This window comes from Micromonospora sp. NPDC005299 (assembly GCF_042872345.1).
Taxonomy (GTDB): domain Bacteria; phylum Actinomycetota; class Actinomycetes; order Mycobacteriales; family Micromonosporaceae; genus Micromonospora.
The window spans coordinates 1-44412 of the sequence record NZ_JBIAKG010000022.1 but is presented as its reverse complement, the minus strand read 5'-3'; the positions used below and the strand labels follow the sequence as shown (position 1 = coordinate 44412).

At 69.7% G+C, this 44412-nt stretch carries 37 protein-coding genes; 18 read left to right on the top strand and 19 right to left on the bottom strand.

The window, feature by feature from the left end:
* Positions 1-2231 (bottom strand): NACHT domain-containing protein (locus ACFYPD_RS32990; protein WP_387122356.1); only part of this gene is annotated, 2231 nt, incomplete at its 3' end.
* Positions 2232-2333: 102 nt separating this feature from the next.
* Here ACFYPD_RS32990 and ACFYPD_RS32985 point away from each other — a divergent pair.
* The 4 genes from ACFYPD_RS32985 to ACFYPD_RS32970 all read left to right on the top strand — a co-directional run bounded on the left by ACFYPD_RS32985 (position 2334) and on the right by ACFYPD_RS32970 (position 4217).
* The gene (locus tag ACFYPD_RS32985; protein WP_387122364.1) at positions 2334-2525 is read left to right on the top strand and encodes a hypothetical protein; all 192 of its coding nucleotides are present in this window, start codon (positions 2334-2336) and stop codon (positions 2523-2525) included.
* Positions 2526-2795: 270 nt separating this feature from the next.
* On the top strand, positions 2796-3404 hold the full coding sequence (locus ACFYPD_RS32980; RefSeq protein WP_387122353.1) for a transposase: 609 nt from the start codon (positions 2796-2798) through the stop codon (positions 3402-3404).
* A gap of 96 nt (positions 3405-3500) precedes the next feature.
* Complete coding sequence (locus ACFYPD_RS32975) at positions 3501-4046, top strand: transposase (RefSeq protein ID WP_387122350.1); 546 nt, start codon at positions 3501-3503, stop codon at positions 4044-4046.
* Positions 4047-4088: 42 nt separating this feature from the next.
* Positions 4089-4217, top strand: coding sequence for a hypothetical protein (locus ACFYPD_RS32970; protein ID WP_387122347.1), 129 nt, complete (start codon positions 4089-4091; stop codon positions 4215-4217).
* Positions 4218-4401: 184 nt separating this feature from the next.
* Here ACFYPD_RS32970 and ACFYPD_RS32965 read toward each other — a convergent pair whose 3' ends face one another.
* A complete protein-coding gene (locus tag ACFYPD_RS32965; protein ID WP_387122344.1) occupies positions 4402-4659 on the bottom strand; it encodes a hypothetical protein in 258 nt (85 codons plus the stop codon).
* Positions 4660-4734: 75 nt separating this feature from the next.
* A complete protein-coding gene (locus ACFYPD_RS32960; RefSeq protein WP_387122341.1) occupies positions 4735-4932 on the bottom strand; it encodes a hypothetical protein in 198 nt (65 codons plus the stop codon).
* Between the two features lie 266 nt (positions 4933-5198).
* Here ACFYPD_RS32960 and ACFYPD_RS32955 point away from each other — a divergent pair, with 266 nt between their 5' ends.
* The 4 genes from ACFYPD_RS32955 to ACFYPD_RS32940 all read left to right on the top strand — a co-directional run bounded on the left by ACFYPD_RS32955 (position 5199) and on the right by ACFYPD_RS32940 (position 15368).
* Positions 5199-5366: a VOC family protein gene (locus ACFYPD_RS32955; protein WP_387122338.1), complete on the top strand. Its 168-nt coding sequence runs from the start codon at positions 5199-5201 to the stop codon at positions 5364-5366.
* Positions 5367-6123: 757 nt separating this feature from the next.
* A complete protein-coding gene (locus ACFYPD_RS32950) occupies positions 6124-9240 on the top strand; it encodes a hypothetical protein (protein WP_387122334.1) in 3117 nt (1038 codons plus the stop codon).
* 116 nt (positions 9241-9356) lie between these two features.
* The gene (locus tag ACFYPD_RS32945) at positions 9357-12452 is read left to right on the top strand and encodes a hypothetical protein (RefSeq protein ID WP_387122331.1); all 3096 of its coding nucleotides are present in this window, start codon (positions 9357-9359) and stop codon (positions 12450-12452) included.
* 72 nt (positions 12453-12524) lie between these two features.
* Positions 12525-15368: a hypothetical protein gene (locus ACFYPD_RS32940; RefSeq protein ID WP_387122328.1), complete on the top strand. Its 2844-nt coding sequence runs from the start codon at positions 12525-12527 to the stop codon at positions 15366-15368.
* 68 nt (positions 15369-15436) lie between these two features.
* Here the strand turns inward: ACFYPD_RS32940 and ACFYPD_RS32935 are convergent, their stop codons facing one another.
* Entirely contained in the window at positions 15437-16417 is a 981-nt protein-coding gene (locus tag ACFYPD_RS32935) for a sugar kinase (protein ID WP_387122325.1), read from the bottom strand.
* Positions 16418-16503: 86 nt separating this feature from the next.
* Between ACFYPD_RS32935 and ACFYPD_RS32930 the strand changes: the two genes are divergently transcribed.
* Both ACFYPD_RS32930 and ACFYPD_RS32925 read left to right on the top strand, forming a co-directional pair.
* Complete coding sequence (locus tag ACFYPD_RS32930; protein ID WP_387122322.1) at positions 16504-17325, top strand: IclR family transcriptional regulator; 822 nt, start codon at positions 16504-16506, stop codon at positions 17323-17325.
* Positions 17322-17951, top strand: a complete 630-nt coding sequence (locus ACFYPD_RS32925; RefSeq protein WP_387122319.1) for a bifunctional 4-hydroxy-2-oxoglutarate aldolase/2-dehydro-3-deoxy-phosphogluconate aldolase — start codon at positions 17322-17324, stop codon at positions 17949-17951. Before ACFYPD_RS32930 ends, ACFYPD_RS32925 begins: the two co-directional genes overlap by 4 nt.
* Before the next feature lie 87 nt (positions 17952-18038).
* Here ACFYPD_RS32925 and ACFYPD_RS32920 read toward each other — a convergent pair whose 3' ends face one another.
* From ACFYPD_RS32920 to ACFYPD_RS32895, 6 genes are read right to left on the bottom strand one after another with little or no spacing between them, the layout of a single operon-like run.
* Positions 18039-19226, bottom strand: a complete 1188-nt coding sequence (locus tag ACFYPD_RS32920) for a mandelate racemase/muconate lactonizing enzyme family protein (RefSeq protein ID WP_387122316.1) — start codon at positions 19224-19226, stop codon at positions 18039-18041.
* Complete coding sequence (locus ACFYPD_RS32915) at positions 19223-20188, bottom strand: glycoside hydrolase family 88 protein (protein WP_387122313.1); 966 nt, start codon at positions 20186-20188, stop codon at positions 19223-19225. The genes ACFYPD_RS32920 and ACFYPD_RS32915 overlap by 4 nt, the downstream gene beginning before the upstream one ends.
* Entirely contained in the window at positions 20185-21468 is a 1284-nt protein-coding gene (locus ACFYPD_RS32910; protein ID WP_387122310.1) for an extracellular solute-binding protein, read from the bottom strand. The genes ACFYPD_RS32915 and ACFYPD_RS32910 overlap by 4 nt, the downstream gene beginning before the upstream one ends.
* Positions 21469-21494: 26 nt before the next feature.
* Positions 21495-22340, bottom strand: a complete 846-nt coding sequence (locus ACFYPD_RS32905; RefSeq protein WP_387122307.1) for a carbohydrate ABC transporter permease — start codon at positions 22338-22340, stop codon at positions 21495-21497.
* Entirely contained in the window at positions 22337-23284 is a 948-nt protein-coding gene (locus ACFYPD_RS32900) for a carbohydrate ABC transporter permease (RefSeq protein ID WP_387122305.1), read from the bottom strand. Before ACFYPD_RS32900 ends, ACFYPD_RS32905 begins: the two co-directional genes overlap by 4 nt.
* Positions 23281-24087: an IclR family transcriptional regulator gene (locus ACFYPD_RS32895; RefSeq protein ID WP_387122302.1), complete on the bottom strand. Its 807-nt coding sequence runs from the start codon at positions 24085-24087 to the stop codon at positions 23281-23283. The genes ACFYPD_RS32900 and ACFYPD_RS32895 overlap by 4 nt, the downstream gene beginning before the upstream one ends.
* A 115-nt stretch (positions 24088-24202) precedes the next feature.
* Between ACFYPD_RS32895 and ACFYPD_RS32890 the strand changes: the two genes are divergently transcribed.
* Genes ACFYPD_RS32890 through ACFYPD_RS32870 form a run of 5 tightly spaced genes read left to right on the top strand, consistent with a single transcriptional unit; the run spans position 24203 to position 31063 of the window.
* Positions 24203-27469, top strand: a complete 3267-nt coding sequence (locus ACFYPD_RS32890) for a hypothetical protein (protein WP_387122299.1) — start codon at positions 24203-24205, stop codon at positions 27467-27469.
* Entirely contained in the window at positions 27469-28629 is a 1161-nt protein-coding gene (locus tag ACFYPD_RS32885) for a mandelate racemase/muconate lactonizing enzyme family protein (RefSeq protein ID WP_387122296.1), read from the top strand. The genes ACFYPD_RS32890 and ACFYPD_RS32885 overlap by 1 nt, the downstream gene beginning before the upstream one ends.
* A complete protein-coding gene (locus ACFYPD_RS32880; RefSeq protein ID WP_387122293.1) occupies positions 28630-29526 on the top strand; it encodes a dihydrodipicolinate synthase family protein in 897 nt (298 codons plus the stop codon). It abuts the gene before it with no gap.
* Entirely contained in the window at positions 29523-30245 is a 723-nt protein-coding gene (locus ACFYPD_RS32875) for an SDR family NAD(P)-dependent oxidoreductase (protein ID WP_387122291.1), read from the top strand. Before ACFYPD_RS32880 ends, ACFYPD_RS32875 begins: the two co-directional genes overlap by 4 nt.
* Before the next feature lie 17 nt (positions 30246-30262).
* Positions 30263-31063, top strand: a complete 801-nt coding sequence (locus ACFYPD_RS32870) for an SMP-30/gluconolactonase/LRE family protein (protein ID WP_387122288.1) — start codon at positions 30263-30265, stop codon at positions 31061-31063.
* Between the two features lie 863 nt (positions 31064-31926).
* On the opposite strand, the gene ACFYPD_RS32865 is transcribed toward ACFYPD_RS32870, so the two are convergent.
* The 6 genes from ACFYPD_RS32865 to ACFYPD_RS32840 all read right to left on the bottom strand — a co-directional run bounded on the left by ACFYPD_RS32865 (position 31927) and on the right by ACFYPD_RS32840 (position 39444).
* Positions 31927-32985 (bottom strand): glycoside hydrolase family 18 protein, encoded by a 1059-nt coding sequence (locus ACFYPD_RS32865; protein WP_387122361.1) that lies wholly within the window; start codon positions 32983-32985, stop codon positions 31927-31929.
* Between the two features lie 146 nt (positions 32986-33131).
* Entirely contained in the window at positions 33132-33668 is a 537-nt protein-coding gene (locus ACFYPD_RS32860; RefSeq protein WP_387122285.1) for an AAA family ATPase, read from the bottom strand.
* A gap of 63 nt (positions 33669-33731) precedes the next feature.
* Positions 33732-34895: an IS110 family transposase gene (locus ACFYPD_RS32855; protein ID WP_387122282.1), complete on the bottom strand. Its 1164-nt coding sequence runs from the start codon at positions 34893-34895 to the stop codon at positions 33732-33734.
* 299 nt (positions 34896-35194) lie between these two features.
* Positions 35195-37126, bottom strand: coding sequence for a S9 family peptidase (locus ACFYPD_RS32850; protein ID WP_387122359.1), 1932 nt, complete (start codon positions 37124-37126; stop codon positions 35195-35197).
* 345 nt (positions 37127-37471) lie between these two features.
* Positions 37472-38458: a serine hydrolase domain-containing protein gene (locus ACFYPD_RS32845; protein ID WP_387122279.1), complete on the bottom strand. Its 987-nt coding sequence runs from the start codon at positions 38456-38458 to the stop codon at positions 37472-37474.
* A 344-nt stretch (positions 38459-38802) separates the two neighbouring features.
* Positions 38803-39444 (bottom strand): DUF4291 domain-containing protein, encoded by a 642-nt coding sequence (locus ACFYPD_RS32840; RefSeq protein WP_387122276.1) that lies wholly within the window; start codon positions 39442-39444, stop codon positions 38803-38805.
* A 209-nt stretch (positions 39445-39653) separates the two neighbouring features.
* On the opposite strand from ACFYPD_RS32840, the gene ACFYPD_RS32835 reads away from it, so the two are divergent.
* Positions 39654-40958, top strand: a complete 1305-nt coding sequence (locus ACFYPD_RS32835) for a GNAT family N-acetyltransferase (RefSeq protein WP_387122273.1) — start codon at positions 39654-39656, stop codon at positions 40956-40958.
* A 63-nt stretch (positions 40959-41021) separates the two neighbouring features.
* Here the strand turns inward: ACFYPD_RS32835 and ACFYPD_RS32830 are convergent, their stop codons facing one another.
* Positions 41022-41171 (bottom strand): hypothetical protein, encoded by a 150-nt coding sequence (locus ACFYPD_RS32830; RefSeq protein ID WP_387122271.1) that lies wholly within the window; start codon positions 41169-41171, stop codon positions 41022-41024.
* Here ACFYPD_RS32830 and ACFYPD_RS32825 point away from each other — a divergent pair.
* Both ACFYPD_RS32825 and ACFYPD_RS32820 read left to right on the top strand, forming a co-directional pair.
* Complete coding sequence (locus tag ACFYPD_RS32825; protein ID WP_387122268.1) at positions 41170-41634, top strand: SMI1/KNR4 family protein; 465 nt, start codon at positions 41170-41172, stop codon at positions 41632-41634. The genes ACFYPD_RS32830 and ACFYPD_RS32825 overlap by 2 nt on opposite strands.
* 411 nt (positions 41635-42045) lie before the next feature.
* On the top strand, positions 42046-42384 hold the full coding sequence (locus tag ACFYPD_RS32820; protein WP_387122265.1) for an Imm8 family immunity protein: 339 nt from the start codon (positions 42046-42048) through the stop codon (positions 42382-42384).
* A gap of 878 nt (positions 42385-43262) precedes the next feature.
* On the opposite strand, the gene ACFYPD_RS32815 is transcribed toward ACFYPD_RS32820, so the two are convergent.
* Together ACFYPD_RS32815 and ACFYPD_RS32810 are read right to left on the bottom strand one after the other, a co-directional pair.
* Positions 43263-43667 (bottom strand): hypothetical protein, encoded by a 405-nt coding sequence (locus ACFYPD_RS32815; RefSeq protein WP_387122262.1) that lies wholly within the window; start codon positions 43665-43667, stop codon positions 43263-43265.
* 204 nt (positions 43668-43871) lie between these two features.
* Positions 43872-44153 carry a hypothetical protein gene (locus ACFYPD_RS32810; protein WP_387122261.1) on the bottom strand — a complete coding sequence of 94 codons (282 nt, stop codon included), beginning with the start codon at positions 44151-44153 and terminating at the stop codon, positions 43872-43874.
* Positions 44154-44412 lie beyond the last annotated feature (259 nt).

Genomic DNA, 44412 nt, shown 5'->3' with positions numbered 1-44412 from the left:
TCCCGGCCCTGGGTGTCGGCCGCCTCCGGTGGCTGGTCGAGCAGGTCGCGCAATGCGCGGACTGCTGCGTTGCCGCCGCTGGCGATCTGGCGGGCCGCGGTCAGCCGGGGCAGGTACGACGTCTCGTGCGCCATCATCTGGAACAGCTGCCGGTACTGCGGTGTGGGCGGCTGTCCCCGGAATCCGGTGGGCTCCGGGGGCCGGTCCCGTAGTTGCCGCGCGGCGTCGCCGTACCGGTGCACCAGGGCGATCTTGGCGTCCTCGAGCGGGCGGTCGGTAACCGAGCCGTCCCCCTGGTAGTTCGGCCAGGCGCCGAGGATCGCGTCGGCCAGTTTCCGGTGCGCCGTGTGCCCGCTGGCGGCGTCCATTTCCAGCGTGGCCGAGAACAGCTCCAGGGCTCGGGTGCGGTTGCGTGTCCCGGTCGCCGCGGCGCAGAGCCGGTGGACGAGAGCGATGGACCGGTCCCGGGTGGTCCTCGTATCGCGGGCGCTCGGGGACGGTCCCACAGTTTGACGGATGGCGTTGCGGAGCCGGAGCAGGGTTCCGTGCGGCACCGGTGGCGTCCGCCGCCCGTCCAGCCGTTCGAACGCGCCCGCGCTGCTGGTGTAGAGGGTGAGGGCGGCGAGCAGCTCCCGTCCTGGGCCGTGGTTCTCGGTGAAGGCGTGCTTCAGGAAGTCGTCGTCGCGCAGGGCCGCGGCGAGGTACCGCGAGCCGAGGTACGCCTGGACCACCCCGTTCTGGAAACGCACCCCGTCCTGCCGCTTCACCACGATGTTCAGCTCCTCCCCGGTGGTCTCGGCGAGCCCGAGGTCCTGCGGGTTGTCGGCACTGAGCTTGTGCAGCCGGGCCCGGAGCTCGGCCACAATCCACTGCCGGCCAGCGTCCTTCGCTCCGTCGGCGCTCATGAGTTCGGTGGTACGCACCGACAGCCGGTTGTCGCGCAACCCGATGCAGGCGAGCGCGGAAAGCACCTCGATCGCGTCTGTCCGTTCGTTCTGTGGCATGCCGTAGTCCTCGTACAGGTCCCCGGCGACGGTGGCTGCCCGCCACCCCTCCAGCAGCCACCAGCGCAGCGCGGATCTTCCCTGGTCCGTCGGCCCGACCCGGTCCAGGCGGTCCACCTCGTGGAGCTGACTGATGACCTGCAGGTAGAACGGTGAGTCGGCGACGTCGGCGGCCTTGACCAGCTCGGTGATCCGGTCCCACTGCTGGCCAGCGTCCGAGCGGTGGCTGCGGGCCTGCACGTACTCCAACGCGGCACCGGTGGAGAGCGGCTCCAGTTGCAGCAGCAGCGCATCCAACCCGCGCAGAGGATCGTCCGGCCGTGAGGCGACCACCAGGGGGAGCCGCTCGCGGACCGCGCCCCGCACCGCCTCGCGGAGCACGCTGTCCCGGTCGGCGGGCTGGCCGGATTCGGCGAGCACCTCCTCCAGGCCGTCGGCCAGCACCACGATCCGGTTCTCCAACCACAGCCGCCGCCACACCTTGTCGGCCTCGCCGGCGGCGTGCAACTGGCTGTCGATCGTCTTTTGAAACTGTTCGAGGGCGAGCTGGTGGAAGTTCAGCTTCGCCGGGTCCGTGACGGTGCGCAGGTCGATCCCGACCGGCACGACGTTGCTGGCCATCAGCATCTCCGCGAGACGCACCAGGGTCGCGGTCTTGCCAGTGCCGATGCCGCCCACCAGCAGCAGCGGCCGCCGACGGTGCTCGTCGCGGAGCCGCTGGACCATCAGCTCGCACAGTTCGTCCCGGCCCACGACGTAGCTCGCTCTGCTGTCGCGTTCGGCGGTGGGAACCACCATCCGAAGACTGCGCAGGGCGTTGCGGCCGTACCAGCGACGGACCGGGACGTAACGCCAGAACAGGAATACCGCGAGGCCCAGCGCCAGGATGAGCGGCCCCTTGACGAAGCCCTCCACCTGCCCGCAGTAGTACGACCTCGGCTGGTCCCCCGCACACCACTTCGACACCCGCAGGAAACCGGGCTCGATGTTGAGGACCGTCAGGACCAGGGAGAAGACGGTCCACACCACAAGAGCCCCGGCGGTGGCGATGATCCCCCACCGCAGCCCGCGGTGGTGCCGCCAGCTCATCCGGTGGTCGGGCCGCTCGTCCGTCCGCCGGCGGCTGTTCCGCTCGGCCTGCCGTTCCCGCCGGGTACGCCACCTGCGCCGGCGCTGGCGTATCCACAATTGGGCCGCCCAGACCGGACCACGTTTCGGCCCGCGCATGGACACCCCCATGATCCACATGGCTGGTACCGGCCAGAGGAAGTGAGCCCCGTCCAGGCCCACGCTAGTGCTCGTTCCCGGGGCTAGCGCCGGGTTCGGTAAATCCCGCGCCAGTCGGCGCGCTTCGGGCCGTGGCCGTGCGACACCCGACGGCAGGAGTTGCGCGCGGAGTTTGCCGGAGCCCCAGTGTCGCTCGCGCTCTATGTGGGTGCGCAACTGGCGGGGGCCGCGGAGGACCTGCACTGGGTACTGGCCGGCCTCCTGCACCGCCGCTTTCTCGGCTGGGTGCGGTGAGCATCCTGCGGCCCGGGGACGAGAAGTTCCACTACAGAGTTCATGCCTCCTGGTGGAGGCGTCCCGGGTGGGTGAAACTGGTGGGTGAGTCACCCGCCGACGTCGGACGTCGTTGGCGCTTCGTGCCCGGACTACAGAGTGACGCTGGAGTCCGCCCCGGTAGGTATCCCGGGTTGTTGCCTTGAGCACGGATATCAATTTCTTAATTGATCGCGGACTCTGCGGGTGACGCGCTGGTGTGGTTGACGCGTGCGCTACCGGGAGGACGCCGTGGAGATCGTCTACGAGCGGGTTGCAGGGATTGATGTCCACAAAAGGCAGATCACCGTCGCGGTCCGTGCTCCGGGGAAGCAGCCGGGCAAGCGTCGTCAGCAGGTGCGTCGCTACGCCACGTTCTACTCGGCATTGCGGGAGATGGTTGCCTGGCTGATCAGCGAAGGCGTTACGCACGTGGCCATGGAGTCCACCGGCATCTATTGGAAGCCGGTGTTCCATGCCCTGGCCGAGCCGGACGTCTTGCAGGTCTTGTTGTGCAACGCCCAGCACGTCAAGAACGTCCCTGGCCGCAAGACAGACGTTGGTGACGCCGTGTGGCTAGCACAGTTGTGTGAGGTGGGGCTGCTGCGCGGCAGCTTTATCCCCTCAGCCGAGGTCGCGATGATCCGGGAGCTATGTCGCTACCGACGCACCCTCGTTGAGGAACGCACTCGGGAGAACCAGCGGCTGTGCAAGGTCCTGGAAGATGCCGGGATCAAGCTCGACTCCGTGGCGTCCGACGTGCTCGGGGTGTCAGCCAGAGCAATGATCCGGGCGTTGATCGACGGGGAACGTGACCCCGCGGTCTTGGCGGACCTGGCTCAACGGGCGCTGCGACGCTAGATCCCGGATCTGACCCTCGCCCTAGCCGGACGATTCACCGCCCACCACGGGGCACTGTGTGACCTGCACCTGGAACAGATCGACCACCTCAACGTGATGATCGGCAAGCTCGACGAACGCATCGAGCAGGTCACCACCCCGTTCGCCGACGCTTGCCAGCGGCTGGCGACCATCCCCGGGATCGGCGAGTTCGCAGCCCGGGCCATCATCGGCGAGATCGGCACCGACATGTCGCGCTTCCCGACCCCAGCACACCTGGCGTCCTGGGCGGGGCTGTGCCCCGGCAACCACGAATCCGCCGGCAAACGCAAGAGCGGCCGGACCCGGCACGGCAACGCCCACCTGTGCACCATCCTCGTCGAAGCCGCCTGGGCCACCGAGCGCACCCATAGCCGACTCGGCTCCCGTCTACGCCGCCTCGAGCGACGCATGGGCACCAAATCCGGACCCAAGGCCGCGGTCGCGGTCGCCCACACGATCCTGACCATTGTCTGGCACCTGCTCGCCCACGGGGGCGCCTACCAAGAACTCGGCGCCGACTACTACACCCGCCGCGAAGAAGATCCCGAAGCCCTTGCCGCCAAACTGAAGCAGAAGATCGAGTCTCTGGGCTACACCGTCGACCTTCGCCCTGCGGCGTAACACCCGGCCGCCGAACAGGATCAGCATCGCAGCTCCGGTCCGATGCTGCCGCGAGCACCTCAAGCCCAGTTTCATATCAGCGACGGCTCGCACCGGTGGATCGCACCGGGACCCGACTACGACCAGGAGGTCTGGGACGGGCAGGTCCGCCAGCACAACGAGGGCACCTGAGAAACGATCGCCCGAAGGTCCGCATTCAGCGTCTCATCTGATGCCGGCAGTACAGCAGCAGAGCACCAGCAACCGCGCCAGGCGAACCGAACCGGGACGAGCGGCAGCAGGCCGAATGAGTCGGACGACACCCGCTCTTATCGGCTCACCGTCCCATCATCGTCATTCCGCGACTCGCCGGGCCTCAGTCCGCGCTGGCCGCCCGCGGGGGAGTGCCACCGTCTTGCGCCCGCCACTGACCAGCGCTGTCGGCGCGCAGCAGACGATCAACCATCTGCGCGGCATCCGGCTCCGTGGCGAACTCCCAGCGCAGGACCTTGCCCGTCTCGGTGTCGCCGGCGCGGGCGATCACCGTCCAGCGCGTTTCGCGGACCAGCCACACGTCGCGCCGGGTCAGGCGCCCCCAGATCCCGTTCCACCACCGCCGTACCACCTCCTGCACCCCGTGATCGTACATACGTTCGATTCGGTAGGCGGCTCGGATGGCGAGCGTGTCTCGCGCGCCCGTAGCGAAGGATCACTCGCAGCAGTCCTCGGCGCCCCGGCCGTAGGGCTCGCAGCAGTCTGGGCGGTGCCGGTACACCCGAAGATCACGCCCGCCCCGGTGGGCGAACTCCGGCGTGATCTCGTACAAGCAGGCCTGCCACACGACGTTCTTGCCGCCGCCGGAGACCACCTGGCCGTCACCCGGCCCGCTGCGCAGCAGCACCTCCACCCTCCGACCGTAGGTGATTGGTGAGGGCCGGGCCCGAACTCGTCCGATCACCTCCGCCGCCTTGGACCGGGCTCGAGAAGGAGAGGGTCCCCGCAGCGTGATGTTCCCGCAGCGGGGACCCGGTGTCGGTGGCCTGCGGCCGGGGACCCACCGTCGTCGATCACCGTATCGGTCATTGGTCTTTCCTGATTTCGCCCGCCGTCTCGTCATGTGGCTCTCACCGGGTGATCTCGGTGGGTCCGCAGTCCTTCTCGAGGTTGAGGTCGATGGACCCGGACGGAGTCGGCGACCGCATGATCGCCCACGGCGTTGAAGTGATCGTGCCCATCGAAAACCAGCCCTACGGCAAGCGCTCGGGTCGCATCCGGGATCCGTTCGGCCATCTCTGGATCATCACCGGCGACCTACGCCGAGGCCCGACCGGCGACCCGTGAACGCAACCCGGTAATCGGCTGGCCGATCCGCGGGGGAGCGACCACCCGGCGGGACAAGCAATTCACACGGCGCAAAGCCCCGAGACAGCCACCGCCGCGCCAACCGCGGGGCAACGCCCCACGGTTGGCGCGATGCCCTCGACGGAGCCGCCGGTTGACACATCCCTGTGTGAGGTCTCAGAGATGTCAGGATCCTCAGAAGAAGTGAGAGTGGGAGGCGCAGTAGCCGTAGCCGGCATCGCCGGCAGGACAGAGCGCTTGGCAGTGTCCCTCGCAAGGCGCAGACCAGCGGGCTGCTCATCGGGGGCTGCTCCGTCGGGCTGGTGCCGGCCGTCGTCTTGGGACGGGCTACACCGGATCCCACCGGCAATCTTCCGACCAGGGCCTTCTGTTCGGTGACTTCATCGGCCGACCCCGGCGGCTCACCCCCGGTGAGCGACGGACGAGTCGACCTGTACGGCCGGGGTTCTGATCTGCAGTCCCGTGCGTCAGCGGATGGCCGTAGCTCCACGAGCTACGTCTCGACGCGCTCAACGTCACACGACTCTCACTGCGTGGTTGACCGCATGCAGCATGCGGGATATCTTCCCGTAGCAAGCAAGCGAGTTCCAGATTGGATGCTGCCGGTTCCTTGCACCGAAAGTTTCGTCCCCATGCGACGGCACGGCCCACCGTCGTCGCCTACGACAGCCCACTTCGCGCCACGTCTGGCGTTGAACCCCCGGCCGCATCGCGACGCTCTCAGCTAGGAGCCACCATGCTGAAACGCCCCGCACTGTCGGTTCTCCTCGTCGCCGCGGTCACCGTCGCATCGGGCCTGGTCGGGGCGGTCCCCGCTGCCGGCCGGACCGGCGGCGACCCGCCGCACCGGCGAGTGGTGGACGAGGGTGACAGCATCGTGATCACCGGTGAGACCTACCGGATGCGGATCATCAAAGACGGCTTCCGGTACTCGTTCGACAGTGCCTCCGGCGCCACGATTGCACCTGCCCATCCGGACTCGGGTCTGCGGATCAGGTACGCCGGCGGGCAGGACGTCAGCGACGCCGAGGACACTCGGCTCGTCTCCGGTCCGACGTCCGGCACGGCGGTGCTGGACGTGACGATGACGGACGGTTCTCAGGTCAAAGTGCATGTACTTCCATCCGACAGCTACGCGCGCATCCTGGTGCCGAACCTGCCCGGGTCCAGCAACACGATCGACTTCCGTACCGGTGCGGTCGCCCCGGCGTACGGGCTCGGGGACTACGGGTCGTTCGCCGACGGCCAACCCGAGCAGGGGACGCCGTGCAGTGGAAACGTCGAGGCCAGGCCGAACACCGAGTTGACGGGGCTGGTGCTGGACAACCTGACGAACGAGGGCAGTTGCAAGCGCTTCGTCAGCAACTTCACCGTGTTCCCGAAGCAGCGGTTCGCTCAGGTGTGGTTCGAGGACGGGCGGAAGCGAGTCGGCCTCACCGGGACAGAGAACCGGCTCGGCGCCGCCGACGTGGACTCCGTCGACAGCCTCTACTACTTCGTCGGCCGTGATCTGCCGCAGGTGTACGCCGACTACAAGCAGGTCCGCAACCGGCACGGGTACCTGGACTCCCGACCAGACGAGTCGTTCTTCGGACTCGGCTGGGAGGCATACGGCGCACTCGGTTGGGACACCTACCAGTCGTCGGTCGTCGAGACGGTGCAGAACTTCCTCGCGCACGGCTATCCGCTCAGTTGGGGCGTGGTCGGATCCGGCTTCTGGCCCGGCCCCCGCGGGAACAAGGTCGAGGGCACCACGAACAGCTTTGGCATGTGGGACAACACCGCCGAGGACGGGCGCGCGGACGGACTGCCGAACCCGCGATACCCGGATCCCGACGCGGTGAAGCGGCTCTTCGCCGAAAACGACATCAAGCTGCTGCTGGGGGCGCGAAACAACTTCAAGGCCCTGCCAGCCGACGGCGGAAACTACAACCTGCGGTACGACGGGCCGTTCCTGCAGGAGGCGCTGGAGCGCGGCTTCCTGCTACGCGACGGCGACGGCACACCCCGCGTCGTGACGCGGGCGCAGTTCCCGGCCGGCGCCAGCTACGTGCTGGATGGATCCAACCCGGAGGCGGTGCGCTGGTTCGTCGACCGGCTGCGCGCCTGGGGTGTGGACGGGTGGAAGGAGGACACGATGCTCTACGACCCGAACCTCCACCTCGACGGCAACTGGAACCCGGTGCAGACCGCGATGCACGATGCCGGTGACCTGGTGATGGTGCGGAACGCCGGGTACTCCGTGCCGGGCGACATCATCCGGATCAACGACACCATCTATGGCACCGGCGAGGTCTACCACGAGGACCCGGACAGGATGCCTGTCAACCTCCTCAACTACGCCGCATCCGGTGCCGGCAACCTGTACGGCGACTACGTGGGTGGCACGCCCGGGCCGTCGATGCAGGACCCGGCGTACCAGCAGTACTTCGTCCGCAACGCACAGTTCAGCGCCATGTTGCCGGTGATGGCGTTCGGCAAGGGCCCGTGGGGACTCGGCCGCAGCGACTACGCGGCAGCAGTGAAGAAGATGGCGCTCTGGCACGAGGCGCTGCGCCCGTACATCTACGACGCGGTGCTGGACGGGTACGAGAGCGGATTTCCCACCGCCGTGACCCCGCTGCCACTGGCTTATCCCGACGATCCGAACACCTACGGGCTGGCGAACGACACCATCCGCCAGTACGAGTGGATGTTCGGCGAGTCCCTGCTAGCCGTGCCGGTGTTCGGCGCTGACTTCGAAACAGCGCAGGCCCGGGACGTGTATCTGCCGGCCGGAAAGTGGATCGACGTCCAGAGCGGCGCGGTGTTCCACGGGCCGACGACGCTGCGGAACTACGCGATCGGCACCGACCAGATCCCAGGGTTCGCCGGCGGCAAGGGCGTTCTGTTGACCACGCAGGCTGGAGCGCTGACGGCCGAGGTCTACCCGGTGTCGACCGGATCCCGCTACACGGCCGGGCGTGGGGCTGACGCGATCACCATCGAGAATGCCAACACCGGCTGGGACACCGACTCCCTCGCCGTCGTCGACCGCACGAGCGGGGAGGCGGTCGCGTACCGGGTCGACCGGGTCACCGGCGCGTTGCGGTTCCCGGTGACCGTGGGCCACACCTACCGCCTTGTCGGCGGTGGGACCGCTGAGCACACCGTCGGGCTGGACACCACCGCTCCCGGGCAGGTCACCGGACTCGGGCACCGCACGGTCGACGGCATCACGACACTGACCTGGGACGCCACCGACAACGCCCGGGCCTACGTCGTGACGGCGTCGCTGAAGCAGGCGTGCATCGTCGCCCCGGAACGGATCATCGGCTCCTCGACCGGAACGAGCCTGGTAATGGGCAGCGACGGTGTCGCGGGCACGTACCGGGTGACGGCAACGAACAGCGCGGGCAGCGGACCGCCGTCCGCGCCCCACGTGATCGCACCGACGACCGGTGGTGGCGGCGCCGCGGCGGTCGTCGTGACGAACGAAGGCACCCCGCCAACCTGCGATGCCGGCAATCCCGCCTACAGCGAGGAGGGACGCTGGCTGTCAAGCAGCTTGAAGGGTTTCGACGGCTCCGGCACCCGCTACACCTCGACCGCCGGCCTGACCGTGACCTGGCGGGCCGACCTGCCTGCGGGGACCTACCAGGTCGACGTCTGGTCCCCGAAGCACACCAGCTGCAGTACCGGCACGACGTACACCGTCGCCGGCACAAGCGTCCTCGTCGACCAGTGCGCCACCGGCGGCGGATGGCATCCAATCGGCACGCATCAGCTGGGCGAGGGAATCACGCCGGTCACCCTGACGTCCGGCTCGGGCACCACCCGCGCCGATGCGGTCCGCTTCACGCCGACCGGATGACCTTCTTGCCGCGGCCGTTCGATCAACGGGCGATGCGGCGCGCCCGGCGGTAGCCCATCGCCTGAGGATGGAGTAAGCAGATGTTCGCCCGTCCACCACTTCGTGTCCTTCTCACGATGATCACGGCGCTCCTGGTGCCGTTCGCAGTCGTCGTTCCGTCGTCGCCGGCAGCGGCCGCCGAGGCAGTCGTCATCACCCCCTCGACTCCCGGCGCCTACTCCGAGACCGGCACCTGGGCGAACGCCCGGGACCCCGGCTACGACGGCTCTCCCTCGCGGTACAGCCGGACCCCCGGTTCCACGGCCACCTGGACCGTCGTGGCACCCGCCTCCGCCAAGTACGACCTTGCCGTCTACTACACCGCGAGCGTCGACAACGCCAAGGCGGAGTACGACTGGACCGGAGGACCGGACACCCCGACTGTGGTTAACCAGGCCGTCGGCGGCAACGCCTGGCGCCAGATCGGCTCCACCTACCTAGACGAGGGGCAGACCCTCACCCTGACCGTCACCGCTACCGCGGGTCCGGCGGTGACGACCCCCAACCTCAACGTCATCACCCGGGCCAACGCCGTGCGGTTGCTCGAGGTGGCCGGCGACGAGGAACCGGTTGCCGACTGCGGTACAGACGACGCTGCGGCACCGATCGTCGATGCGCCGGAGCAGTCCTTCCCCTCCTACCGGCTGTCGCAATACGGCACCATGGTCTCGCTGGCCGGCGACGGCTGGACCATGTCGATCGACCGTCGAGGCTTTCGCTACGGACTCGTGGTCGACGGCGCGCCGGCCGCGGCGCCGCACCCGACAGCCGGGTTGCAGCTGGCCGTCCCGAATCGTGCGCCGTGCGACGCCGTCGCGGCGACGCTCACGACGGCGGATGCGTCGAGCGCGCGGTTCTCCGTGACCTTCTCCAACGGCCGCCGGGCAGACGTCACGGTGGTGCCGGCAGACAATTCCGTGAACCTGCGGGTCACCGCCGCCGACGCGAGCACCGGCAGCGTGCGGGCGCAGGTGGCCGGCGGCATGAACCCCGCGTACGGGCTCGGTGACCTGGGCGGATTCCGGACCGACCTGAACGTCTACGGCATCCGCAACCTCGACTACTACGCCCAGAACAGCGCGGGCACGACGGACCAGCGCTTCGTCTCGACGTTCACCGTCTTCCCCGGCCGGAAGCTCGCCCAGGTCGTGCTCTCGGACGAGAGCCTGGCCGTGCAGGTCGACAGTGCCGCCACCCTGCTCGGTGTCAACGGCCCGCAGATGTCCGGGCTGCACTACTTCTTCGGGGACATGCAGACGATCTACCGGCGCTACGCCGAGGTCCGGCGGGGCGCGGGCTATGTCGACGCGAAGCCGGACTACACGCTCTTCGGCGTCGGCTACGAGTCCTACGGGGCGCTCGGCTACAACACCAACCAGCAGACCATCACCGACTCGGTGACGACGTACCTGGACAAGGGCTTCCCCCTCAGCTGGGTGGTGACCGGCTCGGGGTTCTGGCCGTACGGTTCGGGGAGCGCCCAGGGCACGACCTCGAGCTTCGGCCTCTGGGGCGGGAAGTACCCGGATTCCGACGGCTACAAGAGGTTCCTGCACGACAACGGGATCAAGCTGCTGCTCGGAGCCCGGCAGTCCTTTCGCGCGCTGCCGGCCGACGGCGGCACGTACGACCCCGCTATGGACGGCGACGGCACCGCCGTGGGCATCGAACGGGGCTACTTCATCAAGGACCCCAACGGCAAGCCGCGGGTGTTCCGGCCGGTGTCGTTTCCCAACACCGCGATGTACCTGATCGATCCGGACAACGAGGACGCTGTCCGGTGGTTCGTGGCCCGCAGCCGGGAGTGGGGAGCGGACGGGTACAAGGAAGACCACATGTTCGACGGCACCGCGAACCGATACGTCAACAACGCGCTGGTGAACCCGATCAACGAGGGCCTCGACGACGACGGCAAGCTCATGATGGTGCGCAACAGCGCCTTCTCGGTGGCGGGCTCCATCCTGCGGATCAACGACACCGACTACAACCAAGGGCCGGGGGACCGCGACCGCACGGTCGTCAACGGGCTCGCCTACGCGGCCAGCGGTCAACCCAACTTCTATCCGGACATCGTCGGCGGTCGGATCATCGGCGACCTGGAGACCAACACCTCGAAGCAGCGGTACCTGACCCGGAACGCCATGATGGCCGCCATGTCGCCGGCGATGTCCTTCGGCAACGAGCCGTGGCGGATGAACGACCCCGTTCTGGTGGCGGCGACCCGGAAGGCCGCACAGTGGCACGCCGAGTATCAGCCCTACATCTACTCGGCGGCCATCACCGCGTACGAGACGGGATTCCCCTCGACGGCGACGCCGCTTCCCGTGGCGTTCCCCGACGACCCCCGAGTCCGCGACCTGGCGTCCGCGGCCAGGAAACAGTACGAGTGGATGCTCGGCCCGTCACTGCTGGTCGCACCGCTGTACGGCGGCGACACCGACACGGCGATGTCCCGTGACGTCTACCTTCCGGCCGGCGAATGGATGGACATCGAGACCGGGCAGCGGTTTTCCGGCCCCACCACCCTCACCGCCTACCAGCAGCCGTTTGGCAAGATTCCCGCCTTCGTCGGCGGTACCGGCATCCTCGTCCACGACCCCGGAGCGCGAGATCCGGGCGACACCGTCGCCGCCGGAGACCTGCGGGCCAGCGTCTACCCCGTCGCCGCACCCGGCGCCACCCTCACCTACAGCAGCAGCGACGGACACACCCGAAGCCGGATCACCGCGAAGAACACCTCGTGGTCGGCGGAGGACATCGTCGTCCGGGACTCGTCGGGCGCCGACATCGCCTTCAGCAGGAACCCGGTCACCGGTGCGATCGAGTTCTCCGTAAAGGCGGGGATGGACTACGTGGTCTCAGACGCTGATTCTCCGGAGTGGGGCCTCAAGGTCGTGAACGTCCGGCCGGCCGGACCGGTTGTCACCGGCCGGGCGCTGCCCGTGCAATTCGAACTGGTCGATCAGACCGGGTCCCCCGCCGGCCGCGTCGTCACCGAGGTGGTGCAGGCGGCACCGGACGGCGCCGAACGGCAACTGGAGTTCGAGACGGACGACCAGAACCGGGTCCACACCGTCCTGAAGACGCAGGCCGGCATCGCGGGAGCCTACGTCGTCGTCGTGAAGGCGACGAACGGGCGCCGGTTGGCGCACTTCACCGTGAAGGTCACCTGACACGCTGACAAGGAGATCCTGTTGACGACACCTGCACGAGCGTGGGCCGGTGCTGCACTGGCGTCGATCCTGATGGCGACCGTTGGCCTGACGGCGACGTCCGCCGCGGTCGCCGCCCCGTCCCCGACAGCGGCAGCGGCACCGATGTTCACCGACGACTTCACCGCCGGGCTCAGCCGGTGGCGGGCGCTGACCGGGTCGCTCGCGGAGTGGACGGCGACCACCGCCGAGTTCCCCTACGCCTCGATCGACACCCGTACCCAGTCGTCGGGCCGGTACATCGCCCCGGTGACGCCGGTGGGCCTGCCCGACGCGTACGAGCTGCGCACCAGGGTCCGCGTCGATGCGGCCAGTGACTCACCCGCAGTCTCCGTGCTCACCGACCTCCGGGAACCGTACGCCGTCACCCAGAACAATCTCGCGGCGCAGCTGACCGGCTGGTCCGGAGTCCAGGTCTCCCGTCCGGTGACGCAGACCGTGTGCCGCGGCCCCGCCCCGCTGCGTCAGGGCGAGTGGCACGAGCTGGTCATCCGCCGGGCCAACAACATCTCCGTCGTGGAGATCGACGCCCAACGGGTCGCCGTGGTGGACGCACCCGCGTCCGGTGGCACCATTGGCCTCGGCGTCTATCACGCCCAGGCGTCGTTCGCCGCCGTCGCGGTCACCGCGCTGACCACCGTTCCCGCCGACCACCCCACCACCGCGTCGGGCTGTTCCTGGAGCGAACCTGGCGAGCCCGATGCCGATCAGCCGATCCTGGTCAACCAGAGCGGCTACAACCTCGGCCAGGCCAAGCGGTTCACCGCACCCCGCGCCGCCGACGGCGACCAGTTCCGGATCACCGACGCCGCCGGCACCGTCCGCCACGATGGCACCGTCCGCGGCCAGATCGGCGACTTCACCGACTTCGACCCGGCCGAGCTCGGACCGTACACGGTGGAGGTGCGGGGCGCGGCCGGGACCGGCCGGTCCGTCCCGTTCGGAATCGGCGCCGACTGGATCGAGCGCGTCTCCTACCGCCGGGCGGTGCAGTTCATGACCGACGTGCGCTGCTACTACGGCGACTTCAGCAGGATGGTCTACGGCGGCACCGATCCGCAGAACTGCTACCTCGGCGTCGGCTGGCGCGACTCACACCAGATGTCCTTCGAGCTGCCGTCGCTGATCGACATGTACCTGGCCAACCCTTCGGCGTTCACGCAGATCAAGGACCCGCAGGCACGGTACGTGGGGCTGCCGGTGCAGCTGTCGGCGGACACCCCGGAGATCGTCCGGCTGATCCACTGGGCCGTCGAGGTGTACCTGGGCGGGCGGGTGAACCACACGCTGCTCAAGGAGCAGCTTGCCTCCTTCCTCTACGCCTATCCGTACCTGGCGGACTACATTCCCCGCAGCGTCTACGAGCGGGCGCGCGACTACCTCTTCCCGATCTGGGACGATGCGGCGAAGGACCGCTTCGCCTGGTATGACACCACTCCCCACACCGCCGACCTGCTGCAGGTGTACACCCAGGTGGGTTCCGGCAAGGGGGAGCTGCCGCCCGGCCACTCGGTGTGGCCGAACGTGATGATGTACGAGGTCGCCAAGCGGGAGGGTCGCGCTGACGCGGACCGGTACCTGACCGCGGCGAAGGCCCAGGCCACCTGGCTGGTCGGCAATCTCGACGTCGCCGACCCGAGCGTCACCAAGGGACAGCGCCAGGGCGAGTATCACCTGGTCACCGGCCTTGCCCGGCTGCTGCTGACCTACCCCGACCAGGCGCCGCCCGGCACCCGGGACTTCATCCACCGGTGGGCCGAGGTGGCGGCGGATCGCTCGGAGAACCTGTGGGACTTCCGCAGGTACTCCGCGGACCGGTGGACCATTCCGCCCTTCACCGGCGGTGGGTCCGCCAGCGATCCCAACGAGACAGGCAATGTGGCCGGCTTCGCCGCCCCGGCGCTGGCCGCCGCGCGGGTGCTCGGCGACGATCCGCTCGCCGCGCGGCTGCGGCAGGTCGCGGTGGCCCAGGTGGACAACATCTTCGGCCGTAACCCGACCGGACGGCACGCCTCGTACCGTGGGCCGACGGAGCAGTGGGGCTTCGAAGGCGTGGAACGCGGCTGGTACTCGGAGTTCCAGGGCGGGGCGGGTCGCCTCCAGGGCGCCCGCGGGGTGCTCGACGGTAGCCCCAAGAACGCCCACTACCCGTACAACCCGGGCGGCGGCAACATCGGCCACTCCGAGGGTTGGGTCACCTTCAACACCGCCTGGAATGAGACGTTGGCCTGGCGGGCCGTCGACACCACTGCTGTACGGGTGGTCGACGCTGCCGGCACGCCGGTGCACCGGGTACCGGAGGGCGGCCGCGTGAGCGTACGCCTGACCGCGCCGCTGAACCTCGACGCGGCAGCACTCGACCGGGCCGACCTTCAGGTCCGGGTCGGCGACCGCGCATCGCAGCGGCTGACCGCCGTGCAGGACGGGCCGAACGCCACCACGTACTCAGCGGAGCTGGACCTGGCCGCGCTCGGCGCGACGCTCGGCGACACGGTGACCGTCTCCTACGGGCTGGGCTACTTCGCCCGTCAGGCCACCGTGAGCGTCGCTGCGCCGCTGTGCGCCGGCCGGGAGCCCACCATCGTCGGCGCCGACGGCCCGGACCGACTCGTGGGCACGGCCGGGGCCGACGTGATCGTCGGCCGGGGCGGCGACGACGTGATCGTCGGCCTCGGCGGCGATGACGTGATCTGCGGCGGTGCGGGCGCGGACCGGCTGGTCGGCGGACCCGGCGGCGGCACCCTGTTCGGCGGGCCCGGCACGGACGTCGTCGTCGGCGGCCCCGGCGACGATCGGCTCCACGGCGGCGCCGACCGGGATGTGGTCGTCGGCGGCGGCGGGACCGACCTGATCGACCAGGACGGCCCGGACGCCTGACCCGGTACGGTGCCGGGCGGCTGGGCCGCCCGGCACCGTACCGATCCGTGCCGCCGTGGGGTCGCCCGTCAGCCGCCGACGGCCCGCGCCAGCAGCGCGGTCGCGGTCGCGCGGTCGGGGAGGCCGGTGGTGTCGCCGGGGGCGGCGACCACGCCGGCGGCGAGCGCACTTCCCAGGCCGGCGGCGCCCGCCGGTGAGGCGCCCCGCAGCCGGCCGACCAGGTAGCCGCCGGCGAACGCGTCGCCCGCGCCTACCGGGTCCACCACCGTCGTCGCCGCGCTCGGCAGGTGCACCGCCGTGCCGTCGGCCCCGGCGTGGTAGCAACCGTCCGCGCCGGCCTTCAGCACCGTCTCCCGCACCCCCGCGTCGGCCGCGGCGGCGAACACCTCCTCCGGGTCGTCCGGATCGCGTACGCCGAGGACTGGACCGGCCTCGTCGGTGCCGAGCAGCAGCACATCCACGTACGCCAGCCGCGCCCGCACGTCCGCGGCCTGCCGGTCGACGTCGCCGAGCGCGGGACGCAGGTTCGGATCCAACGCCACGGTGATGCTGGCCGCCCGAGCCGCCCGCAGCACGGCGTCCACCGCCGCCCGTGGGCCGGCGCCCAGCGCGACCGTGATGCCGGAGAGGGCGACCAGCCGCGGCCGTGCGGCGAGCAACCGGGCCGCGTCGGACGCGTCCAGGTGCGCGGCCGCCGACCCCGCCCGGTAGTAGTGGACCCGACGCTGCCCGTCCGGCAGCACGTCCTTGAGGAAGAGGCCGGTCGGGTAGGCGACATCGACCGTCACCAGCGAGGTGTCCACGCCGGCCGCCCGCGCCGCCGCCAGGACCCGGACGCCGAGCGGATCCCCGCCCACTCGGCTGCAGAACCCGGCACGCACGCCGAGCTGCGCGGCGGCCGCGCACAGATTCAGCTCGGCGCCCGCGATGTGCACCTCGACGCTTGCCGTTTCGGCGAGCAGCTGGCCGGGCGGCGGCTGGAACAACGCCATTGCCTCGCCGAGCCCGACGACCTCCAGGGCCAGCTCATCATGCTCGTCTCGCGTCACCCGTACCACCCTGCAGCATGGTCAAACTCGTGCACAGTGCAGAATAAGATGCCACATATCGCAAGTAGCTTCCAGGAAGGGGCAACATGGCGGCCGAACCGGGCAGTAACCAGAGCGTCGAACGGGCCCTGACGGTGCTTCGCGCCCTCGCGGCCGGCCGCACCGAACTCCGCGTCTCCGACGTCGCCCGAGCCACCGGACTCGGCCTCTCCACCGCCTCTCGGCTCCTCGCCACCCTCGAAGGGATGGGCTTCGCCGACCGCGACCCCGTCAGCGGCCTGTACCGACTCGGACTCGACATGGTCTCGTTCGGCGGCGCGGTGCTCAACAGCCACCCCGTCCACCGCGAGGCCCGGCAGACCGCCCAGGACCTCGCCGCGGAACTCGGTCTCGGCGTCAACGTCGCGGTACGCCGCGGCGACCGGCTCTTCTACCTGCTCAACTTCGAAGGCCGGCAGGCACCCCGCCCGTTCGTCCTCGCCGGACAGTACAACCCACTCCACGCCACCGGGCTCGGCAAGGCACTCCTGACCGGACTGAACGGGGACGAGCGGCGCGCCCTGCTCCCCGATGCGACCCTGCGTGCCTACACCCACCACACCATCACCAGCCACGAACAGCTCGACGAGGAACTCGCCCGCACCTTCGCCCGGGGCTATGCCACCGAGATCGAGGAACTCGCCCTCGGCCGTGCCTGCGTCGCCGCCGCTATCCGCGACGGCTCGGGCGCCGTGGTGGCCGCCCTGTCGGTGTCCGGCGCGCTCTCCGCCATCGACCTGCCCGTCCGCGAAATCGAACTCGTCCGGTCGGTGATCGAGGCGGCCGACTCCGTCAGCATCAACCTCGGGTACGTCGGGCCTGCCCACGTCGTACCCCAACAGGCCGTCGCCCCCGGCGTCATGTCATGACCATCCAGCTCGGCCGCGTCATCGCCATCATCCGGCTCCCCGGCCCCGAGGTCGTCGTCCGCGCCGGCCGCGAACTCGCCGAGGCGGGCCTGGACAGCATCGAGGTCACCCTGACCACGCCCACGGCGCTGGAAGCCATCGCCGAACTGCGGAACGCCCTGGCCGGCACCTGCGCCGTCGGCGCCGGCAGCGTCCGTACCCCCGGCGACGTGAGCGCCGCCCGTGACGCCGGGGCCCAGTTCCTCGTCACCCCCACCACCCGCGTCGAGGTTCTCACCGAGGCGGCGGCCGCGGACCTGCCCGTGGTCTGCGGCGCGTTCACACCGACGGAGGTCGACGTCGCCTGGTCGTCGGGAGCCACCCTGGTCAAGCTCTTCCCCGCCAGCCACGTCGGCCCGGCGTACCTGCGGGAACTGCGTGCCCCACTGCCCGACGTGCGGCTGGCGCCGACCGGCGGAGTCACGCCCGGGTCGGTGGGGGAGTGGGCCGCGGCCGGCGCGGTCGCTGTCGGCGCCGGCAGCGCACTGGTTAACCCGAGCGACGTGGCCGCCGGGGACTGGCCGGCGCTGCGGCGCCGCGCCCGTGCCTTCCTGGACGCCGCCGCAGCGGCACCCTGGCCCAGGTGAGATCCCGGCCGGCGGCCGGTGCTGCCGCCGGCCGGATGCCGTCTCCCTGTCGGCTATCAACGGGACCGCGTGGACAACGGCTCCTCGTCAGGCGCGCGCCAAGGCCCTTACGACCCTCTCATCGACGGTGATGCCGAGGCCGGCGCCGCCCGGCACGTCGCATCTCCCACCGACCGGCGTGACCGCGTCCGGGGCGACGGCGGTGAGCGGGTTGGTGCCGATCCAGTGTTCGAGCACCGCGAAGTTCGGCATCGCGGCGGCGCACTGCACGCTGGCGTACCAGTGCACGGCCGAGCCGATGCTGACGTGGGGGGTGGCCTGCGCGCCGAACGAGTCGGCGAGCGCGGCGATGCGCATCGTCTCGGTGATGCCGCCTGCCCGGCACACGTCGGGCTGGAGTACGCGCAGTGCGCCGGCGCGGAGGAACTCCAGCGCCCGGTGCCTCGTGGCCAGGGAGTCCAGGGCAAGGGGGATGTCCAGGCGAGCGGCGAGGGCGACGTACCCGTCGAGGTCCTCCGGCGGCAGCGGCATCTCGAAGAACCCGACACCGGCCTCCTGGAGGGCGCGGCCGACCCGCAACGCCTGCGGCACCTCGTACTGGCCGGCGGCGTCGGCGTAGACGCCCGCCTGGTCGCCGAACACCTCGCGGACGGTCTGCACGGACGCGATGTCGTCCTCGGGACGGGCGCCGATCGCCACCTTGACCGCGTCGTACCCCAGGTCGCGCAGTCGTTCGGCTTCCTGGCGCACCCTGCGCTGGCCCTCGACGCCGGAGCCGGCGGGTGCGGCGGGTACGCCGGAGGCGTACAGCCGCAGGGTGCTGCGGTAGCGGCCGCCGAGCAGGGTGTGCAGGGGCTGGCCGAGGGTGCGGGCGAACGCGTCCCACAGGGCGATGTCGAGGCCGGCGAGGGCTTCCAGCCAGAAGCCGCTGTCGTGGCCGCGGACCCGCATGCCGGTGTAGACGCGGTCCCAGGTGCGGCCGATCTCGTCGAGGCGGGAGCCGACGGCGAGCGGTGCGATCAGGTCATCGAGGATCGCGGCGGTGGCGCGGGCCCCGACGGGTGCCTTGGCCTCGCCCCAGCCGACAATCCCGTCGGCGGTCTCGACCCGCACCAGCACGGCGTCGATGGTGTCGCTGTAGACGTAGCGGCGGCGTTCCATCGGCGGGTAATCCACCAAGGCGCTGCCGTGGTCGGCGCTCCACGCGCGGGCGCCCCAGTACGTCTCGGCCGGCTTGGCGCGTACCGCGTAGCTGCGGACGTCGACGACCTTCATTCGTTCTCCTCAGCGGTGGTGCGGTCCAGGGCGGCGTGCAGGAGCGGGGCCTGGCCCCAGGGGAAGACGCCGAGGGCGCGGTAGTGGTAGTCGCGGGCGGCGCCGACGGGCGTCGCGTCGGACACGGCGAGTGCCCCGCTGGTGAGCCGGCGGAGGGTGGCATGCCAGGCGCGGTCGGCCATCGCCCGGTGGGCGGGGTCGACCAGCCCGGCGTCGATCGCGTGCGGCACGACCCAGGCTAGGTACGCGGAGGTGCTCGCCTCGACCGGGGCGTCCGGGTCGTCGACCACGGTGGGCCACTCGCCGTCGCGCTCGTGCGCGGCCAGCGCGTCGACGAGGCGGGTGAGCCGCTCGGCGAGCCCGTCGTCGGGGGCGTGGATCAGGGTGTCGGTGAGGCCGAGCAGCGCCCACGCCTGCCCGCGCCCCCAGGCGACGTCGTTGCCCCGTTCGGCCTGGGCGTCGTAGCCGTGCTGGAACAGGCCGTGGGGCAGTTGCAGCGCGCCGGCGTACTCGGTGGCGTAGGTGACGGCCTCGTCGGGGTGGCCCAGCGCGGCCAGGCCGGGTCCGTCGGTGTGCATGCAGTCGACCCAGACCGTCGACGACCAGGGTGGCAGGTCCGGGCGGTGCAGGCGGGGCCCGCCCGGACGGGCCGGTCGGGCGTGCCGGACGGCGGTGAGCCAGCGGCGGCAGGCGTCCGTCACGTCGATGTCGGGTCGGCGGTCGGTGAGGGCGAGCAGCGCGTCGACCGCGATGAGGTGGTCGGTGGGGTCCGGCGGTGCGGTCAGCGACGGCGTGACGAGGTCGACCACCCGCCGGGTGAGGTCGGGGCGGTGCAGCGCGTCGCCGGCACGGAGCAGGGCGGTGAGCGTACCGCCGACGCCGAAGCCCCAGATCCGCGGCGTGGTGGCGGCGGTCGCCTCCGCGATCGCCGCCACCAGCCGGGTGCCGTACGGGGTGCTCACTTGATGAGGGCCTGCACCGCCCGGCCGGCCTCGCGCATCGCGTCCGCCGGCTTGCTCTTGCCGACCAAGACGGCCTGGACCTGCTCGGAAATGGCGGTCTCCATCTGGGCGTACTGGGGGTACTTCCAGAACGGGTTCGGGGTGGCGGTGGCGGTGATCCGCTCGCTGAACCGGGAGGTGAAGGCGTCGCTCTTCACCTGCTCGGAGGCGAGTGCCGTCGTGGTGGTGGGCGGCAGCGAGAGGTCCTTGAAGTAGCCGAGGACGGTCTGCTCGTCGGACGTGAGCCACTTCGCGAAGTCGGTGGCGGTGTTGGCGCCCTCGCCCTCGACCACGACGACGGCGTGGCCCCACTGCACGGCCCGCGGCTTGTCGCCGGCGTTCTTCACCGGTCGGGCGATCGGGTCGAGCTTGTCCGCGATGGACTTGTCCGGGGAGCCCTTGACGACGAAGTCGCGGCCGACGATGGCGTCGTCGTACATGGCGGTCTTGCCCTGAGCGAACAGGGTGCGCGCGTCGACCCGTTCCACGTCCGGGGCGATCAGCTTCTCGTCGTACAGCTTCTTGTACCAGGTGACCGCCTCGATGCTGGCGTCGTCGCCGACGGTGACTTTGCCGCCCTCCAGCAGCGGGCTGCCGAAGGTCTGCATCCAGATGAGGATGTCTTTGAGCTGGGCGACCTTGGTGGACGCGGCGTACGGGATGACGCCAGTGCCCTTGAGCGCCCGCAGCGCGGCCTCGAAGTCGGCGATGGTGGCCGGGGCGGTGGTGATGCCGGCTTTCTGCATCAGGTCCCGGTTGGCGATCAGGCCGATGGCGGCGGTGGTCCAGGGCAGGCCGATCTGCGTGCCCTCGACCTGCCCCGAGGTGAGGGCGGCCTGCGTGTAGCCGGCGTCCTTGGTCACGTTGCCGAGGTCGCGGAGCTTGCCGAGCGCGGCGAGGCCGGCGAGCCAGGCGATGTCCATCTGCGCGGCGCCGGTGAACTGGCCGCCGCGCACCTGGAGCGTGAGCTGGTTGAGGTAGGTGTTGTACGCCAGTGGCACGCCGTTGACGGTGACTTTCGCCTTGCTGCCGTACCCGCTCATCAGTTGTTCGATCTTGGCCTTCGAGGCGTTGTCGGCCAGGCTCCAGGACGCGAAGGAGAAGTTGGTGGCGGACTTGGCGGTGTCCTCCTTCGGGCCTTCCGCGCTCGGTGCGCAGGAGGCCATGCCGCCGAGGCCGAGGGCGCCGGCGCCGAGTCCGACGAGGCGGAGCATGTCCCTGCGGGACAGGTTGCTGTTCATTTGCTGTACCTCCGGGACGGGTGTGTTTATCCCTTGATGGCGCCGGCGGTGATGCCGCCGACCAGGAACCGTTGCAGCGCGATGAACGCGACCACGACGGGCAGCGACGCGAGCAGCGAGGCGGCCATGAGTTCGGCCCACTGCGCGGTCGCCTCGCCGAGGAACGCGTTGACCAGGCCGGGTGGCAGCGTCGTCTTCTCGCGTCCGGCCAGAGTGAGGGCGAAGATGAAGTCGTTCCAGCCGCGGACGAACGCGAACAGTCCGGCGGCGATGAGGCCGGGCGCCGACAGCGGCAGGATGACCGAGTGGATGGTACGCAGCCGCGAAGCGCCGTCGACGAGGGCGGCCTCGACGAGGGTGTCGGGGATGGTGTCGAAGAAGCCCTTGAGCATCCAGACGCAGAGCGGCAGCGTGAAGGTGGTGAACGACAGCACCAGCGCGGCGTAGGTGTCGAGCAGGTGGTAGGCGCTGAACAGGGCGTACAGGGTGACCAGCAGCAGCGCCTGGGGGAACATCTGCGAGGAGAGCACGAAGTACATGAGGCTGCGCCGGCCGCGGAAGCGGAACTTGGAGAAGGCGTAGCCCATGTACGCGGAGACGATGACGCTCAGCACCGCGGTGACGATGGAGACGACCAGGCTGTTGGCCAGGTAGCGGGCCAGGTCGGGTTCGTCGGCGAGGCGGGCGAAGTTGTCCAGGGTGGGCTCGGTGGGGAAGAACGACGGCGGGTAGCGGAAGGTCTGCTGGGCTGGGGTGAACGCGGTGGCGAGCATCCAGTACACCGGCAGCAGCCCGAAGCCGCCGAGGATGACGACGGCGGTCCAAGCCGCGGCGCGGGAACCGCGGCTCTCCCGTGCGGAGCGCTTGCTCACAGCTTTCCCTCCCGCTCGGACCGGCGGATGTAGAGCGCGACCATGGCGAGCAGCAGCACCATCCAGAGCAGGCCGAGCGCGCCGGCGCGGCCGAGGTCGAAGCCCTGGAAGGCGGTCTCGTAGACCGCGGTGGCGAAGGTTTCGGTGGCGCCGGCGGGGCCGCCGCCGGTCATCACGTAGATCAGGTCGAAGTGCTGGAAGTTCCAGATCAGTTCCAGCAGCAGGACGATGCCGATGATGCCGCGCAGGTGTGGCAGGGTGACGGCGAAGAACCGCTGCACCGCGCCGGCGCCGTCGGTCTCGGCCGCCTCGTGCAACTCGACGGGTACGGTCTGCAGCCCGGCGAGGAGCATCACCATGATCCACGGGAAGCTGGCCCAGGTCTTGGCGACGATGACCGCCGTCATCGCGGTGCCCGATCCGGCGAGCCAGGCCTGCGGGGCGTCGATCAGGCCGAGCGTCTCCAGCGCGCCGTTGGCGACGCCGTAGTTCGCGTTGAAGATCCACATCCAGAGGAACGACACGACAACGCTGGGCACCAGCCACGGGATGAGCAGCAGGCCGCGGAGAGTGGCGCGGCCCCGGATGCGGGTGTTCAGGGCGAGCGCGAGGGCCAGGCCGATGAGGAACGGTGCGACGGTGGCGCCGACGGTGAAGACCAGGGTCTGCCGCAGCAGCCGCCAGAAGTCGCCGCCGAGCAGGTCGGTGATGTTCTGCAGGCCGACGAACGTGCGGCCGGGTTCCACCAGGCTCTGCTCGAAGAACGCGGTGACCAGGGATGCGACCAGCGGGTAGACGACGATCGCGGCGAGCATCGCCAGGGCGGGAAGCATGAGCAGCGCGGCGAACGCGCCGTCGCCGAGCCGCCGCGGCGGCCGGTCGCCGGCCGGCGGGGACGCCGGCGCGCGACCGGTGGTTCCGGGACGGGCTGTCTCGGTGCTCATCGCACGGCCTGCATCCGGGTGAGGACACGGTCGGCGGGGCCGAGGTAACCCAGGCCGGTGCTGATGGCATCGGCGGCTTCAATGACCATGCGGGACAACTCGGCCTCCCGGGTGTCCAGGGCGATCGCGGAGAGCGGTCCAGAGACCGACAGTGCTGCGCAGACAGTGCCGGTGTGGTCGAGGATCGGTGACGCGATGCAGGCGCGGCCCAGCGACAGCTCCTCGACCTCAGTGGCGTAGCGGCGCTGGGCGGCTTGAGCGACGGCCTCGTCCAGGGCGGCGTGGTCGGTGATGGTGGACGGGGTGTACGCGCGCAGCTCGGGCAGGAGCGCCCGGCGCTGTTCGGGGTCGGTGCCGACGAGCAGGCACTTCCCGATCCCCGTGGCGTGCAGCGGGTTGTGCTGGCCGATGAGGACGAACGACCGCGGGGCGAGGGCACCCTCGAAGTTGCACAGGTAGAACAGCGTCGCGCCGCTGCGGATGGCCACGTTGGCACCGAGGCCGAGCTCGGCGGCGAGATTCTGCGCCCGCTGGCGAGCCTCGCGGTGCACCGGGTGGCTGTTGAGGGCGACGCCGGCCATCGTGATGAGAGCGGGGCCGAGCTGGTAGAGGCCGCTGACCTGGTCGCGCTGCACGAGGTCGCAGGCCTCCAGTGTGGCCAGCAGGCGGGACGCGGTCGACTGGCCGAGGCCGGCGTGACGGGCGACGTCGGAGACCCGCAGCGCGGGCTGGCCGGCGAGGAAGGCGTTCAGCACGGCGGCCGCCTTCTCGACGCTCTGGTTGGTGCCCTGATCACTCGCCATCCGGCATCTCCTTCTGGACGTCCCATCCATTGCTGTGTCAGAGTGGCCCTCATGTTGCATCGTGTCAACCGCCGATTGCATACGAGTTGCAGAAGCGTGTCGCAGGGGCGCTCCCATGGCATCTGACTATGCACAATCACCCGTAGATCGGACCGTCGAGCCGTTTCACCGCACCATCGAGCTCGACGGTCGCGGCCACCCGGACGGGCAGCACCTGCTCGGCGCGCCGCTGCCGCCGACGATCGGCAACCACGCGGTCCGGACCGCGGTGCGACTGCCCGAGCCGCGGCACGGCGCCGACGTCAGCACCGCCGAACTGCGGATCAACGCGGACGCCGCCCAGTGGTACGCGGTCCGCCTGCGGGTACGCACCGGCGTGCGGTACCTGTCGGTGCTCCGCCACGCCGGCGGCCGCGACGAGCTGCTCGCCGACGACATCCTGGCCTTCGACTTCGACCGGTGGCTCCCGGTCGAGGTGACCGTCGTCGACGGCCGGATCACCGTCACGGTCGACGGACGGACCGCGGCGACGACCACCGACCCCGACCCGCTCGAGGGGGGCGCGGTCGGGATCGGGGCCACCGCGACCGTCGCCGGCTTCGGCCCGGTCCAGGTGATCGAGCTGGGCCCCCGCACGACACCCGCCACGGGACGTCCGGCCACCGATGTCGACCTGGCCGCCGCAGTGGTCGAGCCCTACACCGCCATCGAAGGCGCTGCGTACCGCCTGGAGGTCGCGACCGTGCGGTGCGACGACCGGTCGGGGTACGCCACGCAGCTGCTCATCCGGGGCGAGCACGGCTGGGAACGCGTCGGTGAGCCGCTCGGCGAGCGGTGGCTGGTACTGCACGGCGACGGCGGCAGCCGACGCGATCTTCAGCGGACCCTCGACGCGCACCCCGTGTGGTTCGACGCGGTCGAACCGCTCGGCGAGGACGCGGTGCGGCTGCGCGGCGGCGGCGAGATGTTCACCCTCACGGTCACCTGGCGGTTGGCCGGGCCGCGCCCCCTGGTCGACATCGCGCTGAACCCGCGGGTCGACGGCCGGTTCGTGGTCGCCTACCGAGCGTTCGCCGCCGCGCCGGAGGACGACATCGACGAGGTGCTGTGCGGGCCGTTGCGGCACGCCCGGATGATCGGCGGGCGGGCCTCCGTCGGCCGCGACGAGCTGTTCGCGCCGATGTGCCTGGCGCAACGCGGCCCCGTCACCACCGGCCTGTTCGCCCCCGCCGCCGAGCTGCCGTTCGAGTACGAGTCGGCCCGCGGCGACGACGACCAGCCGTTCGGGATGACCTTGCGCACCCCCGACGGCCGGGTCCAGCCGACCCTCTACGCTCCGCAGTACGGGCGGCGGGCCGACCTGCGCGCCGGCGAGCCGTACCGCTTCACCGTCGGCGTGTACGCCGCCCGCACGGAGCTGTACGACGCCTACCGCGACCTGCTGCGCGGCGAGTATCGCTACGCCGCATACCGGCGCAACGTCCACGCCTCGCTCACCGACACGGTTCACCACCTCATCGACCTGATGAAGGCCGGCCCGACCACCGACGACCGGGTCAACTACCAGGGCTCGCCGAGTGGCTGGTGGAGCCACGCCAAGGGGTTCATCGACATCGAGAACGACCAGGCCGTCCGAGCCACCACCACCTCAGTGCTGCTCGGCGCCTATCTACTGACCGGCGACGACGAGCTGTACGAGACGAGAGCGCTGCCGACGGCCGAGTTCCACCTGTCGCGCAACGGGTACGGCTGGACGCCGCGTGAGGACGCCACGGTCTACGGCGACCCGACGAAGAACATGCTCTGCGGCACCCCGTTCGGTGCGCCCGCCCTCGCCCCGCTGCACACGCTGTCCCGGGGTACCCTCACCGCCGCATGGGATCTGGCGCTGTCCGCCCTGGACGCACAGGACTACTGGCTCAAGCGCACCCCGATGAGCGCGCCGCTGGCCGCGTACCGGATGACCCGCGACGCGAAGTGGCGGCAGCAGGCCGAGGAGGCCGCCGACCGGTACGTCGCCGAGGAACTCGACCAGCCGTACGACGGCGAGGCCGACCCGCACGACTTCGCCATCTACTACTGCCGCGCCTGGGTCGACCTGCTGGAGATGTACGAGGAGACGGGCCGACGCCGCTACCTGGACGCCGCGTACGCCGAGGCGAAACGGTTCGTCACCATGGTCTTCGCCCGACCGGTGCCCGACGCCACCGTGACCGTGCCGCAGCGGCCCCTCTTCGTCGATCGGCAGATCGAACTCACCGGCTGGTGGGATCCCGCCGCCCTGTATCCGTACCCGGTCACCGACGTGCCCGACGAGGAGGTACCGGCCTGGCAGGTGTCGCCGACTGGGCTGAGCATCGAGGCTCTCAACACTTACCGGTTCAACGGGTTCACGCTCAACCCGGCGTGGGCGCCGTTCCTGCTCCGGCTCGCCACGCACACCGGCGACGACCTGCTGCGGGACGTGGCGCACAACGCGCTGATCGGCCGGTTCACGAACTACCCCGGCTACTACTACCGGCAGTTCACCGTGCACCACCTGCGTCCCGACTTCCCCTACACCGGGCCGTTCGGCAACACCACCATCTACTACCACCACGCGCCGGCCCAACTCGGCATGGCCATCGACTACCTGATCACCGAGCACGAGACCCGCTCCGGCGGCGCGATCCGGTTCCCGGCCGAGTTCGAGCAGAACTACGTCTGGTTCGCCTACCGCGTCTACGGCCACGCACCCGGCCGCTTCTACGGCGAGGACGGCGTGTGGCTGTGGCTGCCGAAGGGCCTGGTGCGGCTGGACACGGAGCAGGTCAACTGGATCGCCGCCGAGGGCCGTGACCGACTGTGTCTCAGCCTCACCAACGCCACCTCGACCGCGACCACGGTGACCGTGACGCTCGACGCAGCACAGGTGCCGATGCGCCCCGCCGTGCCGTACCGGGCGACCGTGTTCCGCGACGGTGGCGCCGCGGAGCAGGCCAGCATGGTGGACCATCGGCTCACCGTCGACGTCTCCGGGCACGGCATCACCGCTGTCGTCATCCACGGCGTCGGCCCACTCGACGTACCGCTGCACTCCGCCGCCGCCCCGGTCGGCGCGCACCATTTCGGCGACGGCCCCGTCGGTCCGGTGCGGGGAATCCTGATCCCCAAGCCCGATGGCAGCCGCTACCACGCCTACGTGCAGGCGGCCACCCGCGACCCCGCGACATTGCACTGGTCCCTGGATGGCGGTGCCACCTGGCAGCACCAGCACCGGGCGACCGGTCCGAACGAATGGACCGCGGCAGTGGACGATCTCACCGCCCCATTCACCTACCGAGTGCAGGTCGGTGAACGGTGGAGCCCACCGATCCGGCTGGCCTGCGGGAAGGAAGTGTGATGCGCATCCGCGAGGTGCACACCCATGTGCTGAAAGTGCGCGCCGACGAGGCGTACCTCGGGCCGCTACGCGACGGAAGCGCCATCGCGGACGGATACCAGGTCCGCGAGCCGTGGCGCAGCCTGTACTCGTCGCGATACGAGACGCTGCTGGTGGAGGTGATCGCCGCCGACGGCACCACCGGGTGGGGCGAGGCCTTGGCACCGGTGGCGCCCGAGGTGCCCGCCGCGATCGTCGACCTGCTGCTCTCGCCGGTGCTGCTCGGCATGGACGCCACCGCCCCGCGGCCGGCCTGGCACCGGCTGCGCGACCTGATGCGCGAGCGCGGGCACCTGGTCGGCCACCAAGCCGACGCGCTCGCCGCCGTCGACATCGCGCTCTGGGACCTCGCCGGCCGGCTCACCGGGGTCGGCGTCGCCCAACTCCTCGGCGGCGCGTTCCGCACCCGGCTGCCCACGTACGTCTCCGGGCTGCCCCGGCCCACCGACCCGGAACGGGCGGCGTTGGCCCGCGACTGGGCCGACCGGGGCGCGACGGCGGTCAAGCTGCACCTCGGTCACGGCGTCACCGCCGACCTCGCCACCGTCGACGCGGTCCGCGACGCCGCCCCCGACCTGCGGGTCGCGGTCGACGGACACTGGGCGTACGGGGTTGACGACGCCGTCGCGCTGGCCCGGGGGCTCGCCGAGCGCGGTGCCTGGTTCCTGGAGGCACCCCTGGCACCGGAGGACATCGCCGGGCACGCAGAGCTGACTGCCCGCGGCACGCTGCCGATCGCGGTCGGTGAGGCGCTTCGCAACCGATACGAGTTCGCGCAGTGGCTGGACGCCCGGGCGCTGCGGATCGCCCAGCCGGACGTGGCCCGCACCGGCATCACCGAGGCCATGGCGATCGCCGAACTGTGCGCCGCCCGGCACGTGCCCGTCGCGCCGCACCACTCGGTCGGCATGGGTGTCTCCCTCGCCGCCGGCCTACAAGTCGCCGCGGCGGTCGCCGACCTCGCCGCGTTCGAGTACCAGCCGACCTCCACCGAGGTCGGATCCCGCATCCTCACCGGGCCGGTGCCCGTGCACCCGGCCGCGTTCGATCTGCCCGCGGGACCCGGTCTCGGCGTCGACGTCGACGCCGAGACGGTTCGCGCCCTGGCCAAGGAGTCCTGAGTGCCCCACACCGTGCACGGCCTCGTGCCGATCCTCGCCACCCCGTTCGGGCCCGACGGCGCCCTCGACCTACCCAGCCTGCGCCGACTCACCGAGTTCCAGCTCGCCAGCGGCGTCACCGGTGTCGCCGTCTTCGGCATGGCCAGCGAAGGCTTCGCACTCACCACCGAGGAGCGGGCCCGGATTCTCACCACCGTCACCGAGGTGGTCGCCGGCGCGGTCCCCGTCGTCGCCGGGATCAACGGCACTTCGACGGTGACCGCGATCGAACAGGCCGACGCCGCGGTGGCCGGCGGCGCGTCCGCGCTGATGGTGCTTCCTCCATTCATGGTGAAGCCGACCTCCGACCAACTGCTCACCTTCTACGGCGACGTGGCCGCCTCCGCCGGGGTCGAGGTCATGGTCCAGGACGCGCCCGGTGCCACCGGCGTCACGATGCCGCCCACCCTCATCGCCGAGCTCGGCAAGCTCGACGGCATCACCTCCGTCAAGGTGGAATCGCCGCCCACCGCGCCCAAGGTGGCCGCGGTGGTCGCCGCCCGGGCCGACGACCGCTTCGCCGTGCTCGGCGGCCAGAACGCCCAGTTCTGCCTGGAGGAGTACGCCCGCGGAGCGATCGGCACCATGCCCGCCTGCGAGTTCCCCGACCTGCTCGGCCCGGTACTCGCAGCCTGGCAGGCCGGCCGGCACGCCGACGGCCGCGCCGAGTTCGCCCGGCTGCTGCCGCTGATCCTGTTCGGCCTCCAGCAGGGCATCGCCTGGGCGGTGCACAAGGAGGTGCTGGTGCGGCGTGGCCTCATCGCCGACGCCACCGTACGCTCGCCGGCCCGCCCGCTCGACCCGGCCAGCCGCGACTCGCTCGCCACGATCCTCGCCGACCTCGGACTTGCCCGGTGAGCGGACGCGGCATCCTCATCATCGGTGCCTCCTCGCCGATCGGCACCGCGATCGCCCGCGCCTTCACCGAATCCGGCGATCGCGTGGTGGGCGTCTCCCTTGAACAGCACAGCGACCCCGCCTTCGCGGCCGAGCTGATGGCCGACTGCGCCGACCCGCAGGCTGCGGCCCGCGCCGTCGCCGATGCCCACCGCACCCTCGGACAGCTCGACGTGGTGGTGCCCGCCGCCGCGGTCATGCCCGTCGCCGCGGCGACGCGGACCACCGACGCGCAGTGGCGGGCGGCCCTCGACGCGACCCTCGGCTCGATGTTCTACGTCGTCCGCGCGGCCCTGCCTCTGCTGCCGCGCGGCGGCGCCGTCGTCGCAGTTAGCTCCGTCAACGCCACCCTCGCCGCGCCCGGCCTGCCGGGCTACGCGGCCGCGAAGGCCGGCGTGGAAGGACTCGTCCGCCAGCTCGCCCTCGAGTACGGGCCCGCCGGCATCCGCGTCAACGCCGTCGCCCCCGGCATGATCGGAAAGGTCGACCTGCCCTCGGTCACCGAAGGCTACCCACTGCGGCGGGTCGGCCGACCCGACGATGTCGCCGCCGCCGTGACATTCCTCGCCTCTCCGGCGGCGGACTTCATCACCGGCGTCGTCCTGCCCGTCGACGGTGGCCTGTCGATCGCCTCACCGGCGGCGTGGCTCCGCCCCGACCTGCGAGCGAGATGGCTGTGACTACTGAGGACTGGTCGGTGCTGGGCGACCTGCGCTGTGAGCTGGGGGAGTGCCCGGTCTGGGACGAGGCCTCCGCCCGCCTGCATCTGGTGGATATCGACGGCCAACGGCTCTGGACCCTCGATCCCACCACCGGCACCGCCTCCGGCGCGACCTGCGACCGGCCGATCACCGCCCTGGTGCCGCGGGCCGGCGGGGGATGGCTCGGCGTCTCCGGGCGGGACGTCGGCGCCCTCGACCCCGACAACGGAGCCTTCCAACCGCTGCTGTCCCTACCCGGGCCGTCCGACCTAGCACTGAACGACGCGGTGTGCGGGCGCGACGGCAACCTCTACGTCGGTTCGATCGACCGGACCCGGGCCGAACGCGCCGACTTGTATCTGGTGGAGCCGGACCTGAACCACCACGTCCTTGCCGGGCACGTGGGGGCATCCAACGGCGTCGACACCAGCCCGGACGGGAGCCTCCTCTACCACGCCGACAGCTTCGCCGACACGGTCACCGCCTACGACAAGCACGGCCGATCCGCTTACGCCGTGCGGGTTGCGCACCCCGACGGGATTGCCGTCGACGCCGACGGCGGAGTCTGGGTGGCGTCGTGGGGATCCGGCATGCTGTTCCGCTATACGCCAGACCTCGCTCCGGACCGCGCGCTGTGCATGCCCGCGCCGCTGGTCACCAGCGTGTCGTTCGGCGGTCCTGGCTATCGGTGGATGTTCGTCACGACCGCCCGGTCGGACGGCGTTGAGCTGTCCGGAGCCGTGTTCACCGCGGACGTCGGCGTAGCCGGTCTTCCAGCCGCCCGCTTCGGCGCCTAGCGCTGCCGGGCGCGGCGTGACCTCCCAGGGAAGACCGAGGTGGTCACACTGCACTGACCCATGCCTGGCTGGCGCCGGCTGTCGTCTCGAGCTTCTGATGCCCGTAGAGAGACGCCGCGCTGCATCGACGTCTGGCCTCGGGACCCTGTGGCCTCGTGCCGACGAGGGCGCATCTGTGGGCTCCTCGGCTGGCATATGATCACCAGGTACCCGCAGTGCGATGTCTGCTCCATGAGGTGACATGGCCAACGCCGTGACTGCAGAACTGCTGATGCTCGTCAACGTGGTGGATCACTGGTTCTACCTGCAAGAGCCGACCTTTATCGACGCCGGGCAGACCTATTGGATCGATTATGAGTCAAACGAGTTGTGCGTGGATCGCGGTGGTGACCGTGTAACGCGACACGAGCCCAGACGACGTGCCGGCCGGCACCGCCCCAGCGGTCGCCTACTGGTGCCGACGCGACCCCACCCTGCACCCGGCCGAAATCGCCGCCCGAATCGGCAGGTCCGAACGCACCGTCCGCCGCCACTGGCCATCACCGGCAGGTAACGGTGTCGGCACACGTCAACGGGCACCTCGCTGACACCTGTCCGCGCACGGCTCTCCGCATATTCCGCCCAGAGTCCAACGCGCAAAGCCTCCCGCCGACGACGGCGATGAGCGGAGGCAAGTACCGGGCCCAACCATCGGCGGTATTGAAGGCGCCATCACCAGCGACGCGGCATCGACGGCGTAACGCATCCGCGTCTGCCGAGAGAAGGTGCGGCGTACCGCTCGCCGCTGGCTCCGCCGATCTGCCGGGCCTGCTGTGACCCCCGCAGTGTCCTTGCTCAACGGCGGCCAGGTGGCCCACGACGGGCTACTGACGGAACGGGCGGGTCATGGCTGCGAGGAGGGAATGCTCGCTGTCGTCACCGGCGAGCTGCCATGTGAACGCGCCGCGCAGCCCGTGGCTCGCCGCGAACGCTGCTCGCTCCTGGATGGAGTCGGCGTCCTCGTAGCTCACGAACGTCTGCGTACCAGGGTGGTAGAGCCACGGTGTGCGGGCGACCGGATGGCGGTGGCGCTGCCATGCCGGGTCGGGCAGCAGGTCCCGGCTGATGTCGCGCCAGTTGCCGACATCGACGGTATCGATCTGGGGCTGGAACAGGCCGGCTTGCTCGCCGGGCGAGGTGACGCGGAATCCGCGGCCGTAGAACGGCACGCCGAGCACGAGCTTGTCCCGTGGTACGCCGTGACGCTCGTAGTAGTCGACCGCACCGGTGACGTTGTTCCACCGCCGCAGGCCGGGTTCGAGCGGGTCGTCGGCGACTTCCGCCAGCGGCGCGTTGAACGTAGCGATCGGGGAGAAGCCCGTACCGAAGTCGTAGGTCATGAGGTTGACGAAGTCGAGGACATCGGCGAGTTCCGCGAGTTCGAAGCTGTCCGCCGGGTCATAAGGGCCGGCCGACTGCAGCCGCCCGGCCGGTAGGGCGGCGGTCAGCAGACGGTCCGGGCCGAGACGGTCACGCAGATCCTGGACGAGCAGCGTGCAGTTGCGCCGATCCTCGGGCCGTCGGGTGACTTCGGCAGGGCCGCCCGATACGGGAAACTCCCAATCCAGATCCACGCCGTCGAAGCCGGCGGCGAGCTCGACGCATTCGGCGACCAGGTCGGCGCGCGTGCGCGGGGTCAGGGCGGCATCGGAGAACCCGCCGGCACCCCAGCCGCCGATCGAGATCACGATGCGCAGGTGCGGATACGCCTGCCTGATCCCGGCGAGCTGCGCCGGCGCCGCGGACGGAAGCATCAGGCGGCCGTCCTCGATCGTGGCGAATGCGTAGAACAGGTGGGTCAACAGGTCGGCGGGAAGATGCTCGATCGGGTACTCGTGCGCGTCCAGTCCGGGAAAGTAGGCACCCAGAACCGTCTGCCCCATGATCACCCGCACACGGTAGCAGCTGGCGTCACAGCCGACTCGGGTGAAATCGGCGCGATGGGCTACCCGCTCGCCTGTGGGGCGCTGGCCGTGAAACATCCGGATCTGCCGATGAGCGGTCGTGGCAGCGCTGCGAGGAGCAGGCGTCAGGAGACCGACGGCGGCCAGCGATGTCTGCGCCACTCGTCCCATGTCGCGAATCCAGCCGGTGGGTCATCGATGGGTTCACTGCCGTCGAGTTCGCCTGGCGTTGGGATGTCGATGTTGGCAGCCCACTCAGCGAGTTCCTCGTCGGACATAGGCCAAGTCGTGTGCGGCGCTTCGGCTTGGCGCTGATCAAGTCGTCTCCGCTGCTCGGCCGGGGTGAGTTCGAAGTAGCGCATCTCCACCATCGCGCCTAGGTCTGCTGCTGCCTGCCGTAGAGCGGAGCGCTCGTCTCGACCCCAGAGGCCGTAGTCGATCACGACGTTGTTGCCGAGTTCGAGGGCGCGCAGCCCGATCTGGATGAGCCGTCCTTCGATCACGTCCTGAGCCGATGACGGATTGTCCTGCCCGTAGAGAGCCTTCACCCATTCGTCCTTTGTGAGGCGAAGTGCTCTCTGCTCGATCTCGATGCGCCGAGCAGCAGTGGTCTTCCCGGTGCATGGGAGTCCCACAGTCAGGAACAGTGTTGGTTGCCTCATCATCACCCGCTTCCGACCGAACGCCTCATCAATGCTGACATCCGCTCATGGCACCCCTTTATGTCAAGGCGCCGCTGACACCAAGGGCTTAGGGTGGTTGGTGGCGGGTCCGGGAAGTGGCTTGTCCGAAGGGCCGATGTCCGGGGTCAGGTCGGTCACGCTGGATTGCAGAGTCGTCCCCGAGTGCCCTCCCGGGCCTGCCACCTGCCCGCGTTTCTGGTCTTCGACCATGCGGGCGTAGACGACGTTGGAGAGTCGTCGTTTCAGCGCGCGCATGGCTTCCATGGCGGTCTTCCCGGCGGCTTTCTTCGCATCGAAGTAGGCGCGGCCTTGCGTGCGGTTGCGCAGCTGGACCACGGCCATGATGTGCAGCGTGCGGTTGATCCGCCGGTTGCCGGCGCGGGAGAGCCGGTGGCGCTTCTGGTCGCCGGAGGAGGCGTCCAGCGGGGCGGTGCCGTTCCAGGAGGCGAACCGGTCGCGGTCGGCGAACCGGCTGATGTCGCCGACGTCTGCCAGTAGGCGGGCTGCGCCTGAGGGGCCGATGCCGTGCAGCTCCATCAGGGTGGAGCCGCGGGCGGCCACCAGCTCCTTGAGGTCCTTTTCCGCGGCTTTGATCTTCTTGTCGATGCCCTCGAGTTCACTGATCAGCTCGACGGCGAGGCGGCGTCTGGTCTTGCCCACGATGTCGCGGGGTTTGACCGTCGCGATCAACGCGCGGGCCTGTGGCGCGGACAGGAACTTCTTCGCCCCGCCGGGCAACAGCTCCAACAGCAACCGGTGCAGCCGGTTGATGGTCTGGGTGCGGGCGCGGCCCAGCTCGTCACGCCGGTCGGCGAGCATGCCCATCACCTGCAGGTCCGCGTCGACCTGAACCTGCACCAGATTCGGGCTGCGTAGTGCCACCATCGCCACCGAGTGGGCGTCGACCGGGTCGGTTTTGCGGCCGTTGCCGGTGGCGAACACCCGCACCTGCGCCGACAGTTTCGCGGGCACGTCGAGCACCGTCTCGCCGTCGTGGACCAGGCGGTGGGCGATGTGTTTGCCGATGCCGTTGCAGCCTTCCACCGCCCACACCCGGTGGGCGTGCTTACGGCCGGCGGCGAGCATATCGGCGTAGCCGGCCTTGTCAGTGCCAAAGCGGCCCACCGCGAGGACCCGGCCGCGTTCGTCGACGACCTCGATGGTGGCTGAACGCTTGTGCGGGTCCATCCCGATGATCACGCTCATCGGCGCCTCCCTTGGCTGAGCTGGATGGAGTTGTCAGCAAGGAGGGCACCGCTACTTCGAGCAGAACAAACCCCTTTCCAGCCACTCCTCGCGCGGTGCCCGGCGAGACCGCAGGCCATGAGAGAGCCACACCAATGACACCGGTGGGCAGCCGCAATGTGGGAGCGTCTCGCCGGGCACCTGGACCGAGTCTGGCCGGACACCGATCCTGGACCAAGTCTCTAAGTAGCCGCTGAGCGCTCGCCACTCGGCGTAATTGCCCGCATGCTCTCCCCGTGCCCGCTCGTGCCGATGTGCGGTCATGTCGATTGTGTGGATGGCATGAGCCATCTGTCGAACCAGGCTCGGGTGCGGTGGAGGAGGTCGATCTGGTGGTTGCGTTCTCGGAGGGAGTGGTTTTCCCGGGGGTATACGACGTACTCGTGTTCGATGCCGTACCGGCGCAGGGCGCGGTGGAAGTACTCCGCCTGGGACAGCGGGACATTGGTGTCGTCGGCTCCGTGGACGATCAGTACCGGGGTTCGGATCGCCGACGCGTAGGAGATCGGGCTGAGCCGGTCGTGCGGGTGCGGGCCGGGGCCCTCCCACCCGACACTTCCGCCGAGTGCGGCCTCGTATGCGCCCCATTCGCCGGTCGCGGCCTGCATGCCCCAGTCGCTGATCCCGGCCCCCATCAACGCGGCGTTGAAGCGGTCGGTCTGCCCGACCGCCCATGCGGCCATGAACCCGCCGTGGCTCCAGCCGGCGATGCCCAGCCGATTCGGGTCGGCGACGCCTTCCGCGATCAACAGGTCGATTCCGGTCGAAATGTCGGTCCACTCTTCCTGGCCGACCGCGCCGGCAACGCTGGCGGCGAAGTCGTGCCCGTGGCCCTGACCACCGCGGGGATTCGGCAGGAACACCGCGTAGCCCGCGTGCGCCAGCCATTGCCCGGACGGCGCCCAGTGCAGCATGAATTCATCGGCGTACCGGTCGTACGGGCCACCGTGAACGATGGTCACCAATGGGAACGGGCCGTCCGGCCGGGAGCTGCCCGGCGGCAGGACCAGCAGCCCGTCCAGGGCCAGTCCGTCCGGTGCACGGTACGACAGGCGCTGCTGGGCGCCCCACCGGATGTCGCGGAGCTCGGGCCGGGTGTCGGTGCGGCGCTCGAGTGGGCCACTGGCCAGGCCAGCGTGGACGTCATGCGGCCGGTCGGATCTGCTGATGACGGCCGCGACCACGTCACCGTCCCGATCCGTGCTGAGCTGCTTCGCCAGGCCGTCGATGCGGGAAGTTTCCACCAGATGCGGCTCGTCGGGCATGAGTCGGTAGATCGCGGTGTCCAGCCCGTCGGCCACCAGCACCAGCGGGGCGCCCCGGTCGGCTTGCACCAACTCCGCCGGACACGCCCCCAAGCCTGCGGTGAGGTTGCGATGTTGCCCGGGCGGCCCGGTATCGGGCACCACGACGTCGAACACGGCGGTTCCCGCCTGAAGCCCGGGCGGGGTGAGCGCCAGGTACGTCAGGTGCCAGTCGGCTGCGCACCACCACACCGGCGAGTGCGCGTCGGCCGGGACCGGGCCAATGTCGCTGACCTGTCCGGTGTGCAGGTCGAGTAGATACATGGCGGGTTCGAGGGAACCGGGATCCAGGTCGGGCGTCGACCAGGTGAGCACGGCCAGCGGTCCCCCGTCGGGGCGCTGGACCACGTCGACCACGTGCCGATCGTCGATGCGGGCGGGAGTGCGGATCCGTCCCGACGGCAGATCCAGCAACCGCAACCGCGCCGGACGTGCGCAGCCGCGTACATGCGCGTCATCGCCTTGTTGTTCCCGGCGGCGTTCATCGTCCGGCGGCTCGTCATGGGCGATGATCGCGACCAGCGCGGAGTCGATCAGCGGGCGGTAAGCCTGGACTCCACCCGCCCAGTCCGTCAGTGTCTGGGCCCCGCCACCGCCCGGCAGAATCCGATGCAGCTGTGCTGTTCCGCTCGTGGACCGGTCCGAAAGAAAGAGGATCGATTCCGAATCGGGTGCCCAACGCGGACAGGACAGACGCCCCGGCGGGATGTCCAGCCGCCACGGCGCCACGCTCCCGTCGGCAGCGGTGACCCACAGCTCGCTGACCGGGCGGTCATCGGCCAGCCCGATCGGTGCCAGCACGTACACCACCCAGCGGCCATCCGGGGACAACACCGGTGACGAGGGCACCCGACCGTCCACCACCAGATCCGCTGTCAGCCCCGACAGCACTCGATCCATCCGTTCCCCTCCCACGGCGGCTTGCCACCGCCGAGCACGGCGTCGCCGACCAGGACCACCACCTCAGCACAGCGGCCCGGCCCTCGCCACCCCGGCCATCATTCCGCCACGGATACAGCCCGCCGATCACACTGGCGACTCGTCCGGGCCACAACATCAACCGCACGCATCTGGCACTGCGCGCGCTCATGCCGATGACCGGATGTCGATCGGGTGCCGCGCGACGCGGGTGCCTTTCCGGCGAACGCAGAAACTGTCCCAACCGCATGCGCGAGGTGACGTCCGGCCCAGATGTGTGCCCTGCCGATGGGCTGACCGGCGGGCGCGGTGCCGTCAAGCCATTGCGGGAAGGATGACCCGTTCCAGCACCGTGAGCGGGGTGCGCCACTGGTCGGGGTCGTCGTAGTTGCCGGCGGTGATGGCCACGGTGAGGTCCAGGTCGGGCAGGACGAACAGGCGCTGGCCGCCGTTGCCCATGCCGGCCACCAGCCGATGGCCCTCGATGGATTCGATGTACCACTGGTAGCCGTACTGCGCGCCCCAGCTGGTCTGCAGGCGTGGCTGGAGCATCGTGCGGATCCAGTCGGCGGGGACGATCCGCTGACCGTCCCAGGTTCCCTCGGCCAGCACCAGCTCGCCGAGCCTGGCCAGTTCGCGGGGCGCGAGTCGCAGCCCGGACGCGGCGGAGGCCACTCCGTCCGCGCCGGTCATCCACTCGAAGCTGCCGATGCCCAGCGGCGCGAACAGCACGGCCTGCGCGTACTGCGGCAGCGACTGCCCGGTGCCGTCGGCGATCAGTCGGCCGAGCAGCGCCGTGGCACCGCCGCAGTAGGTCCATCGGGTGCCGGGCGGCTCGAGGATCGGCCGCTCCAGGATGTATCGGTATCGGTCCGGCGCCAGCTCCATCGCGATCTCGGCGTTGGCCGGGCTGTTGTACGGGAGATCTTCGCGCCATTCCACGCCCAACGACATTGTCAATGTGTGCTCGACGGTGAGCCGGGCACGCCGGGGGTCGGCCGCCAGGTCGGGGTACTGCGGGAACCGCTGCAGGAGCGGCTCCGCCGGCGGCGGGACCAGCCCTTCGCCGAGCGCGATGCCGTACAACAGGACGGTCACGCTCTTGGTGACGGACCGGATGTCGTGTAGGACCCCGGGCCCGAACTCGACGACGCCCAGCGAGTCGCCCCAGGCGAAGTCCTCGCCGGCCCTGTAGTACTCCAGCACGGTTTGACCACCGCGAACCGCCGCGACGGCGTGCAGACCGCCGACCTGGCCAGCTTGGAGTATTTCGTCGAGACGGTCACGCAACTGCGTCGTCATGGGCACTCCGAGGGGCGATGTCGGCCAGCGGAACAGCATGCTCGTTATACCGGAATTCCCGCTTTTGCAGCGACCCGGTTGGGAGGGCCCGGCCCGGCCCGCCGCAGCTGCCCGCCGCAGCCATGATTCAGTCGTGAGAGACGGCCACCTCCTGGCGCAGAGCCTCGACGTCGACGTCCAGAAACCGTGCTGGCCCATTTTGCGTACCACACCTTCGATGAGGTCGCTGTCGACGGTGCGTGGGGTGGTGCCGAGCACGAGCAGCACAATCCGCCACGTCCAGCGCGAGCTGCCGCCGCCCATCCGCATCTGCCGCCGAGCGGGCGCGGCCTGCCGGGCGTTCGTCACTGTTCGTGGCGCTGTCCGGGTGCCTCTTCGGCGGTGACATCCTGGCTGGCGTCGAGGCGGACGCCGATCTGAGCCGGCAGTGGGTAGACATGTTCGACAGGAAGGTGGGCTGCTGCCGATTGTTCGTCGTTGATGCGTAGAAGTTCCCGGACGCGGTGAACGGTGGGGGTGATGTCCGTGACTGCGACTATCCAGTCGTCGACGTACCGGTCGACAGCCTCGCCGGACAACCCAACCTGCAGCGACCGGTACGGCAGCGCCTCCAGATGCAGTGTCCGTTCCGGATCCCACTGCACTCGTACCGGGCTGGTTTTAAGTTGCCGCGACCACGTTGTCTTGTCGCCATGCACGTCTCGGTCGTAGTGACTCAGGCAGGCTCGCGCCAGCGCCCACTCGAAGCCCTCCCGCGTGATGTCGATGGACAGCACGCGCTCCTGCCCCGGCTTGGTGGCCCAGCCGCAGCGGTACATCATCCATAGGAAGGACGGCTTGATCCACGTCATCCGGTCCCGCTTGAAGGGGGCCACGAAGCGGCCGGCCGCCACCGCCGGCAGCGCAACCTGCGGGGGATACGCCTGGTACACGGTGATCGTGTCGGCCGAGTAGCGGGCATGGATCTGACGGGCGGGAACGGACACAACCCGATCTTCACCGATCGGGCCTCGACTGCTCCACCGAGATTCCGCACCCACGCCAGTGCCAGACCGTGATGAACCTGCGGCTGCATCCGCATCTGCGATGCGCGCGTTCAGCCCCGCTCCCGCAACGTCCGACTTTGCCGATGAGGGGACGTTGGTGAGGTTGGTCTCCGTAACTGGGTTGCGTGCTTGGCCTCCTATACGGAGGAATGGGGGATGTGGTGACTGAGATTCGTCCTGTCAAGCGTCACGAGGTCGTCGAGTATTTGCGGGCGCTGCCCTTCGCGAATGGGCTACCGAGCTGGGAGCCGTACCCGGCAGCGTGGCACGGCGGCGCGGAGGCTTGGCCGTGCCCGCGCCCGCCAGCGACTCGCGAGCAGCTGGAGTCGTGGGTCGATGAGTTGATGGAGGACGACACCTTCCGACCACAAGCGGCGATCGTGGACGGCAAGGTGGTGGGGGCCACGGCGATGCTGTCGCTCGAGGTGACCGCTCCAGGACTGCGCGTGGTGCCCTTCGGTGGCGTCACCGGCACCGGAGTCATAGCCACTCATCGACGGCAGGGGCTGCTGCGGGGCATGATGCAGGCGATGTTCACCGACGCCTTGGAGCGTGGTGAGGCGATCGCCGAGCTCAGCGCGAGCGAGGGCAGCATCTATGGGCGGTTCGGATTCTCCCCAGCGACGCTGCGCATCCGATGGGAGATCGAACGCTGGGACGCCCGGCTTGTCGACGCCGATCCTGACCCGGGCAGCCTTGAGCTGGTCGATGCAGCGACAGCGCGAGAGGTGTGGCCCGTGATCTTTGACCGGGTGCGACGGGCACGGGTCGGCGAGATCACGGCACGCAAGGGCCGCTGGTCGGACCTGTCCGATGAGGCCAAGGGCACCGACGGGCCGCTGCGGTACCTCGTCCACCGCGACGCGGCAGGGCAGGTGGACGGCATCGCGAACTACCGTCTGCCGTGCTCGACGAGCCCCGATGGGGTCGGCGTGCTGGTGGTCGAAGCGCTGGAGGCGCTCACCGATGAGGCCTACCGAGCCATGTGGTCCCTGCTGCTGGACTTCGACCTCACGCGCAAGGTCGTCGCCCCGGCACGACCAGGCGACGAGCCTCTGCGCTGGATGCTACACAACCCGCGAGCCATGCGCGTCACACGGCAGTCGGACAACCTCTGGGTGCGAGTCCTCGACCTGCCCAACGCCCTGATCAGCCGCGGCTACGACACCGACGGTCACCTCAGGATCGCCGTCGAGAAAGACCCCGAGTGCCCCCACAACATCGGTACGTGGGAACTCGAGATCAGCGAGGGTGAAGCCGAATGTCGGCGGGTTGATCGCGCTGCGGACCTGGCCCTGGACATACAGGCACTCGGATCGCTCTACCTCGGGGGAATGTCCGCCGCCGCCCTGGCCCGCGCCGGCAAGATCCGCCCACAGGAAGCGGATGCCGTCGCCACCCTTTCACGACTCTTCCGCACCGATCCCGAGCCTTTCAACTCGATCGGATTCTGACCGAAGGGGGCATCCGCTCATCAGCCGCTGTCAGCGCGTCAGCCGGGCCTGTTGGCGATGGCTCTAGCCTCCTGGCCGTGTCGTTCCGCCGTAGAGATGCACGCGGTCGTCGACGTCGCGGTCCGGTGCGCCGTGGATGAACTGGTCAGGCTCGACCTGGCCGTTGCTGACGTGTACCACCCAGTCCTCGTAGTCGGAGATGATCGACGGCATGGACCTCGAGGAGTTCGACCAGCACGTTCAATCACTCCGCGCCCGGGCGGCCAGGTCCGGCTTCGAGGAAATCGAAGACTTCAAGGTGATCGAAGGGCTGACCGCATCGGCGGAGGACATCACCGAGGCGGAGCGAGCGCTGGGCGCGACCCTGCCCGAGCAGTACAAGGCATTCATGCTGCGCTACGGCGGCGGGCAGTTCGGATTCCTCGACCTGCTGCCCATACCCACAGCAGCGTCCGCGCACCACGTCGACGACGTCGTCTCCGTCAGCCAGGCCGAGTTCCCGGATGGGTCCTTCGTCGCGGTGGCACCCGTCGGCACAGGCGACTACTGGTGCTTCCCCGTCCTCGACGGCGGATGCAGCGACGAGGTGTGGTTCCAGTACCACGACGGCGACGACCCAACGCTGGAGGCACCAGACTTCCTGGATTTCGTAGCACGGCGCGGTACTCAACCCTGACCCAGACCGGCACCACGGTCGACGCCACCAACCCTGCCCTTCCGGAAGCGGGGCGCTGCCCCGCACCCCGACCATCCCTCAGAGACCGCAACAGGTCTCCACGTCCGGGCACCACAAGGGCTGCCCGAGAACCCCGGCCAGGTCACGGCCAAGCCGCTACGCGATCGCCTTCGACGAGCCTTGACCCGACCGGGAACCCCGGGCAGGAACACGCCTGCCCGACCGAGGAGACCCTTGCCCACCGCACGCCCGCTTGACAACCGCCATTGAGACTCGTCCGGTAGGGCGCTCCACCTTGTCCCCGTCCGAGAAGGCTGGACGGTCTACGACTGCCCGACGAGGAGATCCGCTGTTCCGAACGGCGTGCTCCCACCGCGTGAGTCGCTAGAACGTTGGCGGTACCTTGCCACCATGCGCGCAGAGGTCCGGCAGGTGCGTTTCCCAGACGTGGAATCAGGGGAGCCCTTCGATCCTTCGAACACCTTCCAGCTGGTGGAGGTGTACGTCGGGGCTGTTGCGGAGGCAGGCGAGGAGCAGTACCAGGTGACTGCCTGCACGCCTGCCGCCCTGGCGGACCTACTGCGGCGGCAGCCCTTCCTGGTAGGGCGCCATTGGCTGTTCGTAGAAGAGTTCTCGACCACAGCTGTTGAGGCGGCGCTACGCAAGCTGATCGGGAACGTCGAGGCGGCCAGCCGGGCTGAGTTTGTAGAGAAGGTCGGCCGACTCGGGCTGTGGGAGTTCGAGGACTAAAGGAGCTAGGACGGACTCCCGCTCGCCCTGTCGCTGTACAGCCATCCGTACAGCCAAGCCCGCCCGCTGACGCCGACGCTGCCCGACAACCACGGACGGGCTGACCAGGAGCAAACCACCTGACCAGCCATCCGCGATCTTCTTCTAACCCCAAGGCCGCAGGATCGAATCCTGCCGGGTACACCACCGTCACCGCAGATCAGCGCCTTGTCGATTCCCGTCAAGGCCGCCGAGCGGGCGCAGCCCACCGCCCACTCTCGCTGGCCTGCTGGCGACCGCCGGCCGGCACGGCGGGCACCACCTTAGGGGACGATTCCAGTAGCAGTGGCCCAACGCCAGACACATACCGCGACAACTGCCGCGACCGCTGTCGCGATCGCGATCACCAAAGATGCCCGGCCACCCCGGATCCCGCGATAGCACCATGCCGAAGCGGAAGTGAGGCCAAGAGCAGGCGCCAGCGTCGGCGGGAGCAGGACGGCAACGGCTAAGCCCGTCATGTTCTCGGAACCGCCAGCGAAGTAGGCACCCGCCGCCAGGAAGACGAGAAGACCGACAACCAGCCACGCCAACACTGCGAGGGCCGCAGCGAAGACAAGCAGGGGGCGCAGGAAGTACTCCCGGGCAGGCCGGGTCTCAGGTAATCGGGAACAGGCACCGGGGTCGGCCATTGAGTGATGGTGGCACATGGGCGACGAGGCGGGCCACCCACCGCGGCGTGCCAACCACGTGCCAGTAGCCGGTGTCCGGAGGGGGCAGGAGCGGGCACGAACTGTCACCCACTCCCCGGCCAGGAGCAGGCGCTTCGGGCATCTCGGGGCGGTGATCCTCGTCCTTCCAAACTGACGGTGCGGGCGCACCTTCGATCGGTGGCTGGGTCATGGAGTTTCGTAACTGGTGGACCGCTTGGCGAGTACGGACCGGCGTCGGCGTGCCATCAACGGCACCACCACCGCCCCCACCCCGAGCGCGATAAGTGCTGCCAGCCACCAGCGCAAGGGCTCGATCAGCAGGAGCGCGAAAAAGATCAGCGGAATGAACATGGCCGAGTCGGCCACGATGTGCTCAGAAGACCAGCGCCCAACTCCTGCCGGCGATGCGGCCGACCAGACGAAGACCGGTCCGAGGAGCAGCAGGGCCGCCACGCCGAGCACAGGACCGCGCTGCTGAAAGATCGACTGTGCGATCATGGCCGATACTGCTACCGCAAGGAGAACGAGCCCGATTCGGGCGGCGAGACTCGGTCGTTTCGGTCGCTCAGGTTGGTGAGCATCCAGCGTCATGGGTGACAGTATGTGGGATTGGCCAAGTGCCCGCCGCTCTCACTAATTGGTGGACGGCTATGTGCGGGGCTTCTGTACAGCCACCCATACAGCCAAGCTGGCCGACACGCGCCGGGAGAGAGCGGCACGGGCCGACGTGCCGTACAGGTCAGCGACGCTGTCCGACGCCGGCCGACAGCCAGCGCGATCTTTGCAAAGCAGGGGTCAGGTCATCGGCGACTGCGTCGCGCGCCGCCGCCGCAGCTCCTGGAGCCACTCGCGTATCTGGTCGTCGTCGTGAAGGTAGTCACTGTTCGGCGCTGCAGGTAGGTCGATGCCGAACAACTTGTTCAGTGCCCACCAGCTCAGGTCATCCCAATGGAGCTCGCCATCGGTGACCCATCGCGCAGCCCACCGATCAGCGTCATCTCGACTAATGCGACCTTCCACAACAGCAGCAAAACGCTCTTCGATCTCGTCTAGGTCTGGCTGCCCTCCGCCGCTCATGGCCGCGATCGTACTGGCGATGTTGCATAGTTCCCGATCAAGCCAGATGGGAGCCACAGATGGGAGCCACCGGGGCGGACTGGACCGGACGGGACCGAACCGATGGAGTTGCCGAGCCGCCGAGGACCAGGGCGAGGCGGAACCGCACCGGACGGCCTTGACATGGTCTTGGGAATCTACGGATCTGTGAGTGTCACGTCTGGCGGTTCTGGGTGGACTGCCGTCAGGATCAGTGCCGGTGTTGTCGGGTGACTCGCTA

Coding starts and splice junctions, on each gene's coding strand:
- ACFYPD_RS32910 (WP_387122310.1), bottom strand. CDS start 21,468: ATGAACAGCAACCTGTCCCGCAGGGACATGCTCCGCCTCGTCGGACTC.
- ACFYPD_RS32955 (WP_387122338.1), top strand. CDS start 5,199: ATGGACCCGGACGGAGTCGGCGACCGCATGATCGCCCACGGCGTTGAA.
- ACFYPD_RS32825 (WP_387122268.1), top strand. CDS start 41,170: ATGGACCTCGAGGAGTTCGACCAGCACGTTCAATCACTCCGCGCCCGG.
- ACFYPD_RS32885 (WP_387122296.1), top strand. CDS start 27,469: ATGCGCATCCGCGAGGTGCACACCCATGTGCTGAAAGTGCGCGCCGAC.
- ACFYPD_RS32975 (WP_387122350.1), top strand. CDS start 3,501: ATGATCGGCAAGCTCGACGAACGCATCGAGCAGGTCACCACCCCGTTC.
- ACFYPD_RS32855 (WP_387122282.1), bottom strand. CDS start 34,895: ATGAGCGTGATCATCGGGATGGACCCGCACAAGCGTTCAGCCACCATC.
- ACFYPD_RS32945 (WP_387122331.1), top strand. CDS start 9,357: ATGATCACGGCGCTCCTGGTGCCGTTCGCAGTCGTCGTTCCGTCGTCG.
- ACFYPD_RS32815 (WP_387122262.1), bottom strand. CDS start 43,667: ATGACGCTGGATGCTCACCAACCTGAGCGACCGAAACGACCGAGTCTC.
- ACFYPD_RS32810 (WP_387122261.1), bottom strand. CDS start 44,153: ATGAGCGGCGGAGGGCAGCCAGACCTAGACGAGATCGAAGAGCGTTTT.
- ACFYPD_RS32925 (WP_387122319.1), top strand. CDS start 17,322: ATGACCATCCAGCTCGGCCGCGTCATCGCCATCATCCGGCTCCCCGGC.
- ACFYPD_RS32835 (WP_387122273.1), top strand. CDS start 39,654: ATGGGGGATGTGGTGACTGAGATTCGTCCTGTCAAGCGTCACGAGGTC.
- ACFYPD_RS32900 (WP_387122305.1), bottom strand. CDS start 23,284: ATGAGCACCGAGACAGCCCGTCCCGGAACCACCGGTCGCGCGCCGGCG.
- ACFYPD_RS32865 (WP_387122361.1), bottom strand. CDS start 32,985: ATGGGGCAGACGGTTCTGGGTGCCTACTTTCCCGGACTGGACGCGCAC.
- ACFYPD_RS32860 (WP_387122285.1), bottom strand. CDS start 33,668: ATGAGGCAACCAACACTGTTCCTGACTGTGGGACTCCCATGCACCGGG.
- ACFYPD_RS32895 (WP_387122302.1), bottom strand. CDS start 24,087: ATGGCGAGTGATCAGGGCACCAACCAGAGCGTCGAGAAGGCGGCCGCC.
- ACFYPD_RS32970 (WP_387122347.1), top strand. CDS start 4,089: ATGCTGCCGCGAGCACCTCAAGCCCAGTTTCATATCAGCGACGGCTCG.
- ACFYPD_RS32820 (WP_387122265.1), top strand. CDS start 42,046: ATGCGCGCAGAGGTCCGGCAGGTGCGTTTCCCAGACGTGGAATCAGGG.
- ACFYPD_RS32930 (WP_387122322.1), top strand. CDS start 16,504: ATGGCGGCCGAACCGGGCAGTAACCAGAGCGTCGAACGGGCCCTGACG.
- ACFYPD_RS32940 (WP_387122328.1), top strand. CDS start 12,525: ATGGCGACCGTTGGCCTGACGGCGACGTCCGCCGCGGTCGCCGCCCCG.
- ACFYPD_RS32830 (WP_387122271.1), bottom strand. CDS start 41,171: ATGCCGTCGATCATCTCCGACTACGAGGACTGGGTGGTACACGTCAGC.
- ACFYPD_RS32920 (WP_387122316.1), bottom strand. CDS start 19,226: ATGAAGGTCGTCGACGTCCGCAGCTACGCGGTACGCGCCAAGCCGGCC.
- ACFYPD_RS32845 (WP_387122279.1), bottom strand. CDS start 38,458: ATGACGACGCAGTTGCGTGACCGTCTCGACGAAATACTCCAAGCTGGC.
- ACFYPD_RS32890 (WP_387122299.1), top strand. CDS start 24,203: ATGGCATCTGACTATGCACAATCACCCGTAGATCGGACCGTCGAGCCG.
- ACFYPD_RS32950 (WP_387122334.1), top strand. CDS start 6,124: ATGCTGAAACGCCCCGCACTGTCGGTTCTCCTCGTCGCCGCGGTCACC.